At 38.1% G+C, this 57,671-nt stretch carries 55 protein-coding genes, 3 tRNA genes and 1 riboswitch (2 of these 59 cut by a window edge); of the genes, 18 read left to right on the plus strand and 40 right to left on the minus strand.

Annotated features, from left to right (window positions below; genetic code table 11):
* The 10 genes from aspS to O3642_RS05530 form a co-directional block, all read right to left on the minus strand.
* On the minus strand, nt 1-1,222 hold the 5' portion of the coding sequence (gene aspS, locus O3642_RS05485) for an aspartate--tRNA ligase (protein ID WP_049482684.1). The gene continues 533 nt to the left of window position 1, outside the view; only the first 1,222 of its 1,755 coding nucleotides appear in the window; its start codon is at nt 1,220-1,222; the stop codon falls past the left edge of the window.
* A gap of 97 nt (nt 1,223-1,319) precedes the next feature.
* A complete protein-coding gene (locus O3642_RS05490) occupies nt 1,320-1,544 on the minus strand; it encodes a hypothetical protein (RefSeq protein ID WP_021154124.1) in 225 nt (74 codons plus the stop codon).
* Nucleotides 1,545-1,795: 251 nt separating this feature from the next.
* Nucleotides 1,796-3,064: a D-alanyl-lipoteichoic acid biosynthesis protein DltD gene (dltD, locus tag O3642_RS05495; RefSeq protein WP_371605568.1), complete on the minus strand. Its 1,269-nt coding sequence runs from the start codon at nt 3,062-3,064 to the stop codon at nt 1,796-1,798.
* Complete coding sequence (gene dltC / locus O3642_RS05500) at nt 3,057-3,296, minus strand: D-alanine--poly(phosphoribitol) ligase subunit DltC (protein WP_003002265.1); 240 nt, start codon at nt 3,294-3,296, stop codon at nt 3,057-3,059. Before dltC ends, dltD begins: the two co-directional genes overlap by 8 nt.
* Before the next feature lie 15 nt (nt 3,297-3,311).
* Nucleotides 3,312-4,565 carry a D-alanyl-lipoteichoic acid biosynthesis protein DltB gene (dltB, locus tag O3642_RS05505; protein WP_049516100.1) on the minus strand — a complete coding sequence of 418 codons (1,254 nt, stop codon included), beginning with the start codon at nt 4,563-4,565 and terminating at the stop codon, nt 3,312-3,314.
* Nucleotides 4,562-6,112, minus strand: a complete 1,551-nt coding sequence (gene dltA / locus O3642_RS05510) for a D-alanine--poly(phosphoribitol) ligase subunit DltA (RefSeq protein WP_021154127.1) — start codon at nt 6,110-6,112, stop codon at nt 4,562-4,564. The genes dltB and dltA overlap by 4 nt, the downstream gene beginning before the upstream one ends.
* A gap of 18 nt (nt 6,113-6,130) precedes the next feature.
* Nucleotides 6,131-6,259, minus strand: a complete 129-nt coding sequence (locus O3642_RS05515; RefSeq protein ID WP_003002102.1) for a teichoic acid D-Ala incorporation-associated protein DltX — start codon at nt 6,257-6,259, stop codon at nt 6,131-6,133.
* A 169-nt stretch (nt 6,260-6,428) separates the two neighbouring features.
* The gene (locus O3642_RS05520) at nt 6,429-7,688 is read right to left on the minus strand and encodes a S41 family peptidase (RefSeq protein ID WP_371605569.1); all 1,260 of its coding nucleotides are present in this window, start codon (nt 7,686-7,688) and stop codon (nt 6,429-6,431) included.
* Nucleotides 7,689-7,780: 92 nt separating this feature from the next.
* Entirely contained in the window at nt 7,781-8,464 is a 684-nt protein-coding gene (locus O3642_RS05525; protein WP_371605570.1) for a DUF4956 domain-containing protein, read from the minus strand.
* Nucleotides 8,457-9,236, minus strand: a complete 780-nt coding sequence (locus tag O3642_RS05530; protein ID WP_201089515.1) for a polyphosphate polymerase domain-containing protein — start codon at nt 9,234-9,236, stop codon at nt 8,457-8,459. The genes O3642_RS05525 and O3642_RS05530 overlap by 8 nt, the downstream gene beginning before the upstream one ends.
* A gap of 213 nt (nt 9,237-9,449) precedes the next feature.
* Between O3642_RS05530 and O3642_RS05535 the strand changes: the two genes are divergently transcribed.
* Both O3642_RS05535 and O3642_RS05540 read left to right on the plus strand, forming a co-directional pair.
* On the plus strand, nt 9,450-10,697 hold the full coding sequence (locus O3642_RS05535; RefSeq protein ID WP_347113034.1) for a carbohydrate-binding domain-containing protein: 1,248 nt from the start codon (nt 9,450-9,452) through the stop codon (nt 10,695-10,697).
* Between the two features lie 92 nt (nt 10,698-10,789).
* A complete protein-coding gene (locus tag O3642_RS05540) occupies nt 10,790-11,452 on the plus strand; it encodes a DUF4947 domain-containing protein (RefSeq protein WP_272106829.1) in 663 nt (220 codons plus the stop codon).
* 88 nt (nt 11,453-11,540) lie between these two features.
* Here O3642_RS05540 and O3642_RS05545 read toward each other — a convergent pair whose 3' ends face one another.
* The gene (locus tag O3642_RS05545; RefSeq protein WP_347112808.1) at nt 11,541-14,336 is read right to left on the minus strand and encodes a YhgE/Pip domain-containing protein; all 2,796 of its coding nucleotides are present in this window, start codon (nt 14,334-14,336) and stop codon (nt 11,541-11,543) included.
* Nucleotides 14,337-14,470: 134 nt separating this feature from the next.
* Between O3642_RS05545 and O3642_RS05550 the strand changes: the two genes are divergently transcribed.
* A complete protein-coding gene (locus tag O3642_RS05550) occupies nt 14,471-15,004 on the plus strand; it encodes a TetR/AcrR family transcriptional regulator (protein ID WP_003001962.1) in 534 nt (177 codons plus the stop codon).
* Between the two features lie 151 nt (nt 15,005-15,155).
* On the opposite strand, the gene rpsD is transcribed toward O3642_RS05550, so the two are convergent.
* From rpsD to O3642_RS05610, 12 genes are all read right to left on the minus strand, one after another.
* Nucleotides 15,156-15,767 carry a 30S ribosomal protein S4 gene (rpsD, locus tag O3642_RS05555; protein ID WP_003002210.1) on the minus strand — a complete coding sequence of 204 codons (612 nt, stop codon included), beginning with the start codon at nt 15,765-15,767 and terminating at the stop codon, nt 15,156-15,158.
* Nucleotides 15,768-15,972: 205 nt separating this feature from the next.
* Nucleotides 15,973-16,704, minus strand: a complete 732-nt coding sequence (locus O3642_RS05560; RefSeq protein ID WP_024056481.1) for an ABC transporter ATP-binding protein — start codon at nt 16,702-16,704, stop codon at nt 15,973-15,975.
* Nucleotides 16,697-17,692: an ABC transporter substrate-binding protein gene (locus O3642_RS05565; protein ID WP_371605571.1), complete on the minus strand. Its 996-nt coding sequence runs from the start codon at nt 17,690-17,692 to the stop codon at nt 16,697-16,699. The genes O3642_RS05560 and O3642_RS05565 overlap by 8 nt, the downstream gene beginning before the upstream one ends.
* A 57-nt stretch (nt 17,693-17,749) precedes the next feature.
* Complete coding sequence (locus tag O3642_RS05570) at nt 17,750-18,508, minus strand: ABC transporter permease (RefSeq protein ID WP_049516089.1); 759 nt, start codon at nt 18,506-18,508, stop codon at nt 17,750-17,752.
* Between the two features lie 74 nt (nt 18,509-18,582).
* Nucleotides 18,583-18,684: riboswitch (TPP riboswitch) on the minus strand.
* Between the two features lie 34 nt (nt 18,685-18,718).
* Complete coding sequence (locus O3642_RS05575; protein WP_003009183.1) at nt 18,719-18,991, minus strand: Veg family protein; 273 nt, start codon at nt 18,989-18,991, stop codon at nt 18,719-18,721.
* Nucleotide 18,992: 1 nt separating this feature from the next.
* Nucleotides 18,993-20,351, minus strand: coding sequence for a replicative DNA helicase (gene dnaB, locus O3642_RS05580; protein ID WP_014714093.1), 1,359 nt, complete (start codon nt 20,349-20,351; stop codon nt 18,993-18,995).
* Between the two features lie 25 nt (nt 20,352-20,376).
* Nucleotides 20,377-20,829: a 50S ribosomal protein L9 gene (gene rplI / locus O3642_RS05585; RefSeq protein WP_003002156.1), complete on the minus strand. Its 453-nt coding sequence runs from the start codon at nt 20,827-20,829 to the stop codon at nt 20,377-20,379.
* Nucleotides 20,830-20,844: 15 nt separating this feature from the next.
* A complete protein-coding gene (locus tag O3642_RS05590) occupies nt 20,845-22,806 on the minus strand; it encodes a DHH family phosphoesterase (RefSeq protein WP_371605572.1) in 1,962 nt (653 codons plus the stop codon).
* Between the two features lie 195 nt (nt 22,807-23,001).
* A complete protein-coding gene (mnmG, locus tag O3642_RS05595; RefSeq protein ID WP_155127478.1) occupies nt 23,002-24,912 on the minus strand; it encodes a tRNA uridine-5-carboxymethylaminomethyl(34) synthesis enzyme MnmG in 1,911 nt (636 codons plus the stop codon).
* 8 nt (nt 24,913-24,920) lie between these two features.
* A complete protein-coding gene (locus O3642_RS05600; protein WP_003012839.1) occupies nt 24,921-25,376 on the minus strand; it encodes an NUDIX hydrolase in 456 nt (151 codons plus the stop codon).
* A gap of 137 nt (nt 25,377-25,513) precedes the next feature.
* Nucleotides 25,514-26,635: a tRNA 2-thiouridine(34) synthase MnmA gene (gene mnmA, locus O3642_RS05605; protein ID WP_155127481.1), complete on the minus strand. Its 1,122-nt coding sequence runs from the start codon at nt 26,633-26,635 to the stop codon at nt 25,514-25,516.
* A 204-nt stretch (nt 26,636-26,839) separates the two neighbouring features.
* A complete protein-coding gene (locus O3642_RS05610) occupies nt 26,840-27,382 on the minus strand; it encodes a LysM peptidoglycan-binding domain-containing protein (RefSeq protein WP_371605573.1) in 543 nt (180 codons plus the stop codon).
* Between the two features lie 228 nt (nt 27,383-27,610).
* Here O3642_RS05610 and sdaAB point away from each other — a divergent pair, with 228 nt between their 5' ends.
* From sdaAB to O3642_RS05625, 3 genes are read left to right on the plus strand one after another with little or no spacing between them, the layout of a single operon-like run.
* On the plus strand, nt 27,611-28,282 hold the full coding sequence (sdaAB, locus tag O3642_RS05615) for an L-serine ammonia-lyase, iron-sulfur-dependent subunit beta (protein ID WP_003002135.1): 672 nt from the start codon (nt 27,611-27,613) through the stop codon (nt 28,280-28,282).
* A 9-nt stretch (nt 28,283-28,291) separates the two neighbouring features.
* Nucleotides 28,292-29,164 (plus strand): L-serine ammonia-lyase, iron-sulfur-dependent, subunit alpha, encoded by an 873-nt coding sequence (sdaAA, locus tag O3642_RS05620; RefSeq protein WP_003002222.1) that lies wholly within the window; start codon nt 28,292-28,294, stop codon nt 29,162-29,164.
* A 1-nt stretch (nt 29,165) separates the two neighbouring features.
* The gene (locus O3642_RS05625; RefSeq protein ID WP_003002086.1) at nt 29,166-29,795 is read left to right on the plus strand and encodes an HAD hydrolase-like protein; all 630 of its coding nucleotides are present in this window, start codon (nt 29,166-29,168) and stop codon (nt 29,793-29,795) included.
* Between the two features lie 24 nt (nt 29,796-29,819).
* Here O3642_RS05625 and O3642_RS05630 read toward each other — a convergent pair whose 3' ends face one another.
* The 8 genes from O3642_RS05630 to yfmF form a co-directional block, all read right to left on the minus strand.
* Complete coding sequence (locus O3642_RS05630) at nt 29,820-30,470, minus strand: LysM peptidoglycan-binding domain-containing protein (protein WP_371605574.1); 651 nt, start codon at nt 30,468-30,470, stop codon at nt 29,820-29,822.
* Between the two features lie 157 nt (nt 30,471-30,627).
* Nucleotides 30,628-31,425 carry an energy-coupling factor transporter transmembrane protein EcfT gene (locus O3642_RS05635; protein WP_371605575.1) on the minus strand — a complete coding sequence of 266 codons (798 nt, stop codon included), beginning with the start codon at nt 31,423-31,425 and terminating at the stop codon, nt 30,628-30,630.
* The gene (locus O3642_RS05640; protein ID WP_003002145.1) at nt 31,418-32,260 is read right to left on the minus strand and encodes an energy-coupling factor transporter ATPase; all 843 of its coding nucleotides are present in this window, start codon (nt 32,258-32,260) and stop codon (nt 31,418-31,420) included. The genes O3642_RS05635 and O3642_RS05640 overlap by 8 nt, the downstream gene beginning before the upstream one ends.
* Nucleotides 32,245-33,069: an energy-coupling factor ABC transporter ATP-binding protein gene (locus O3642_RS05645; RefSeq protein ID WP_155127496.1), complete on the minus strand. Its 825-nt coding sequence runs from the start codon at nt 33,067-33,069 to the stop codon at nt 32,245-32,247. The genes O3642_RS05640 and O3642_RS05645 overlap by 16 nt, the downstream gene beginning before the upstream one ends.
* Nucleotides 33,070-33,609 carry a CDP-diacylglycerol--glycerol-3-phosphate 3-phosphatidyltransferase gene (pgsA, locus tag O3642_RS05650; protein ID WP_003009208.1) on the minus strand — a complete coding sequence of 180 codons (540 nt, stop codon included), beginning with the start codon at nt 33,607-33,609 and terminating at the stop codon, nt 33,070-33,072.
* Nucleotides 33,610-33,640: 31 nt separating this feature from the next.
* Entirely contained in the window at nt 33,641-34,048 is a 408-nt protein-coding gene (locus tag O3642_RS05655; RefSeq protein ID WP_003009210.1) for a helix-turn-helix domain-containing protein, read from the minus strand.
* A gap of 26 nt (nt 34,049-34,074) precedes the next feature.
* Nucleotides 34,075-35,349, minus strand: coding sequence for an EF-P 5-aminopentanol modification-associated protein YfmH (yfmH, locus tag O3642_RS05660; RefSeq protein WP_342986768.1), 1,275 nt, complete (start codon nt 35,347-35,349; stop codon nt 34,075-34,077).
* 8 nt (nt 35,350-35,357) lie between these two features.
* On the minus strand, nt 35,358-36,605 hold the full coding sequence (gene yfmF, locus O3642_RS05665; RefSeq protein ID WP_342986816.1) for an EF-P 5-aminopentanol modification-associated protein YfmF: 1,248 nt from the start codon (nt 36,603-36,605) through the stop codon (nt 35,358-35,360).
* Between the two features lie 155 nt (nt 36,606-36,760).
* On the opposite strand from yfmF, the gene yaaA reads away from it, so the two are divergent.
* Nucleotides 36,761-37,123 (plus strand): S4 domain-containing protein YaaA, encoded by a 363-nt coding sequence (yaaA, locus tag O3642_RS05670; RefSeq protein WP_003002275.1) that lies wholly within the window; start codon nt 36,761-36,763, stop codon nt 37,121-37,123.
* Nucleotides 37,123-38,217, plus strand: coding sequence for a DNA replication/repair protein RecF (gene recF / locus O3642_RS05675; protein ID WP_003010813.1), 1,095 nt, complete (start codon nt 37,123-37,125; stop codon nt 38,215-38,217). Before yaaA ends, recF begins: the two co-directional genes overlap by 1 nt.
* A gap of 45 nt (nt 38,218-38,262) precedes the next feature.
* Here the strand turns inward: recF and guaB are convergent, their stop codons facing one another.
* Together guaB and trpS are read right to left on the minus strand one after the other, a co-directional pair.
* Nucleotides 38,263-39,744, minus strand: a complete 1,482-nt coding sequence (guaB, locus tag O3642_RS05680; protein ID WP_003009220.1) for an IMP dehydrogenase — start codon at nt 39,742-39,744, stop codon at nt 38,263-38,265.
* Between the two features lie 142 nt (nt 39,745-39,886).
* Nucleotides 39,887-40,915, minus strand: coding sequence for a tryptophan--tRNA ligase (gene trpS / locus O3642_RS05685; RefSeq protein ID WP_371605576.1), 1,029 nt, complete (start codon nt 40,913-40,915; stop codon nt 39,887-39,889).
* A gap of 205 nt (nt 40,916-41,120) precedes the next feature.
* Between trpS and O3642_RS05690 the strand changes: the two genes are divergently transcribed.
* Nucleotides 41,121-42,746 carry an ATP-binding cassette domain-containing protein gene (locus O3642_RS05690; RefSeq protein ID WP_151379381.1) on the plus strand — a complete coding sequence of 542 codons (1,626 nt, stop codon included), beginning with the start codon at nt 41,121-41,123 and terminating at the stop codon, nt 42,744-42,746.
* A gap of 49 nt (nt 42,747-42,795) precedes the next feature.
* Entirely contained in the window at nt 42,796-45,363 is a 2,568-nt protein-coding gene (locus tag O3642_RS05695) for a YfhO family protein (protein WP_371605577.1), read from the plus strand.
* Between the two features lie 97 nt (nt 45,364-45,460).
* Here O3642_RS05695 and O3642_RS05700 read toward each other — a convergent pair.
* The 6 genes from O3642_RS05700 to rlmH all read right to left on the minus strand — a co-directional run bounded on the left by O3642_RS05700 (nt 45,461) and on the right by rlmH (nt 48,702).
* Nucleotides 45,461-45,534: transfer RNA gene (locus O3642_RS05700), tRNA-Asn, on the minus strand.
* An 8-nt stretch (nt 45,535-45,542) separates the two neighbouring features.
* Nucleotides 45,543-45,614 (minus strand) — tRNA-Glu (locus tag O3642_RS05705).
* A gap of 50 nt (nt 45,615-45,664) precedes the next feature.
* On the minus strand, nt 45,665-46,423 hold the full coding sequence (locus O3642_RS05710; protein WP_151379380.1) for a LytTR family DNA-binding domain-containing protein: 759 nt from the start codon (nt 46,421-46,423) through the stop codon (nt 45,665-45,667).
* On the minus strand, nt 46,420-47,760 hold the full coding sequence (locus O3642_RS05715; protein ID WP_270300096.1) for a GHKL domain-containing protein: 1,341 nt from the start codon (nt 47,758-47,760) through the stop codon (nt 46,420-46,422). Before O3642_RS05715 ends, O3642_RS05710 begins: the two co-directional genes overlap by 4 nt.
* 346 nt (nt 47,761-48,106) lie before the next feature.
* A tRNA-Arg gene (locus O3642_RS05720) sits at nt 48,107-48,180 on the minus strand.
* A 42-nt stretch (nt 48,181-48,222) separates the two neighbouring features.
* On the minus strand, nt 48,223-48,702 hold the full coding sequence (gene rlmH / locus O3642_RS05725) for a 23S rRNA (pseudouridine(1915)-N(3))-methyltransferase RlmH (RefSeq protein ID WP_003009233.1): 480 nt from the start codon (nt 48,700-48,702) through the stop codon (nt 48,223-48,225).
* Between the two features lie 204 nt (nt 48,703-48,906).
* On the opposite strand from rlmH, the gene O3642_RS05730 reads away from it, so the two are divergent.
* The 5 genes from O3642_RS05730 (at nt 48,907) to O3642_RS05750 (ending at nt 54,046) form a co-directional block, all read left to right on the plus strand.
* Complete coding sequence (locus O3642_RS05730; RefSeq protein WP_151379379.1) at nt 48,907-50,088, plus strand: S1C family serine protease; 1,182 nt, start codon at nt 48,907-48,909, stop codon at nt 50,086-50,088.
* A gap of 71 nt (nt 50,089-50,159) precedes the next feature.
* Nucleotides 50,160-50,921: a ParB/RepB/Spo0J family partition protein gene (locus O3642_RS05735; RefSeq protein WP_369087942.1), complete on the plus strand. Its 762-nt coding sequence runs from the start codon at nt 50,160-50,162 to the stop codon at nt 50,919-50,921.
* 266 nt (nt 50,922-51,187) lie between these two features.
* Nucleotides 51,188-52,546: a chromosomal replication initiator protein DnaA gene (gene dnaA, locus O3642_RS05740; protein ID WP_003002121.1), complete on the plus strand. Its 1,359-nt coding sequence runs from the start codon at nt 51,188-51,190 to the stop codon at nt 52,544-52,546.
* Nucleotides 52,547-52,705: 159 nt separating this feature from the next.
* The gene (gene dnaN / locus O3642_RS05745) at nt 52,706-53,842 is read left to right on the plus strand and encodes a DNA polymerase III subunit beta (protein ID WP_003010786.1); all 1,137 of its coding nucleotides are present in this window, start codon (nt 52,706-52,708) and stop codon (nt 53,840-53,842) included.
* Nucleotides 53,843-53,854: 12 nt separating this feature from the next.
* Complete coding sequence (locus O3642_RS05750; RefSeq protein WP_003002008.1) at nt 53,855-54,046, plus strand: DUF951 domain-containing protein; 192 nt, start codon at nt 53,855-53,857, stop codon at nt 54,044-54,046.
* 35 nt (nt 54,047-54,081) lie between these two features.
* Here the strand turns inward: O3642_RS05750 and O3642_RS05755 are convergent, their stop codons facing one another.
* On the minus strand, nt 54,082-54,576 hold the full coding sequence (locus O3642_RS05755) for a DUF1307 domain-containing protein (RefSeq protein WP_155127517.1): 495 nt from the start codon (nt 54,574-54,576) through the stop codon (nt 54,082-54,084).
* Between the two features lie 156 nt (nt 54,577-54,732).
* Here O3642_RS05755 and ychF point away from each other — a divergent pair, with 156 nt between their 5' ends.
* The 3 genes from ychF to mfd form a co-directional block, all read left to right on the plus strand.
* On the plus strand, nt 54,733-55,848 hold the full coding sequence (gene ychF, locus O3642_RS05760; protein WP_003010773.1) for a redox-regulated ATPase YchF: 1,116 nt from the start codon (nt 54,733-54,735) through the stop codon (nt 55,846-55,848).
* Nucleotides 55,849-55,916: 68 nt separating this feature from the next.
* The gene (pth, locus tag O3642_RS05765; protein ID WP_003002186.1) at nt 55,917-56,486 is read left to right on the plus strand and encodes an aminoacyl-tRNA hydrolase; all 570 of its coding nucleotides are present in this window, start codon (nt 55,917-55,919) and stop codon (nt 56,484-56,486) included.
* A gap of 4 nt (nt 56,487-56,490) precedes the next feature.
* A protein-coding gene (gene mfd / locus O3642_RS05770; protein ID WP_371605578.1) for a transcription-repair coupling factor crosses the window boundary here: on the plus strand, nt 56,491-57,671 show its start. It continues 2,314 nt past the right edge of the window; 1,181 of the gene's 3,495 nt are visible here — the first part of the coding sequence; it begins with the start codon at nt 56,491-56,493; its stop codon lies beyond the right edge, outside the window.

The raw sequence follows: 57,671 nt of genomic DNA on the forward strand, positions 1-57,671 counted from the left end.
CAAGACGAACACGCAAAGCACCAAGCGTTGCATTGGCTACTTCAAGAGTATCTGCTACAAAGAGAACTAGATCTTTGTCTTCTAACTGTAAAGCAGCTGTCAAGTCACTTGTCAAGTCTGTCAAGAACTTCGCAACAGGACCGTTCAAAGCACCTTCAGCATATTTCACCCAAGCAAGACCTTTTGCACCGTATTGCTTCGCAACTTCCGTCAATTTATCGATATCTTTACGAGAGTAATGATCCGCTGCACCTTTGACAACAATCGCCTTAACTGCTGGAGCTTCTGAGAAGACTTTGAAGTCTACACCCTTGACAAGCTCTGTCAAGTCTTGTAGCAACATTTCAAAACGTGTATCTGGTTTATCTGAACCATACAAGGCCATAGCATCATCATAATTCATCCGTGGGAATGGGAGTGTTACTTCAATTCCCTTGGTTTCTTTCATGACACGTGCAATCAAGCCTTCTGTGATATCCTGGATTTCTTGATCACTCAAGAAAGAGGTTTCCAAGTCGACCTGTGTAAACTCAGGTTGACGGTCTCCCCGTAAATCCTCATCACGGAAACACTTCACGATTTGATAATAGCGATCAAATCCAGCATTCATTAACAATTGTTTTGTAATCTGAGGACTTTGTGGAAGGGCATAGAAATGACCCTTATTGACACGGGAAGGAACCAAGTAGTCACGTGCTCCTTCTGGAGTTGACTTAGAAAGAAACGGTGTTTCCACATCAATAAATTCTAATTCATCTAAGTAATTGCGAATTGAATGGGTTACTTTTGCACGGAGTTTGAGGTTTTCCAACATCTCAGGACGACGAAGGTCTAAGTAACGGTAACGAAGACGGGTATCATCATTGGCTTCAATTCCGTCCTTGATTTCAAATGGTGTTGTTTTGGCAGTATTGAGAACCGTAATAGCTTCTACCTTGAGTTCTACTGCTCCTGTAGGCAAGTTTGGATTGGCTTGTTCACGAGCTTCTACAAGGCCTGTCACTTCTACAACATATTCACTACGGATGCTTTCAGCTGTAGCCATCACTTCTGCACTAACTGTTTCTGGATTGATCACCAATTGCATGATTCCTTCGCGATCGCGTAGATCGATAAAGATCAAACCACCCAAGTCACGACGACGGCTAACCCATCCTTTCAAGGTAATACGAGTTCCAATGTGTTCTTCACGAACACGTCCAGCATACATTGAACGTTTCATTTCTAATTAATCTCCAAACTAATATTCTTCCTTCTATTTTACCATAAAGACCAGCAGAAAGTGGCCTTTAGCTCAACTTTTTCAGTCAGCAACTTCTTTAGTTATCGTGGCTCTCTTCTTTCTTTTTGGGATCATCATAGAGAGTGGGTGCTAGCACCTTCATTAAAGTCGCAGTCCCAAATCGCAAGACAGCTGCTGCTAGTCCAAAAATAGGGGATAGGTAGCGGAAAAAGAAATCTCCCCTAAGCACATAGGTCATGCCACCCACAATAAAAAAGATCACAATTCCCTGAACGATTGCGTAAAACCAAATTTTTTTCACACTATTCTCCTTTTCACAAACCAGCTGACTTATCCACTGTTTTTTATCACTTATCCACAAAAATGTGGATAACTTTCACCTTTTGCCCCCTCAAAAGAGGAAGCGTCGTCAGCATCAGGACTTGCTTTCATCCATTTACAAGCAAGTTTCCCACAGCCTGTGGATAACTCTCTTGCTTATTTGTGACTTTCTCGTCACTTTCCTCACAAATCAAGGAGCCAGGATTTGATCCTGCCCCCTTTGATCAAGCATTATTTAAATTCGTCTGGTGTCCCTTTATATTGGGCCCAGTCTTTGCTGAAGAAGCGGTCATTTAGATGGTAAGTTGGTGCTTTTTCAGCCTTTGTGACAAAGGGATTGACCGCTTTATCAAAGGCTAGCCAACCATTCCATCCCATATGAATCGTATCTTCCATAAAGTAGGGCTGATCACCATCTTTAGAAAAGTCTGCAATATTGGTGAATCCTTGGCTTTCCAATTGGTAACGAATCTTTTGAACAGCCTGTTCATACTTTTCTTGGCTCAAGCCTGTGTATTTCATCCATTTGGCATTAACTGGAGGAATGACAAAGATAACATTGGTCCGAGATTTAGCAAACTGGTCTAGAACCAACTGCAAGTCATTGTACTCAGGAGATTGAACATAGGATTCGTTTTTTTGGAAACCTTTTAGTTTCTTCAACTTCATTTTTAAACGAGTATTGTAAAAATGATTGCTGATTCCAAGGTCGTTGTTATTGGTTTTGACTTTTGCTTCAGCCGTTGCAATTTCTTCCAATTTCTCATATGAGAATTGATCTGGTAAATCTTGTAGACGTTTTTTGACCTTCTTATCGTAATTCCCGTTTGTACGCGTTGCAAGATTACTAAACAAAGCATCTTCGCGTTGGACAAGGTGGGAAACAAACTGGTTCAAAGACTGATCAAATCTGGAAATTTTCTTTCCTTGAGAAATTTTCGTTACAACACTTTGAAAGGCGACATTTGGATACTGTTGTAACAGACGCTTTGCAGCATACTGGGATGCAGCATCCTGTTGGTGATTGGCAATAAAGCTATTCAACTGATCGCTATTAAAGAATTGTTGAAAAGCATAGGAATCGTATCCCTTTTTGGTAAACCATTGCGGAGAAACTACATAAACAGCTGTATTGTCCTTGAGTTCTGGCAAAATCTGTTGCATCCCAAAATACTGGTTCAAAGAAGCCGCACCACGTTCTCCTAAAAAGTAGGGTCTATAATTGCGGTCATATTTCTCAGCCAAAACTGCTGGATGCACCACATCAAAACGCAACCATTCACTGGAGCCGAAATAAGGGACAAAGCGATGCTGTGGATCAGAAAGTGCTTCTTGTTTCTTTGTACGACTCTTGAATCCTTCTGCATTCAGACTAACCGCAGCTTTTTTCTCTTCAGTATAGTTGTGCTTATGATTGATTGGATAAAAGAATAATAAAGCTGTTACCATGAGGAGCGCGCAAAATACGGGCCCTAAAATCAGCCACAAACGCTTAAGCATTCTGAAGCTCCGTTACACCTTCTACGATCTTGTTAGCAGTATTCCAATCATCGCGTCCAAATTCAGATACAGGAACACGGATGCCAAAGCGATTTTCCAGTTCCACAATCAATTCGACTGTCCCCATACTATCAAGGACACCCGCATCAAAGAGATCCTCATCCATCATGTCTGAGACATCTTCCATAAACAATTCGTCAATAATTTCAATTACTTGAGATTTTACATCCATTTTTCTATTCTCCTTTTATTTCAATTTTGGAAACCATTGTTGATCCAAGAATCCTGAGAAAATCAGGAAGGACAACATCACTGTGTTAAAGGTGATAAAGATCCCTAAAGCTTTGGTCCAACGATTGTCCGGTATAGGATCCAATCCTTTTGCTTTTCTTTCTTTATTGATGGTCTTTTTCTTACGAATCCAAGCATCATTGATGACCAGTCCAAGCCCATGGAAGAGCCCATAAGCGATGTAGTACCAAGTCACCCCGTGCCAGAAGCCCATGACCAACATATTGATAATGTAGGCAACATTTGAGGTGGTAATCCGGCTCTTGAATACTTTATTGCGCATCAATACCATCACGAGACGCATAAAGACAAAATCACGGAACCAGAAAGATAAACTCATATGCCAACGATTCCAGAATTCCTTTAAGTCACGTGATTTAAAGGGACGATCAAAGTTGATGGGACTTTTAATTCCCATCAGATTGGAAGCTGCTAAAGCAAACATCGAATAGCCCGCAAAGTCAAAGAAGAGGTCAAAGCCATAAACATACATGACTCCCAGCGTTCCGATATTGAAGAATCCACCTTGAGACAAAGCATAGGTCTGCACATGTCCTAACAATAAGTGGCCAAAAATATGAGCTAGGATAAATTTATAAAGGAAGCCATACATGATATACTTAACAGCTTGCTCCAACATATCCAATAATTCTTCACGCTCAGGAATAGCGTTATAATCCTCATTAAAACGCTTGAAACGATCAATCGGTCCACTTGAGAAGGTCGGCATAAAGAGCATAAAGCGTAAGAATTCCCAGAGTGTGAATTCTTTCAAGACACCATCTCGCATTTCGATGATCATTCCGACAGCTCGGAAGGTTAAATACGAAATCCCTAAAAATCCAAACAAGGATTGGTGCCCATTCTTGATCGCTGGCTCCACCTTAACAAAGATCAGGGGCAAGACAGACAAGAAGGAATGAAGATAGAAAATCCACTTGTTGTCCGCTTTCTGACGATAGATTTTGTAGGAATACACAATCAAGATTTGCCAGACTACGTAAAAGAGCAGGGCATAAATTTGCTTGAGATTCGAACCTGTCAGCATCAAAATGATAAAGATCAGACTCACCAGTCCTTCATAGACCGGAAATCTCTTTTTGAAAAAGAGGCCCACAAAGATCGGCAAAAAAGCTAGAATGAGGTAGACAAAATAGATCGGTGTTCCATAGTGTTCTAAATGAGGGAGCTGTTTCAAAAACTCGATCATCGGTTATTAACCTCGCTAATCAACCCTTTGATGTCGATTTTCCCGTTTGGTGTTAATGGCAGGCTATCACGATAGAGGAATTTTGAAGGCATCATATAAGACATCATGATGTTTTCTAAATCTTCCTTGATGGCTTTTGTGATATCAATTTCGCGCTCAAATTGTTCTTTGACGCCCTCTTTTAAGATGACATAGGCCAAGAGATTTTGGACCTTGTGATCCTTATTATAACGCGGTACTGCGACTGCTGAGTCAATATACTTCGATTTGTTCAAGTTTTGAGAGACATCCTCTAGCTCGATACGATAACCGTTAAACTTGATTTGGAAGTCCATCCGACCACCATAGAGAAGAAGGCCTTCATCCGTCATGGTTCCGACATCTCCCGTATGGTAGGCTGGAAGACCTTCAAATTCGAAGAAGGCTTCTGCTGTTTTCTCTGGATTATTCATATAACCTTTTGAAACAGCTGGGCCTGATACGATGATCTCACCTTGCTCACCATTCGGCAATTTGTTACCTGCCTCATCAATGATGAAGGTTGGAGAATCTTCTTTGGTGTAACCAATTGGCAGACGTTTCAAAGTAGCTAACATCTCATCTGTTACGGCTACAGCCGAAAGAGCTACAGTTGCTTCCGTTGGGCCGTAGGCATTGATGATGCGTGCATTTGGGAAACGCTCGCGCAATTTCTGAGCAGTCTTGACTGTCAACTCTTCCCCATCAAAGTAGAAATGGGTGATCCCTGGCATTTTTTCAGCATTGAAATCCTCAGACAACATGGCCATATCTGCAAAAGATGGTGTTGAAGTCCAGATCGCAATCGGAAGAGAAAAGATCGTCGCAAAGAGTTGTTTGAAGTCTTGAGTGATAGCTGATGGAAGGGCAAAAAGGGTTCCTCCAAGAGCTAAGGTCGGTGCCCAGTACATGACAGACAAGTCAAAAGAATAGGGCGGTTGCGCCAACATTTGCGGACGCTCTGGCGTTGCAAATTCCTTGTCCGTAATCATCCAGTTGGTAAAACTGAGCAAGTTATCGTGCGAAATTTGCACCCCTTTTGGTTTCCCGGTTGTCCCTGAGGTAAAGATGATGTAGTAGTTATCATCCCCTTTGACCGGATGTTTCAAGTCATAGGCATGCTGAGCCGCATAAGCTTCACGCACTTGCTCCAAGGACATGATTGGAGCAGCTGGGTTTTCCAATGGAAATTCATTGATGGCAATAATCAAGCTTGGCTCTGCTACTTCAACAATGGCAGACACGCGCTCCAAGGCAGAGTGGCTATCAATCGGAATGTAGGCATGGCCAGATTTGGTCAAGGCCACAAAGGTTGCTAACATTTCATATTCTTGACCACCAAAGACCACTACAGGTGACTTTTCAGGAAGTCCCATTTGGTCGATGTGGGCAGCCAAGCTATCTGAATCAGCCTTCAATTGGCCATAGGTATGCTCCTCACCAAGGACATTGTAGACAGGATAGTCTGGTTGTAGTTGCGCATAACGTTCAATTGTCTCGATCATATCAGTAATTGGTTGGTTTGACACGGCTAGGAGTCTCCTTTTCTAAAATTCGTTGTAGATAAAGCCACCCTGACCTTGACCAAGGTAACTAAAGAAATAAAGTAGGGCTAGAAAAATGGCGAAATACAAGACCGTCTGCCCGATAAATTTATAAAGTGTTTTATGTTTCATAAGTTTCACTCTTCATTTTGATTGTTATTCACTATTTTACCATTTTTTATACCAAGTAAGCAATTTTAAACATAGTGAGAATGTCGTAGAAAACGTTATCATTTCAGATCATTCAAGTCGTTTAACGAAAGCATTTTTCTTTAATCAGTTTTCTGGTTGAAATCCTATTCTATTTCACAGTCCCCTGACGAATCAACTCCAGACACTTGTCCAGATCCACATCTCTCTCGAAATGGCTAGGTGTCCAAGGAATCTCTATATCGGGTAGAACACCCTGATCCGTCATCCCTTTGCCTTGATCCAGGCTTAGACAGCGAGAAGTAGGAAACATCAATCGATAATCACCATAATCAACGGTACAACAATTGGAATAGTCTAAAATTCCGAGAGTTGGTCTACCTACCACCGTTACCTTCTTAAATTGCTTCATCATCTGGACAAAATTATCTCCAGAAGAAGCGCAGTAGATGTCTGATAAGACAAAGATCCGTTCGGGATAGTGGCCTCCTCTAACCTCTGGGAAGAATTCCTCGCTTTCTTGCTGATACGGTACATAGCCTTTCCCCCGATGGCGGAGCAATTCCTCTTTCATCTCTTCAAGCAGTTTAACCGTTTCAGGACTAATTTCTTCCTGTTGCATCCAGTCCTCAAAGTCTTTCAAGCGCAGGTCAACATTGCGCTCCGTATAGAGAATTTCCATGCCATCATCATCCCAGTCAAGCGAATCATAACCCTGATCCTTCTCTAAACCTAGGTGTAATAGAGGGAAATATAAAGAATCTGTCCCTCCGCCGTTCTGTCGAACATCAACGAGAAGGAACTTGACCTCCGTCATCATCGGTAAGCACTCTTGATATACCCGGCTAATAGCTCCCTCATCCATAAAGTTATCCAGACGAAGGTAAAGGATCTCATCGTCTAATCGTTTCCAAAAAATCTGATCTTGGATCGGCTCTTGACTGGGCACTACTTCAATGGTCTTTTCTACCCCTTTCCGGAGAAGAGTGACCCTTCTTGACTGAGAGACCAAATCTGCCCATTCTCGGTAATGTCTTTCGGGGGTCTTACTGATAAAATAGTCCTTATGAAGAGACGCTACCTGCTCCAAATCACTTCCATCCAGACTTAGGATCTGGTCCCCTGCTTGGAGACCCGTATCTGCATTCGCCTTTTCAACATAAAGTTGATGGCCCGTTACGCGTAAGAGAAAGCCTTTTTGACCAGCTTTTTTATTCTGAAAGGAGATATGGCCAATAATCCCAAAACTGGCTAGGTAGGACCTGACTTGATAAAGAAAGGCATCATCCGACATATCATCTGTCATTTTTTCTCGAAAGCGATCGGGGTCGCATCCTTTTCGATCCTTGATGGTAGATGAATCATGGCTCATAATCGAGATGATATCTTCAAAAATAGCAGTCTTTTTCATAAAGGATTCCTTCAATTTTTTAGAAATAGTATACCACTTTTTCTTAAAAAGTTCTTAAAATCCTAAAAAACTATCCTAAAGTAGGATAGTAGTTATAAATTCTTTCTTTTCTTCGCTTTCTTTGTCAGAGCAACATCACAATTTTCAATCTTGTTAATCAATAGATTAGCAAGGGCAAAATCATCGATGTTCGATTTCATATTCACCTCATAGTTCAAGGTCAGTTGTTCTCCAGCTTGGGCCGTTGTGACAGAAATAAAGTCAACTTCTGAACAACTTTGGTCTAACAACTGACTGATTTGTTCTGCAACAGCATCTTGTTTTAAGACGGTAATAGTCAAATGACGGCGCCGTTGATGATCTGCCTTACTCTGTTTGTTCTCCAATACAAGCCAAACCCCTAGTAAAGAGAGGGTTGATAAAATGGCCAATAAAAGATAGCCCGATCCTGCTGCTAGTCCTATAATCATGGCTAGAAAAATCGCAATCAACTCTCTCGAACCACTCGTAGCTGACCGGAAACGAATCAAACTAAAGGTCCCTGCCACTGCAATCGAGGTTCCCAAACTTCCATTGACCAAAAAGATCACTAAGGTCATCATACAAGGAAGCAAGGTCAAACTAATGACAAACTCTCGAGTGTACAGTGTCCGGTATTTATAGGTCCAAGATAGGGCCATTCCTAGAAAGAGGCTGATCAAAAGGGCCAGCAGTAAGCGCACCGGATCCACCGTTGCTGTGGCATTATTAAAAATAGAATCAAATAGATTAGACATAGGCAGCACCTACCGTTTCTTCCACTGGTCTTGGGGCATAATCCAATCCTTGTGATTTATGATAAGCACAGCTATATTTTGAAAATTTCTGCTTGACCAAACCATACTTCTCTAAAATATCCTTTAACCATTGAGGTTCTTGTCCGGGAGCCTTAATTTCCATGATCACGAAGTCATCCTCTAACAAAGGTTCTCCTTTCTTCCCATGAAAAAGACTAACAGCTTGATCACGAAAGACTAAGTTTTGATCGATTGTCACGCGAATTTTCTGATAAGGATAACCCTGAATGGATTTCTTTTCTTTGAGAGACAAGCGATCATAGTAAATGAACATCCGTGGTTCCAACCGATGACCATAGCGTTTGCGCAATCTCTGAATCTCTTGCACTAAGTCTGGATCTTGTATCTGATGATCTACTGTCCCATCTGTCATCAAGTTGATAATGGCTTGTGAAGTAGCGACTAGACGGAATTTATGGCCAATTCCTTCTTCATCTTTTGACTTCACCTCTAGAAATACCGGACTGTCTGCTTGAGGTGTTTCTATATAAGTCCGCATACGTATTTTTTCACGGCGGTGTTGTTTCGCAAGAGCATCTTGAATAACCTCAAAATTTTCCGTATCAAAATAAATGTTTGAAATAGTTGAAGTTGGATAATCATCTTCTACGACGTATTTTTTTAAGTCTTTGATCAAGTCTTTTACGTCATCTTTTGCGACGATATATTTTGTTTCGATTCGTTTAAAACTTGTCTCAATTGTTTTTTTCATGTTTCTACTCCTTTAAGGGGGGATATTGCTTCTAATCTTCAGTAAGTATGGATACGACTTACGTGTTTTCTAGTTTAATGGGACTTTCTTAACTGGTCATTAAGCCAAACTTAAAGAAAACTAAAGTTAAGATTCCTTTCAGAAAAACTTTAGGAAACTTTCAGCTAGCAACTTTAGACTAGGAGCATATCAATTGAACGAGAGGAAAAGCTCATGAAATCAAACAAATGGAAATTTTTATTAACGGGGGCCGCAACCCTCACCTTACTGACAGCTTGCACCCAGGCATCATCACAATCAGCTACAAAAAGCAATACTGCTCAAACAACCGCTACTTCTACTTCAAAAAATAAAACAAACAATTCCAACTATTTTACAGATAAGGACAAGGACACCTCATATGATGAAAGTACAGCCTCTACTGTTAAACTGTCTGGATCTTCTGCAAGTGTATCAGGTGACGGCGTAGCTGTTTCTGGATCCACCGTGACCATCTCGAAGGCCGGAACTTATGTCATCTCTGGTGAATCTGATGGGGTTCAAATCAAAGTCGAAGCAGGTGACTCAGATGATGTTCATATCGTCTTAAAAGGTGTTACTATGTCCAACACCAACGCACCAATTTCTGCTACGAAAGCGGGGCATGTCTACCTGACTCTAGCAAATGGCACGACCAATACCTTGTCTGATTCAAGTTCAAACAGTGATGAAGATGCCGATGCGGTCATCTTCTCTAAAGGCGACCTCACCATCAATGGTTCGGGTACGCTCAACATCGATGCCAAGAAGAACAACGGGATAAAGGCCAATGACACTCTCCACATCACGGGTGGAACCTATAAAATCACAGCTGTAGGAGATGCCCTCAATGTCAATGACGAACTCAATATCACTGGCACGACCATGACCATTGACGCAGATGAAGATGCGGTCAAGGTGGATAATGATGAAGATACTTCGGTCGGAACCATGTACCTTTCAGATAACAAAATGACCATCACAGCAGGAGACGATGGCATCCATGCTTCTGGTGATCTGATCATCGATAGCGGAACCTATCAGGTAACCGAGTCTGTCGAAGGTCTCGAAGGAAAATCGATCACCATTAACGGTGGAGATATCACCATCTATGCAACCGATGACGGGGTCAATGCGGCTAATGCTAATGCCAACCAAGATGAAATTTTCTTCACCATGAATGGTGGAACTCTCAACGTTGAAGTTGGCCAAGGGGATACCGATCCAATCGACTCAAACGGTAATGTCACTGTGACTGGAGGAACCATCAATTTAACAGGGCAATCCGGCTTTGACTTTGATGGTACTGCTACCTATACCGGTGGAGATATCTATATCAATGGTGAAAAACAAACAGAAATTGTCAATTCCATGCCTGGAGGCGGTGGTGCTCCCGGCGGTGGCGGACCTCAAGGTGGTGGACCTGGAGGCGGACATCCATAACAACAAATAAAGGCAGGATTTCTTCCTGACCTTTTTTTGTTCCTCTTTTTATGATAGAATAGAAAATCAATCAACTTGTTGAAAGGAATATGATGAAAAAACAGACACTACCTCTTTTGTTCACACTCTTGCTGTCTCTTCTTTTTCTATCAGCCTGTGTGCCGGACCTTAAGATCAATTTTAAACAAGTGCCTACTACTACCAGCTCAAAAAAGAAAACCACTAAAAAAAGTAGCTCGAGTCGTTCAACTAGCTCAACTAGCACAGGTAATTCCTCTAGCTCTCCCTCAACTACTACGGAGACCACTTCTGACATCATCACAACCGAAGGGCTCCCTAGAAATGCCCAAGAAGCACCCAAGGATAAAATTTATGCAACAGGGAACTTAAAAGTAGCCTACTCTAGAAATGACGACAATATTTTTGTACAAACGCCGGATTATGAAGGGTATACCACTGCTCTTGTCCAAAAAATCCTTGGAAATCCAGAAAAACAAATAACAGACCCTGCTTATATTAGCGAATCTTTTCAAAATATTGAACTAGAAAATATTAAAAATCTCTACCGTAAGGGGAAAATTACAGAAGAACAAGCTCATGCCTTTTTATTGGGAGCTGTTGATCTGAAACAAGCTTCTAAATTCGGAGTAGATTACACCATTTACACCTATAAAAACAACACCATCCAACTGGTCTTTGAAAACGACCAACTCCTCTATATTACGCCAAATCCTGATGTTGTCTTCTTTAAATAATGAATATTCTCGCTTAAACAAGCGAGAATTTTTGTTTCACATGAAACAAAAAACTCTCAACTCCAAATGAGTTGAGAGTTCTTGACGATTAGTCCTCTTCATATTTTTTTGGATTGTAAAACCACATCCCTAGTCCCGCAAATAGAGCAATGGTCATCAAAAGAAAGACCACTTGATTTCCAATTTCTCCTGTCATCGAAATCGTTTGACGAAGACCAGAGACGGTATAGCTCATTGGCAAGAATGGATGAATGGCTTGGAAAAATCCATTTGTCAAAGCAAGAGGATAAGTTCCTGCACTAGAAGCCAATTGCAAGAGCAAGAGGATCAACGAGAGGAAAGCACCGACCTTTCTTTGCCATGTTGTTAAAGCGGTCACGATAGACATGAAGGCTAGACTACCGATCACACAAAGGAAGAGGGTAGCCATCTCATGATTGGCAGATAAACCAATCAAGTGAACAGCACCATAGACCAAGATTCCTGCAACCACCGCAATGGTTCCATTGACCTCAAAGCGAGATTTAAACCATGCCCAACGACTTTCAGGATGACGACCGGATGGCAATTTTGCAAAGATCATATTGGTTGACAAGGCACAAACAAAGAGTGCTACAGAGATCATATAAGGAGCCATTCCGACCCCATTTACAGGGACATTATCTTGATCTGTTTTAGAAGTCGTAACAGGATTGGCTAAGGTTTTTGCGTTTTCTTTTTCAGTTGTAGCCACATTCAATTGTCCCTTAGCATCGTTTAATCCTTGACTCAAGGTTTGGCTTCCTGTTGCTAATTCACCTAAACCGTTTGTCAATGTTTGGCCACCCGTTGCTAATTTGCTGGATCCTTCTGAGATTTGATTTGCTCCGTCAGCTAGTTTATCAGCCCCATTCACCAATTGACTTGATTTTTCTGTCAACTGATTGACACCAGTGACAAGTTTGTTGACACCACCTGCCAATTCTGGAGTTTTGCTGTTCAATTGTCCTACACCGTCAGCTAATTTTCCAGCACCGGCAACCAATTCACCCGACTTACCTGTTAATTGGGTCGCTCCTGAAGCCAGTTGATTCATACCTGATGTCAAGGCAGGCATCTTCCCATTTAACTCACCTAGACCAGAAGCTAATTGATTGCTTCCTGCAAGTAATTCTGATGATTTACTATCTAGTTGACCAACACCTGCTGCTAACTGACTAGCCCCATTTGTTAAAGTACTGCTATTGGTCTGAAGTTGTGTTGCTCCATTAGCGATTTTATCAACACCAGCTGTATAAGCGCTGATCCCTTGACTGATGGTTTGACTAGCTGGCAACAATTGTCCACTAACTGCGGATTGGATCTTAGACAAGCCACTTGACAAGTCTGTCAAGGTAGAAGAAGCTGTCGGTAAAACTTGATTGGCTGCCGTTTGCAGTTGTGTCAAGCTATTTCCTGTATTCAAACTACCTTGGATCGTTTGAATCGTTGTCAAGATTCCTTGAGCCGCCGTTTCATTCGAGCTTGGGCTCGATGAGATCGCCGCATTGATCTCCGCTTGTTGGTCAGCTGTCATTGCTTGATAGGCTGCTGTCCCTTGCACACTTGCAAGGGCATTTGCACGATCCGTTTGGGCTGAAGCAAGGATTGATTGAGCTGAATTCGCAATACTCGTCAATCCAGACGAAAGTTGACTGGTATCTACTGTAGCATTTTGAATCGCTGCATTTAATTGGTTTAAACCAGCTGCCAATTGATCAATCTGAGCAGATTGACTTGTAGAAGCTTGTAGCTGGCTTGATAATGTTTGAATACCTGATTCTAATTGTGAAACCCCATTTCGAAGGGTAGCAGATTGACTACTTAATTGACCCGCTCCTTCTGATAAAGTAGCGACTCCATTTGTATAGGTTGCTAAACCATTTGAAAAGTTAGATAGGCCTGAATTCAATTGACGCACGCCATTGGTATAATTCCCAAGACCATCATTGAGGGTCCCCATACCACTGGTTAATTGACCAACTCCTGAAGCCAACTGAGGGGTTTGACTCGCCATTTGATTGAGACCATTTCCTAATCGATCTACTCCGGTAGCGTAAGCCATCAAGCCTGTATTAAAAGTACCAAACCCATTATTTAATTGATTGACGCCAGATACCAAGTTTGGAAGTTGACCAGCCATTTGATTGAGACCATTTCCTAATTGACCAACACCATCTGTATAAGCCGCTAGACCTGTACGAAGAGTAGTTGCACCATCTGAAAATGCTAAGCTTGAACGAGCCAATGTATTCAAATTAGTAGATAGTGTTTGACCACCATCTTCCAATTTACTTGCACCATCTGCTAATTTAGCACTTCCATCTGCCGCTGTCCCCATACCAGATTTAAGCGATCCCATTTTGGAAAATAAAGCTGTTGTATACGTATTGGTCACTTTTTCGGCCACTGACTGCTTCATTTTTGTCATCGCAGTGTCACTCATTTTTCCTGCGATAAAACTATGACCACTGGACGTTTGGTAATCAATGGTCATCTGTTCCGGATGATTGGTTAAGATGGAGCTAGCTTTTTTTGAAAGATCCTCAGGCAGGGTTACAATCATATAATAATCGCCATTTTTAAGACCATCTTTCGCAGCTTTCTCATCTACAAAATGAAAATCAAGTGAGTCATTGTCCTTCAAATTGGACACCATGTCTTTTCCGATTTCCATCTTTTGTCCATTATATGTAGCAGATTGATCCTTATTGACAACCGCTACAGGAAGATCCGAAACTTGGCCATATGGATCCCACATGGAAGATAGAAAAATAATATTATAAAGAGCTGGAATCAAAGCAACCCCAATCATGACAATGATAAATGTTGGCTTTTTAAGAATAGCCTTCCATTCTTTCATCATATTTTTTGTCTCCTTTTTATACACATTGTCTAAATTTCTGATATAATAGATTATACAGTTTCTAGAAATTTTCACAAGTAGGAAATCTTTATTTTTAGACACTGTGTATAATTTTGTGCAAAAAGGATGAACAGATGACTGAGAGCAATAAACGATTAAAAACAAAACGAAATATCGAGGAGGCGATGGTTCGACTACTAGAAAAGGAATCATTCGACCAAATCACAACGGTTGAGTTAGCACAAGAATCCGGCATTAGTCGCTCTAGCTTTTATACCCACTATCGAGACAAGTACGATATGATCGAGCGCTACCAACAAGCACTCTTTCACAAGCTTGAATATATCTTTGACAAACACCAAGACGACAAGCGCCAAGCGATTACAGAAGTGTTCGAATTCCTAACCAAGGAGCCACTCTTTGCAGTTCTTCTGACAGAGAATGGAACCAAAGAGATCCAAACCTTCTTACGACATAAATTACAGATTCTTCTGGTTGATAGTTTGCAAGAGCGCTATAGTCATAAATCATTAACAGATATTGAAAGAGTCTACAGTTCTGTCTATCTGACCAATGCCTTCTTCGGAGTCTGTCAGATGTGGGTTTCGCGCGGAAAAAAAGAAAGTCCTCAACAAATGGCTGAATTTTTAATGAAAATGTTACGGTAACAGTCTCTCCTGATCGATCTAGATCAGGAGTTTTTTTATTAGCAGGTTTAGGTTTTAAGAAAACAAAAAGGGGAGCAAAGCCAGAAATCAACCCTTTAAGACAAAACAAAAAGCCCACTGTAGTAGGCTTTCTGCAAAGTATATCTTAAAATTAAAGCATTTTGTTGTAGAATTCAACGACAAGTGCTTCGTTGATTTCTGGGTTGATTTCATCGCGTTCTGGAAGGCGAGTCAATGAACCTTCCAATTTGTCAGCATCGAATGATACGAATGCTGGACGTCCAACTGTAGCTTCAACAGCTTCAAGGATAGCTGGAACCTTAGCTGATTTTTCGCGAACTGAGATCACTTGACCTGGAGTTACGCGGTATGAAGGGATATCAACGCGTTTTCCGTCAACAAGGATGTGACCGTGGTTAACGAATTGACGAGCTTGACGACGAGTAGTCGCAAGTCCAAGACGGTAAACAACGTTATCCAAACGACGTTCCAAAAGAAGCATGAAGTTGAAACCGACAGTTCCTTCTTTAACTTTAGTAGCTTGTACGAACAAGTTACGGAATTGTTTTTCACCAAGTCCGTAAGAGAAACGAAGTTTTTGTTTTTCAGCTAATTGCAAACCGTATTCTGACAATTTTGAACGGTTGTTTGGTCCGTGTTGACCTGGTACGTAGTTACGACGTGCCAATTCTTTACCTGTACCTGTAAGTGACAAGCCAAGACGGCGAGATTGTTTCCAAGATGGTCCTGTATAACGTGACATTTGAAATGTCCTCCTATAAAAATAATTTTTGTAGGAAATAACGTTTTAGACAAACCTGATTCGTTCAGAAAGCCTTCGCCCAAACAGCAAAGGTTACTTTTCTAGCTGACTTCCTGTTGACGAGCTTCATTTTGTCCTGCTGTCATTTCGCACAAACTCTATTCTATCACGGAATAGAAACTTTGTAAAGTCCTTCAAAACAATTTCAATGAAATTCAGACAATAATTCTATGATTCGTTTTTTATATTGCAATTGTTGCCAGTCTCTATCCGTTGCTGGATCCCATTTTAAAGGAAGATCTGCAATAATTTCACCGGGATTATGATTCAAGATATAGATCCGGTCACTCAATGTCAAAGCTTCTTCGATACTATGAGTGATCACTAGAGTGGTGAGACCAAGACGTTCCTTGCTTTCTAGATACCAGTGATAAAGATCCTGCCTTGTCAATTCATCTAAGGCACTAAAAGCTTCATCTAATAGGAAGACAGAATGACCCAATAGATAAGTCCTTAATAGCGCCACCCGTTGCCGCATCCCCCCACTCAGCGCATTAGGATAAAGGTTGGCGATACTTCCCAATTTAAATTCATCTAACAATTTTAGAGCTGTAGATGTTGCCTCTTCCTTAGGAATCTTTTTTAATTGAAGGGGAAGAATAATATTTCCCAATACTGTCTTATGTTCTAACAAAAGATCCTTTTGTAGCATATAGCTGACTTTTCCAAAGGAGATCGGGGCATCATCTACTTCTATAGCGCCCTTTTGTAAGGGAAGGATCCCAGCAATTAAATTAAACAAGGTTGATTTCCCTACCCCACTTGGACCTAGAATAGAGACGATTTCTCCTTTTTGCACTTCTAGTGATACATTGTTTAAAACTGCTTTATCTCCAAAAGAGAAACTTACATCTTTTACGGTTAAAATATCAGTCACCTACCAATTCATTTGTGAAACCTTTGTCTTCTAAGTCATTTGAAACCAATCCTTGCTCTTTTGCCCAAGCATAAAAAGCATTCCAACGTTTGGAGTCAAACTGTCCCCATTTATCCTTGTCTGAAGCATATTGACTGGAAAGATATTTTTGAGAAGCTAGTACAAAATCACGCTGGTTAGCCAAAGCAGGGGCCTGTTTAATCAAGATATCTGCTGCTTCTTCTGGATGCTCTATAGCATATTGGTAGCCTTTTTTCACCGCTTGAATGAATTTTTTTGCTTCCTCTTTATGAGATTTCAAATAGTCATTGTTAGCAATAATAACAGGCGAATAGTAGTCAAATGCAGGAACAAAATCTTTCATATAGAAGAAATTGGTTTTCATTCCCTTTTGCTCAGCCAAAATTCCATCCCAACCGTGATAAATCCAAGCAACATCAAAGACCTTATTTTCAATCGGAGTAATGGAATTTGAATCACTATTTGGAACCAATTTTACTTGATTAAAATCAGCCCCTTCTTTTTTCATCATCGATTTGATCATTTCCAACTCAATCGGATCATTCCAGGTACCATACTTCTTACCAACCAAATCTTTTGGACTTGTGATCGCTGCATCTTTTCTTGAAATAATCCCTGACGTATTGTGTTCGACAATAGCTGCAATAGCGGTAATACCCGCACCTTTATCCAATTTCTTGGCCATAGAATCTTGGAAATAAATACCAAATGGAGCTTTCCCATTGATAATCAAATCAGAACTACTGTCTTCCGGAGGAAGTTTTATATCTACATCCAGTCCTGCATCTTTAAAGTACCCTTTTTCCTTTGCTACATAGAGACCCGTGTGATTGGTATTCGGGGTCCAATCTAGAATAAAATCAATCTTTTTCAAACCACTTGACGATTGCTTGACAGAATTTTGACAAGCACTCAAGAAAACAAATCCCAATATTATTGAGAAAAATAAACCTATTGACTTTTTCATTAGCTATACCTCTTTTACATTTTTGTCAATTTAATTTTTACACCATTTACAAGTTTGTCAATCCTTTTTCCATTTTAGAATGGTTCGTTCTAATTGGTCAACGAGAAACATACCGAGTAAACTAATAGCAGAAATCAATACAATGATCGCAAACATCGTATCATACTGAAATAACTTCTTCGATTGGATCATATAGACCCCCAATCCATCAAAACCTCCTAACCATTCTGAAACTACCGTACTGATAAAAGCATAGGAAACGCTCACACGTAAACCTGCGAAAAAATAAGGAAGCGCTGCAGGAATTTTATAATGGACTAAAGTCTGAAAGCGATTGGCTTGCATAATCTGAAACAATCTCAGAATATCTTGATCGCAATGCCGAAAACCATCTAACAGACTGACTACGATGGGAAATACAACCGTAATAATGATCAAAACCAGTTTTGGAAGCATACCATAACCAAACCAAAGAACCAGGATAGGGGCCAAGGCAATCGTCGGAATGGTTTGAATAACAACCATAAAAGGATAGACCAGATCATTCACCCATTGAAAACTATCCATGAGAATCGCAAAGCCAGCAGCAAGAAGAACCCCTATAACAAGTCCGATCAAGGCCACTTGAAGGGTAGACAAACTGTGATGAATCAGGAGAGCTCGATCTCGTACAAAGGCATTCCCAATTTCAAGTGGCGTTGGTAATACAAATTTGGGGAGGATATTTAACAATCCTGCTAACTGCCATAAGACAAGAAGGCTGCTAAAACCTGCAAATCCTATCAACTGTTTTGAATATCTTTTTACAAGAGACATCGTAACCTCCTTTCTCACAAATAAAAAACGCCTCCAAAATAGGAGACGGATTGCACAAGGTCACTCATAACGAAAAATACATTTCATTTGTTTCCTACGCTGGCATTACCCAGATCAGGTGCGGTCGAAGCTTACACTTCCTCTCAGACTGTACACAGACTCCCATATGTATTTATTATAATAACTGATTTAGACGATAAAAGCAAGAAATTAATCCAAATAACGAATTAAATTTTTCTCTGTTAAAATATCTGAATAGGTGTAAGACTCCACGTATGTATTGGCCGGTTCACCTGGTAAGCTATTGTCGTTCGTATACTCGATAATAAATAAAGAAGGATAGACCTCAATCAAGCGTCCAAATTTATTTTTTTGACGTTTCCGTCCATTTTCAAGCGTCATTTCAACCACTTGTCCTTCATGGGCCTTGATTTCTTCTTTAATTTTTTTCATTTTTGCAACATCTGTAAATGCATCACTCATCTTATTGATCCTCTCTCTTTGAAATGCTTGAGAATTTATTGTATTCCTTTTGGAATATTAATTCGACTGTCCCACGCGCACCTGAACGGTTTTTCTCTATAATCACTTCAACCGTATTATTGGGCATTCCATCTTCTTCCTCTTCACCAGCTCGATCATAATAATCATCACGGTACAAGAAAGCAACAATATCCGCATCCTGCTCAATCGATCCAGATTCACGAATATCAGAAAGAACAGGACGTTTGTCTTGGCGCTGTTCCACACCACGTGATAGCTGACTCAAAGCAATAACGGGAACTTTTAGTTCCTTAGCCAAAATCTTTAACTGACGAGAAATTTCTGAAACTTCCTGTTGACGGTTTTCTCTTCCAGTCCCTGTAATCAGCTGCAGGTAGTCAATCAGAATAAGACCGAGATTCCCTGTTTCCTGCGCTAATTTTCTTGCTCTCGAACGAATCTCAGTGATCCGAATTCCCGGAGTATCATCGATGTAAATACTCGCATTGGCCAAATTTCCTTGAGCAATGGCATATTTCCGCCACTCTTCATCCGTCAATTGACCTGTACGAATCGAATGGGATTCAATCAAACCTTCAGCTGCTAACATCCGGTCAACCAAACTTTCAGCGCCCATTTCTAATGAGAAAATAGCCACTGTCTTATCCAACTTTGTCCCGATATTTTGAGCAATATTTAGAGCAAAGGCTGTTTTCCCTACTGCAGGACGAGCCGCTAAAATAATCAACTCTTCCTCATGTAGCCCTGTCGTCATATGGTCCAAATCGCGATAGCCTGTCGCAATACCCGTAATATCAGAGGTTTGAAGCGAGCGGGCTTCCAAGCTACCAAAATTTATATTCAAGATGTCTCGAATATTTTTAAATCCACTACGATTTGCGTTTTCACTAACATCAATCAGAGCTTTTTCAGCACCCGCAATGATTTCATCTGAAGGACTTGCACCATCATAAGCTTGATTAATACTTTCCGTTAATCGAGAGATCAATCGACGTAAGACAGCTTTTTCGGCAACAATTTTCGCGTAATACTCCGCGTTAGCTGAAGTTGGTACCGAATTAATGACTTCTACCAAATAGGAGAGACCACCAATATTTTGGAGATCCCCCTGACTATCTAAAATATTTCGAACAGTCGTCGCATCAATCGCATCCCCGCGGTCAGCTAGATCGATCATGGCTTTAAAAATCAAACGGTGCGAGTACTTAAAGAAATCGCCAGGCTCGATATATTCACGAACAAAGACCAATTTCCCCTCATCAATAAAGATGGCTCCCAACACTGATTGCTCCGCTTGGATATCCTGAGGTTGTGTTCGTAATTCCTCTATCTCAGCCATAAAAAAACCTTTCTATCGATCGTGTTTACCCTTCGTTTACACGAATATTAATCACACCTGTAACATCTTGATAAATTTTTACAGGGACGTCAATCAAACCTGTTGAACGAATTGGAGAGGAAACTTGGATATGACGTTTATCAATTTTAATGCCAAATTGTTTCTCAAGCTCTTCTGCAATCTTTTTATTGGTAATAGAGCCGAAAGTACGGCCATCTGGCCCAATTTTTTCCGTGAATTGAACAACAGTTGCTTCTTCTTCTAATTTTGCTTTAATCTTTTGCGCTTCTGCTAACAATTCAGCATGCGCTTTTTCTTCTGACTTTTGCTTTCCACGAAGTTCACCGATTGCTTGGGCATTGGCTTCTTTCGCAAGATTTTTCTTGATCAAAAAGTTTTGTGCATAACCAGTAGGCACTTCTTTAATTTCGCCTTTTTTACCTTTACCTTTTACATCCGCTAAGAAAATAACTTTCATTCTACATTCTCCTTTTCATATAGTTACTTCGTTTTCAATCGTCTCAATCAGTTGTTGACGAATACTCATCAAATCTTGACCCTCAATTTGAGAAGCTGCCGAATTGAAATGACCTCCTCCGCCAAGCTGTTCCATGATACGCTGTACATTGACTTTGCTTCGACTTCGTGCAGAAATAGAGACAGTCCCACTTTGATTACAAGCAATGACAAAGGTTGCTTCCACCTCAGACATGGCTAGCATACTATCAGCTGCTTTACTAATAGTTACTGAATCATAGGCTTTAGTCGTATTGGCACAAGCTACGATGATATGTGGCAAAATCTTTTCACCAGTCAAGATCAGTTCGTTCACTTCACGATACTCATCAAACTGAATCGCAGAGATCTCCTGGATGGCTACACTATCACTACCTCTTGAGCGAAGGTAACTCGCCACATCAAAGGTCCGACTTGTAACACGTGCGGAGAAGTTCTTAGTATCCAGCATGATCCCAGCCATCAAGACACTAGCTTGAATCTTCGTCAACCGATTTTTCTTCGACTTCTGGAACTGAATCAGTTCACTAACCAATTCGCTCGCGCTACTTGCTCCACTTTCAATATAGGTGATCAGAACATTTTCAGGGAAATCATCATCCCGACGGTGATGGTCAATGACAATAATCTGTTGAAATTTCTGATAAAATTCTTTAGAAAGGGTCAAAGCTGTCTTAGAATGGTCAACCATAATTAACAAAGAGCGATCCGTCACCATTTGCATGGCTTCCTCTAGGGGAAGGATTTTCGTTACCTGCTCTTCTTCTAGTTTCGCAATTGCTCTTGAAATATCACTAGCCATTGCATGCGGGTCATAGACCACATAAGAGGAAGCCAAAATATTGCTAGAGAAAAACTGCATTCCCACAGACGCTCCTAAAGCGTCCATATCCAAGTTTCTATGCCCAACAATGAAAACTTGATCAACGGATTTAACCTTATCCGAAATAGCTGTCATCATAGCGCGTGTGCGAGTCCGAGTCCGCTTCACAGCCGAAGCTGTTCCCCCACCAAAGAAAATAGGGTTTTTCTGTTCATCATTTTCTTTGACAACCGCTTGATCCCCACCACGAACTTCCGCAAGGTTTAGGTTCAAGAGAGCCACTTTACCAATCTCATCATGCTCCCCGTCACCATACGAGAATCCCATACTTAAGGTAATAGGTAGCTCACGATTTTTAGCTTCCTCACGGAATTGATCGATGACAGAAAATTTTGATTCCATCAACTGTTCTAAGACCGTGTAGTCTGTAAACAAATAGAAACGATCCATCCCCACACGTCTGTAAAACATATGGTAATGAGCTGTAAACTCTTCTACAAAGTTGGCAATAAAACTATTGATATTGCTAATATCAGAGTCTGAAATGACATCTTCTAGATCATCATAGTTATCAACAGAAATAATACCGATAACGGGACGAGTTGTCACCAATCCCACAGTTGCTTCATACTCACTTGAAACATCAAAAAAGTAAACAACACTAGACGTCTGATCAAAGTAAACAGAATATTTCTTATCGGCTACAGTGACATAATGACCTTTATCCTCAAACAGAGTATTGAGTAACTTTTTCAAGGATTCAACATCAAAGTCCCCATCATCTGTTGAAAAAATCAATTCAGCATAAGGGTTGAACCACTCTACTTCATTTGACTCTTCATTAATTTTGATAACTCCAACAGGCATTTTATCAAGGAGGGATGCTAATCCGCTTTCTGCCTGATGGTTCACATATTGTATTTGTTCTAATTCATCTAACTCTGAAATTTGTAACTGGTATTCAAATAAAGCAATCAATCCAGCTAAGACTAAAAAAATTGCAATGAGAGTTACATAGCCTTTGCCAAAGATTCTTAAAAAAATTGCTAAAATTGCAAATGAAATAAAACCAATTAATACATAATGGATGAACGATAAACGAAATTTTTTCATCATAAACCTCTTCTCGGAATTATACCATAAATAGAGGTAAAAAGCGAGGTTTCTCTCTATATTACAGAGAAGATCGACCAGTAAAAAGCTCTTTATCCGCTTCACTACTTTGTAAACATCATTTACAACAGTGTAAATAGCAACAACAGATTTCAATCTATAAAATTGAGGCTGAAACATCATCTCAGCCCCATTTTATTAGTGGTTTGCTCTGTTTTTGGAGATGCTCCGCGATTTACCTTCCAAGTAAACCATTAAAATAGAGATATCCGCTGGATTGACACCTGAGATACGACTTGCTTGACCAATCGTTTCTGGATTAATTAATTTAAATTTTTGACGCGCTTCGGTTGCAATAGAGTCAATATCATCCCAGTCAATATTCGCAGGAATTCGTTTTTCTTCCATACGCTTCATTTTTTCGACTTGGTCCATTGCTTTTGAAATATAGCCTTCATATTTAATTTCAGTTTCAATCAATTCAATGATTTTATCATCCAGTTCTTCAGCTGCAGGACCGATAAATTCTACCACATCTTGGTAAGAGACTTCTGGTCGTCTCAAGAATTCTTTAGCAGTGACAGCATCTGTCAATGGTTTAAAGCCCATTGCAGCAACCTTCTCATTGGTTTCCTTTACAGGCTTTAACTTAATGCTATCCAAACGCTTCATCTCGTTTTCAAACTGATACTTCTTAGTTTCGAAACGTTGCCAACGTTCATCATCTACCAATCCAATTGCTCGTCCCATTTCTGTCAAGCGCATATCGGCATTATCATGACGCAAAATCAAACGGTATTCTGCACGGCTTGTTAACAAACGATACGGTTCGATCGTTCCCTTTGTTACCAAATCATCGATCATGACCCCAATATAACCATCACTGCGTTTCAAAATGAGTTCCGGTTTTCCTTGGATTTTTAGAGCCGCATTGATCCCTGCAATAATTCCTTGACCAGCGGCCTCCTCGTAGCCAGATGTTCCATTGGTTTGACCAGCTGTAAAGAGACCTGAAATTTTCTTGGTTTCCAAAGTTGCGCGCAATTGATGAGGCAAAACCATATCATACTCAATTGCATAACCCGTTCGCATCATTTCTGCCTTCTCAAGACCCTTAATAGAATGGACGAGATCCCGTTGAACATCCTCTGGTAAACTCGTTGATAGCCCTTGAACATAGACTTCTTCTGTATTTCGTCCCTCAGGTTCTAAAAATAGTTGATGGCGCTCTTTGTCAGCAAAACGGACAATTTTATCCTCAATGGACGGACAATAGCGAGGACCTACTCCCTTTACAACCCCTGTAAACATAGGTGCCCGGTGTAAATTATTCTGGATAATTTCATGACTATGCCCATTCGTGTAAGTCAACCAACAAGGAACCTGATCCTTTACATAATCTTCATCACGCGATGTATAAGAAAAATGATTTGGATCTTCATCTCCAGGTTGAATTTCCGTTTCGTCATAGTTAATTGACGATGCCTTTACACGAGGTGGCGTCCCTGTTTTGAAACGTCCAATTTCTAATCCAAGCTGTTTGAGATTGTCGGCCAAATTGATAGAAGCTAGACTATGATTAGGTCCTGATGAATACTTGAGATCTCCAATGATAATTTCTCCGCGTAAAGCTGTCCCAGTAGTGACAATAACAGCCTTCGCCCCATACTCTTGGTGAGTCGCAGTCCTTACACCAACAACCTTACCATTCTCCACCAAAATCTCATCAATCATAGTTTGGCGAAGAGTTAAATTTTCTTGGTTTTCAACTGTTTTCCGCATTTCTTTTGAGTAAAGTTCTTTGTCTGCTTGAGCCCGAAGTGCACGAACCGCAGGACCTTTACCAGTATTGAGCATTTTCATTTGGATGTAGGTCTTGTCGATATTCTTCGCCATTTCTCCACCGAGGGCATCGACTTCACGCACGACAATCCCCTTAGCAGAACCACCAATAGAGGGATTACAAGGCATAAAAGCCAGCATTTCAATGTTAATAGTCGCAAGTAAGACCTTACAACCCATACGGCTAGCAGCTAGGGAGGCTTCTACTCCCGCATGCCCCGCACCGATTACAATGATATCGTATTCTTCAATAAAATTATAAGTCATTTTTTCTCCTATTTCTCAAGATGGATGTGTCGTAATTTTCCATCCCATTCTGGTAAGGCTGATTTTAAAAAGGCTGGTTTCAGGTCAACAGTATGTAAATCATCGAAAGCAATCCAACGGCAAGGTAATTGCTTTGTATCTTCCTGCATGACCAAAGGTGCATCTTCTAGCAAGTCCACCAAATAATGAAATTCAATGTTATGGTAGTGGATTCCAGCTTGTTCAAAGTGATTTTCAACCACGAAAGCTAACGGACCTGCTGTAGATGTGACACCAAGTTCCTCTTTGACTTCCCGAACCACCGCATCTTCTGTAGTTTCATTGACTTGAATAGCACCTCCGATTGTATAACAGCCGTCCTCATCTTCTATGACGAACAAGCGGTTATCTTTTACAATCAAAGCAGTCGCTCTCACACCAAAAACAGTAGAACCTATTTTCGTCCGAAAATCCTGTTGCTTCATTTTACTTCCTTTCGAAATCACACAAAAATAGTCAAAACTCTGAGAAGTGCAGGACAAAAAAGCCTGCAACATCCATGAGCTTTGACCATCATTTCTATTGCTTTTATTATTGTAGCAAATTGAGAAAATTTGTCAATCTAAATGTACTGACAAACTTTTCCATCCCGATAAGCATTGTCAATCAAGCCACCGCCTAGACACTCTTCACCGTCGTAAAAGACAACAGCTTGTCCTGGTGTAATGGCTCGTTGAGGTTCTGCGAAAATCACTTCTGCCTTGTCACCTTTAACGTGTACAGTCACCTTGGAGTCAGGCTGACGATAGCGGAACTTAGCTGTACACTCTAATGTAAACTCTTCTGGCATATCTCGTGTAAAGTGAACTTGACTAGCCTGTAAACTTGTTGACATCAATGCTTCATGATAGAAGCCTTGACCGACATAAAGAATATTTTGACTAAGGTCTTTACCAACTACAAACCATGGAGCATTGTCTCCACCTTGTTGGCCTCCAATTCCAAGCCCACCCCGTTGACCGATTGTGTAATACATCAAACCTGCATGTTCACCCATATCTCGTCCATCAATGGTCATCATTCGACCTGGTTGGGCAGGAAGGTAGTTCCCTAGAAACTCTTTGAAATTCTTTTCTCCGATAAAGCAAATTCCAGTTGAGTCTTTCTTTTTAGCTGTTGCCAATCCAGCTTCTTCAGCTAGACGACGAACCTCTGGCTTTTCCAAATGTCCCAATGGGAACATGGTTTTTTGAAGTTGTTCTTGTGACAGTTGGCTTAAGAAATAAGTTTGATCCTTCCCGTTGTCAACGCCACGTAACATATGGACAATGCCATCCTCATCACGCGACACGCGCGCATAGTGCCCTGTGGCTACATAATCTGCACCGAGTGTCATAGCATAATCTAGAAAGGCCTTAAATTTGATTTCCTTATTACACATGACATCCGGATTTGGTGTTCGACCAGCTCGGTATTCAGCAAGGAAATATTCAAAGACACGATCCCAGTATTCTTTCTCAAAGTTGACAGAATAGTAAGGAATGCCAATTTGGTCTGCAACCGCTGCTACATCTTTATAATCTTCTGTAGCTGTACAGACGCCATTTTCGTCTGTGTCGTCCCAGTTTTTCATGAAGATGCCGATGACATCGTAACCCTGTTGCTTTAATAATAAAGCTGTTACAGATGAATCCACACCACCACTCATACCAACGACAACACGTGTTTTCGAGTTATCACTCATAGGTTTCTCCCATCTTTTCGTTTCTCACGATTGAAGGTCGTGGTTTGCTTCAACGATTGAAGGTCGTTTTGAGCAGTTACCATTTTAACACGCTTTATATTAGAAAACAAGCATCTTACTATTCTTTTTGTTGATCAGGATTGATGGGTTTACAGGCCTGTCAATATAAAAAGAGTCCTATTCAAGAACTCTTTTCATACGAATTTAATACCAGCCATTTGCCAACCAGAAATTTTTAGCTGCTGACCATGATCCATAACGGTTGACAACATATTGATTAGCCACTTTTTCTTGGTTTGCAGTTGATAAATCACCATTCAAATAAGTGATAGTTAATTGGTAACGGCCATAATATTGGCCATTTTGTGCTGTATAGCTACCACTTGACTCTTTTTGGGCAATCCATTCCTTAGCAGCCGCATCTTCCGCACTCAAGCCATCTGAAGCAGAGACAGTAGTTGTTGCTTGTGTAGTATCAGTTTTACTAGCAGGAGCTTGCTCCGTAGTTTTCTGCGTTGTATTTGCATCTTCAATCTCAAGAACTTGACCAACTGAGATGAGATTTACGTTACTAATCTTATTTTTCTTAGCAATTGCATCAACCGTTGTGTTCTTCTCTTTAGCAATAGCTGATAAAGTATCACCTGATTTTACAGTATAAGAATCTGCATTCGCTACAATTGGAAGGAAAAGTCCTGCAAGTAAACTAAGTCCAATAATTCGTTTCATCATTTGTTTTTTATTCATTATTATGTACTCCTTTATTGGTATACCTCTATACTACACAAGAAATATTTCATATTTATTGAAATAATGTGTCAAATATTTCAGTCAGATGTTAGAAATACTAAAAATCCAGGATAATATAAATGCTTTAAGCCCCCTTTAAGATTTCTCAGATATTTCGGGAAAAATAGAAGAAATCGTCAGCCATATCTGATATAATGAAGTAAAGTGATCACAAAGGAGCAGAGCATGAACTCTTTAAAATTCCAATCAGTTTTTGATATTATTGGACCTGTGATGATCGGCCCATCCAGTAGTCACACTGCAGGTGCTGTTCGAATTGGTAAAATTGTTTCTTCTATCTTTGGAGAGGAGCCAAAAGAAGTTGAGTTCCAATTATTTAATTCCTTCGCCAAAACCTATCGTGGTCATGGGACAGATTTAGCCTTAGTAGCGGGCATCTTAGGCATGGACACAGATGATCCTAGAATCCCAGATAGTCTAAAAATTGCACATGAACGAGGCATTCGGATTGTTTGGTCTATTCAAAAAGAGAGCAATGCTCCTCACCCAAACACAACGACTATTACTGTTAAAAATGATCATAAAACGATTTCTGTCACTGGAATCTCAATTGGTGGTGGGAACATACAGGTTACTGAATTAAATGGCTTTGCCATCTCGCTAAATATGAATACTCCAACCATTATCATTGTTCACCAAGACGTCCCTGGAATGATCGCTCATGTGACAGAAGCTCTTTCTCGCTATGATATTAATATTGCACAAATGAATGTAACACGGGAAAAAGCTGGAGAAAAAGCGATTATGATTATAGAAGTTGACTCCAGGAGTTGTGAAGCAGCGATCGAAGATATCCGTAAAATTCCTCATCTTCATAATGTCAACTTTTTCAAATAAGGAGTTCATATGTTTTATTCAATTGTAGACCTCGTAGAACAAGCAAGCACGCAATACGAAGGAAACGTCGCAGAGTTAATGATTGCAACTGAATTTGAACTAACTGGTCGTGAACGAGAAGAAGTCCTACGATTAATGACCCGTAATTTAGAAGTGATGATTGATTCTGTAAAGTTAGGATTAAATGAAAACCACTCTCGTAGTGGGTTAACCGGTGGGGATGCCGCAAAATTAGATCGCTATATCAAATCAGGAAAAACGTTATCTGACTTGACCGTCCTAACCGCAGCGAAGAATGCTATTGCTGTCAACGAACACAATGCTAAAATGGGATTGGTCTGTGCAACACCCACTGCAGGATCTGCTGGTTGCCTTCCCGCAGTTCTCACTGCAGCAACCCAAAAATTAGGGTTAAACCGTCAGCAACAATTAGATTTTCTACTGACAGCTGGAGCTTTTGGTTTAGTGATCGCAAATAATGCTTCTATTTCAGGTGCAGAAGGTGGTTGTCAAGCAGAAGTCGGTTCTGCTTCAGCTATGAGTGCGGCTGCATTGACACTAGCTGCCGGGGGAACTCCTTATCAAGCGAGTCAGGCAGTCTGTTTTGTCATCAAAAACATGCTTGGCCTCATTTGTGATCCAGTAGCAGGACTCGTGGAAGTTCCATGTGTCAAACGAAACGCAATGGGAGCCAGCTATGCCTTCATTGCTGCTGATATGGCCTTAGCAGGCATTGAATCAAAAATACCTGTTGATGAAGTGATTGACGCCATGTACCAAGTTGGTTCTAGTCTTCCGACTGCCTTTAGAGAAACAGCTGAAGGAGGATTGGCAGCAACACCAACCGGACGTAGATTACAAAAAGAGATATTTGGAGAATAACATGCAAGCCTTGTTTTTTGATTTAGATGGAACATTAGTTGACAGTTCCAAGGGAATTACAGAGAGCTTTCAACATACATTCGATACTTTGAAGGTTCCTCAACCAGATCTCAAAACCATCCGTAGTTTTATGGGACCACCTTTGATTTCTAGTTTTGAAGCTACCCTTCCTGAAACTTTGGTAGATCAAGCAGTAACTATCTATCGCCAGTATTATCATGAAAAAGGTCAATACAAATCAACTCTGTTTCCTCAGATAGTAGAAGCTTTGAAAGCATTACAAGACGAAAACATTCCTCTTTATGTAACCACTTCAAAACATGAACCAGTTGCTTTACAGATGTGTCAAGATTTAGGTATCGCTAAATACTTTAAAGGAATTTATGGATCAAATTCAGATCGTATCCACAAAGCCGATGTCATTCGATACGCCTTGTCAATCAATGACCTTCCAAAAGAAGAGACAGTGATTATTGGAGACACAAAATTTGACCTCATTGGAGGTCAAACAGTGGGCATAAAAACCATGGCAGTCACTTGGGGATTTGGAGATCTTGAAGAGCTACTTCTTTACTCACCAGATTTTATTTGTCACTCTCCACTTGATATTCTTGAGACATTAAAAAAATAGGTTTACAAATTGTAAACCTATTTTTTAATAACCCCAAGCTGATAAACCTTGTGAGCTATATGCATTGTATGCAGCCTGGATTTGATCATCAACTGTCGCAGTTGAACCCCAACCTGGCATTGTTTGGAACAAACCACTAGCACCAGAAGCATTTGTTGCATTTACTTGACCATTTGATTCACGGGCAATGATTGCTTCCCAAGTAGAAGCAGGTACGCCAGTCATTTCAGCCATACGAGCAGCTGCATAAGATCCTTGTTCTCCAGCAGTATTCCCATTTGATAGAACAATTCCACCATTTGTTGATTGTGCAGAAGTCACTGCAGCATTTGCTGCATAAGTTGTTTGTTTTTGAGCAGTTTGTGCTGTTGCAGTTGCTGTAGGTGCACTTTCAGCAGGTTTTGCTTGCTCTTGTGGAGTAACTTTATCAATCATAGATTTTGAACGCTCACCTAACTCAATAATTTGTCCTGCATAGATCAAATCTTCATTGGTCAGATTGTTAGATGCAATAATATTTTCTACTGAAGTGTTATTTTCTAGTGCAACTTTTGATAGAGTATCTCCAGACTTCACTTCGTAAGTTTCAGCATTCACTATAGCAATACCAGAAATGAAAAGTGATGCTGCTGAAAGTAGGGAAGTGACTGTCCATTGGAACTTTTTACTGTTCATGAATTCTATTCTCCTTTCGAACATAATTCTATCATACACACAAAATGTTACAGTTTATTGTAGAATATATTACAAATGTTACAAGAATATGTGAATTTAATGTAAAAAGCGCTTTGTATAGCGCTTTTTCCTTATTTTTGAACCAATACAACTAGCTCTATCCATTTTTTAGATAAAAAACTATCAACATGAGACACAGAATAACGAGCAATGCCAGGCTATCTTTTACTCCCCACTGCAGAGTCCGATAGCGTGTTCGTCCCTCACCACCTTTGTACCCTCTCGCTTCCATCGCAATTGCTAATGCATCTGCGCGTTTAAAACTTGAGGCAAACAAAGGAATGAGAATCGGAATGAAGGAACGAATTCTTTTTAATAGATTTCCTTCACCAAAATCAACACCACGCGCCCTTTGCGCATTCATGATTCGATTCGTATCATCTACTAAGGTTGGAATAAAGCGCAAACTCATAGATAGCATTAAGCCAATCTCATGAGCCGGAACCTTAATAATTTTTAGTGGGGTAAGGATCTTTTCAACAGCATCTGCTAAACTCAATGGTGTCGTCGTCACGGTTAAAATCGTCGAATAAAAAATGATTAAAATAAATCTACAAAATATGATGGCGGCTTGCATCAATCCTTGGTCGGTTAATTTAAAAAACCACCATTGATACAAAATAGTTCCTTGAGAGGTCGCAAATAATTGAAAAATGGTTGTAAAAGCAATGATAAAAATCATTGATTTTAAACCTTTAATATAAAAACTAACCGAAATCCTCGTTAGATACATTAAAACAAAAATAAAAGCAAAGAGAAGAACATTTGTCTGGATATTATTTGCCCAAAACAGAAGAAATATGAATAAAAACATTGAGAGCAACTTCCCACGAGGATCTAGTTGGTGGATAATGGAGTTTCCAGGAATATACCTTCCTAAAATCATATTATTCATGAAGTAACAGCTCCTTTAGTTCCTCAATTTTGATTGGTAGTCTGTCCAGAGGAAGTCCTCTTCGTTTCAATTGAAGAGCAAAATTCGTAATTTGTGGGACTCCTAATTGAAGTTTTTGTAAATACTCAACCTGTTGAAACACTTCCCTTGGGGATCCGTTCAGGACAAGTTTTCCCGCTTCTAAAGCAAATACGGTATCAGCAAAATTTGCTACATCATCCATCGTATGAGTTACCAGAACTAGAGTCATCCCATTTTTATGTAATGTCTCAAACAGCGCCATCAATTCCTTTCTTCCAGCAGGATCTAGCCCTGCTGTTGGCTCGTCCAATACTAAAATCTCTGGTTCGATAGCTAAAATACCCGCGATCGCAACCCGTCTCATCTGTCCACCAGATAATTCAAATGGACTTTTATCATAGATAGACTCATCTAAACCAACGATCGCTAATTTTTCTTTGGCTATTTCCTCCGCTTTGTCCTTAGGTACCCCAAAATTTTGTGGTCCAAAGGCTACATCAGCTAGAACGGTTTCTGCAAACAGCTGACTTTCTGGAAATTGAAAAACCAAACCAACCTTTTTTCTCAGGTACTTCATTTCTTTTGGCTCAGAATGATTATCTAAAACAAAATCTTCAAATTGAATCGTTCCTTTAGTCGGACGCAGTAAACCATTTAGTAATTGCAACAAAGTAGACTTGCCACTACCAGTATGCCCGATAATGGCTGTATAAGATCCATCTTTTATTTCCAAACTAATATCAGAAAGCGCCTGCCCTTCAAAAGGACTTCCCTCTTGATAAGTATAATAGACATTCTTTAAAGAGATTCCCATAGTTGGTCTAATAACTCACTTTCTGTTAGATAGTCCTGCTTTAGCGGAAAATGCGAGCTGAGAGATTCTTGGACCTGCTTACTAAAAGGCTTATCTAATCCAATATCATTCAGATCATTTCTTGAAAACAATTCCCGCGGCGTCATAGAAGACTCTAGTTTTCCCTTTTGAAACACGAGTGTTCGATCACTTAAGGCAATTTCGGTTAAATCATGAGTAATGGAGATAATTGTTAATTGAAATTTTTTTTGAAGTTCTTTCATTACCGCCATTAGATCCTCTCTACCTTCTGGATCTAACATACTAGTTGCTTCATCAAGGATAATAATAGTTGGTCTCAAGGCGATAATACCTGCTATGGCCACCCGTTGCTTTTGACCACCTGACAAACGAGATGGTTCGCGATCTTTAAACTCCAGCATACCAACTTGCTCAATAGCCTTCTCCACACGTTGAAGCATTTCTTCCCGTGGAATTCCTTGATTTTCTAAACCAAAGGCAACATCATCTTCTACTGTCGCACCAACAAATTGGTTGTCAGGGTTCTGAAATACAATCCCAATTTTACTACGGATTTCCCATATGGTTTCACGAGTCAGTTGTTTTCCATCAACGTAAATCTCACCAGACTCAGCTTCCAAAAGGCCATCAATCAGGCGTACAACTGTAGATTTCCCACTACCATTGTGTCCAACAATCGAAAGCCACTCTCCTTGTTTCACGTGAAACGAAACCGTGTCAATTTGATACTCTTCTACTGTTTTATCGTATCGAAAGGATACATTTTTTAGCTCAATCATCTGTTTCATTTATTTAAATGTGTCTTTAAAGAGATAGCTACTTCCCTTAAAGTAGTCGTAACCAGAATAAATTGTGAAAATCAATGCAATATAAAGCAACACTTGCCCTGGAAGTGTCCAATGGCAAAGCAAAAAGATAATGGCAAACATTTGGCTAAAGGTTTTAATTTTTCCAGGCATGGCTGCAGCAAGAACTGTACCACCTGTCTCAACAAGTAGAAGACGCAAACCAGTGACAGCTAACTCACGACAAATGATAACGGCTGCAATCCAAGCAGGAACCATTTTTAATTCAATCATCATGATAAAAGCTGACATGACCAATAATTTATCTGCCATTGGATCGGCAAATTTACCAAAATTACTAACTACATTCCATTTTCGTGCAAGAAAGCCATCTAAATAATCTGTAATACTAGCAATTGCAAAAATAACTGCCGCTACAATATGTCCTAAGTAAGAATGACTTAAACTTAAAATAGCAATAAAAATAGGAATCATCACAACCCGAATTAATGTCAATGCATTAGGAATATTTTCTTTTTTCATACTTCCTCCAAAAAATAAACTATCTTTACATCTATTTTACAGATGCTGTAAATTCATAAAAATATACGATATAAATCACAAAGCCAAGGATGGCAAAACTAACTAGTAAATAATACAGGATTGGTAACCAGCTCGCTTTCTGTCTTAATTTTCTTGAATGAAGCTCCTCGTCATCTACAAGTATTTCTTCATCAAATAACAATTCTTTTCCTTCACGAAAAGCTGTCAATAGGATGGACTCATCTAAACCCAAAGCCCATGCTAACTTTTTAAGATAGATCTGAGCGTAAAAGGGACTCGGTAATAGATCAAACTCATCGTTTTCCAACGCTTCTATATAAGGAATTTCAATGGCTGTCTTATTTGACACATCCTGTAAACTTAAGTGTAAATTTACTCTTGACAGTCTTAACACTTGACCAATCGTTCTCTTCTTCATGTTTTCCCTTCTTGATACATTGTTTACTACTTTTGAAAAATCATATAGTCAACCATCTCAGCCTGGTCGATGAACTGATGCCCTAATTTGATGATATCCTGTAAACTAATACCTTGTAAAATCTTTGGAAGATCATAAGAAGTGCTACCGTCTGAAAAATATTCAAACTGAGTGGCACTATACTCAAGCGAATTTAAACCTTGTAAGAAATCACCAAACATTTCGCTTTTAATCGTATCCAAATGTTCCTGATTCACATCTGGATCCTTCTCGAATTGTTTGATCGCGGACCTAAATTGATGAGATAAGGACACCGGTTCTTGAGTATCCATTGTCAAAATAACGAAATGAAATAATTCTTCAACCTCGACTTCAAGTGTCAATGAGTTGTCAATTTTCCCAGCTTCGTATAAACTTTGAAACCGTTGCGAAGTCCAACCAAACATCATCGAAAATAGTAATTTCAACATCAATTTATAACGAAATATTTCCTCTTCCTTAATGATATCATTTCCTCGAATTCCAATTGCCAACTTAGGAGTAGCAACTTCCATTCTACAAGATTGATTCAATCTTACTTCATTTTTTTCTACAGGAAAACGTTCTAACTCCACAGATGGATGAGGAGGAACTAGATCATGTTTTTTTACTACTTGCAATAATTCATCAACATCAAAGTTTCCAATCACTAATAAGTGCATTTGAGAGGGATGATAGAATAGATCAAAGTTTTCACGGAGATTATCTATTGTAATGTAAGAAATAGACTCCCTAGTCCCAGCAATATCATCTGCTAACGGCGTTCCCGGATATAAATTTTCTAACGCACCAAAAAATAATCGATAGTCTGGACTATCTTGGTACATTCCAATTTCTTGTTGAATGATTTCTCTTTCCTTAGATACAGATTTTTCTGTAAAGGAAACCTTTGAAACCATCTCCAATAGCAATTGAATATTTTCAGGGACTTTTGAAGTTGTTGAAAAAAGATAACTTGTCTTTGCAAAGCTTGTAAAGGCATTACTTTCCGATCCTAAATGAACGAATTTTTTTAAATAATCTTGACCATTTTCATCTTCAAATACTTTGTGTTCTAGGAAATGAGCAATTCCTGCAGGATATTGCCTTTCATCACCATTCACTAGAATTCGTGTATCCACTGAGCCAAACTTAGTTGTGATTATTCCATATGTTTCATAATAATCTTCTTTGGGAATTAAATGAATAGTCAACCCATTTGACAAGCGTGTAAAGTAAACTTGCTCACCAACTGATTCATAATATTTTTCTTTAATTTTCAATCTTTACACTACTTTCCTTCCATAAAATAAACAGACTGTAAATTAATTGTTTTTGCTACTTCAATAATTTCTTCTCTACTAACCTTATCGATGGACTCTAACCACTCTTCTAAAGAAAGGACTTTCTTTCCTAGGATCGTTTTCAGATATTTCCTTTCAATCAAGGTATTTTGCCGATCCTGTGCTAATAAGGTCGTATTCACCAACATTTCTTTTGTCAATTGAAGCTCTGACTCTGTAAACTTGCCTCGTTTTAAATCATTCAACTGTCGCATAATCAAGGTCATTACTTTCGTACGAGATTCCTTATCAATACCTGCAAAAACTCTCATGAAGCCTGTAAAAATATCAAAATGGCTTGAGATAGTATAAGCAAGGCCTTCTTTCTCACGTATTATTTGAAAAAGTCTCGAATGCGAGAAAGCTCCCAGCATCCCATTTAATACTACTAGAGGGATATGGAGAGATTCTCCATACTGGATAGAAAAATGATAACCTAATTCTAAAATAGATTGTTGGTTTTGTTTTTGCTCTAACTTTTCTCTTACAACATTTGTAAAAGGTTGTCGATAGGTGACAGACAAATTGTTATCACGTGGCTTGAATTCAAACTGGTTCACTCGATCCACAATAGCGACCTCATTAAAGTCACCTATGAAAAAGAAGTCAATATTATCTAATTGGAGCATCTGATGAAACTGTTCAAGAGAATTTTGAGCTGTTTCTTGTCTCACTAAATCAACTTTCCCCAATCTTGACATCCCGATTGTTTCGTCTTCAAAAAATAGTTGATTCAATTGCCCATGTGCATAATAATAAGGCTCTTCAATTTCTGACTCCAAATCGGAAATCGTATTTTTCTTTTCAACGTCAAATGTATCACTGTCAAAGTGATCTTCTACTACCAAAGGTGAAAAGAAGATAGTTTCTATAATGTCCAAAACCTCATCAGTAAGAACATTTTTCTTGCTCAAAAAGTCATCGCGCACAAAGGAAATATTCAAATCAACATAATGAACACGACCCCTCTTAGAGACTGAGGTTGACAATTCTACCCCGTATAGACTCGCTAATTTTTCACGGAATAATTGTGAAGTTGGATATTTTTGATTTGCAGTTTCCATCATACAGGCTACTAAAACACGCGCAGCCACGGTATTTTCATCTAATGGCGATGAAAAACGGACCTTAATTTTATTGGTTTTAAATTTTTTTGATTGAAGAAAGTGAAGATTCACGCCCTTTACTAATTCCATTTTCATCCTCGTTCTACTCAATAGTAACTTTCATTATAACACGAAATCACACTAAAATCCTAATTCAAACTGTGAAAAAGCTCCTCAAATCACTCAACATTCTCTACCCTAGAAAAACTAAAAATATGGTATAATAACACGCAAAGAGGTGAACTATGAATTACAAATTATTTGATGACTTTATTACATTACAAGCAATCTTAAAAGAACTCGGTATTATACAGAGTGGTGGTGCAATCAAAGCCTTTCTTCAAGAAAAAGAAGTCTTTGTTAATGGTGAATTAGAACAACGGAGAGGCCGTAAACTTCGTGTCAATGATCAAATTGACATTCCTGAACTGAACATGACTATCACCATTCTTGAACCTTCTCAAGAAGAAATAGAAGAGCATCTTAAAGAAAAGGAAGAAAAGGAACGTGTTGCTAAACTTGTCAAGCAACTCAATCAACAACAAAATAAACTACCGACAAAGACTAACAAAAAAGAAAAAGCAATTCGCTTTCCTGGTATCTCGTAATGTGGTTAAAACAGTTATCCATTCAACATTTTCGTAATTATCAAGAACTTGAAGTCGAGTTTCATCCTGGATTAAATATTTTCCTAGGTCAAAATGCTCAAGGAAAGACCAATATTCTCGAATCAATTTATTTTCTAGCTTTAACCAGAAGTCATCGAACACGAAATGATAGAGATCTCATCTATTTTGAATCCACCGATTTTAAAGTTTCTGGTCAATTACAAAGAGAAACTGGTCCCCTTCCATTAGAAATTTCCTTGACACCAAAAGGTCGGATAACTAAGGTAAATCATTTGAAACAAGCCAAATTATCGAACTATATTGGCCATATGAATGTTGTCCTTTTTGCACCCGAAGATTTGCAACTGATCAAAGGATCACCTGCAGGCCGTCGAAAGTTTATTGACATTGAATTAGGTCAGATGAAACCTCTCTATTTATCCGACTTATCTCAATACAACCATGTACTGAAACAAAGAAATAGTTATCTAAAAAATTCGGAAAAAATTGATGCTACATTTTTGGAGGTCTTAGATTCACAACTAGCTAGTTTTGGAAGTCGCGTCATCCATCATCGGCTTGAGTTTATTAAAAAATTAGAAGCTAAAGCAAAAGAAAAACACACTGGACTTTCTGACAACAAAGAAGACCTATCAATTCAATATCAGTCAACTGTTTTTTCTGAAGAAGGAAATGATATAGAAGAGCAGTTTCTCTCTATGTTGGGAAAAAACCGTCAGAAGGATATTTTTAGGAAAACAACAAGCATTGGACCACACAGGGATGATTTAGCATTTTTTATCAATAATATGAATGCTACCTTTGGTAGTCAAGGCCAGCATCGAAGTGTTGTTCTCTCTCTAAAATTAGCAGAAATTGAATTGATGGAAGAAATCACAAGAGAAAAGCCTATTTTATTACTTGACGATGTCATGAGCGAACTTGACAATTATCGTCAACTTCAACTACTTGAAACCATCTCTAATAATATTCAAACATTTATTACAACGACCACTCTCGATCATTTAAAAGAACTGCCTGAAGAGTTGAAAATTTTCACTGTTCAAGCCGGTCATATCAAAACAGCATCTTGACAGTATTGTCAAGATGCTGTTGTTTTTATTTACAAATGTGTAAATTTATTGTGCCGAGTAGTTAGGAGCCTCGTTTGTAATTTGCACATCATGAGGATGGCTTTCTTTCAATCCGGCACCACTCATTTCGACAAATTGTGCATGATCATGTAAATCTTGAATAGTTGCTGCACCGACATAACCCATACCTGAACGAATACCACCGATCATTTGGAAGACCATATCTGCTACAGAACCTTTATAAGCAACGCGTCCTTCAATTCCTTCAGGGACCAATTTATTGGCTTCATTGACAGATCCTTGGAAGTAACGGTCGCTAGAACCTTTCTTCATTGCTGCAATAGATCCCATACCACGGTATGTTTTAAATTTACGACCTTGGAAGATTTCTGTTTCACCTGGTGCTTCATCTGTACCTGCAAGCATTGAGCCAAGCATAACCGCATTTCCACCAGCTGCAAGTGCTTTGACAATATCTCCTGAATACTTGATACCACCATCAGCAATGATCGTTTTTCCATATTCACGAGCTACAGCGGCTGCATCATAAATAGCAGTCACTTGAGGAACACCAACCCCTGCAACAACACGAGTTGTACAGATTGATCCAGGACCAATTCCAACCTTAACTACATCTACCCCTGCATCAAATAATGCACGAGCACCTTCAGCGGTTGCAATATTTCCTGCAATCAAGGTACGATCTGGGAAGTGAGCACGAATTTCTGCGATCTTACGAAGAACACCCGCAGAATGTCCATGAGCAGTATCGATGACAATTGCGTCTGCACCAGCTTCAAAAAGAGCTTCTGCACGTTCAAAAGTATCTGAAGTAACCCCTACGGCACCAGCTACAAGCAAACGACCAAATTCATCCTTAGCCGCATTTGGGAACTCAATAACTTTTTCAATATCTTTGATTGTAATCAAGCCAGAAAGACGACCATTTTCATCTACCAATGGTAATTTTTCAATACGGTGCTCTTGTAGAATGCGTTCAGCTGTTTCCAAATCAGTTCCAACCGGTGCAGTCACCAAATTTTCACTTGTCATATGATTTGAAATGGGTTGATTGTAATCAGAAATAAAACGCAAATCCCGGTTTGTAAGGATACCAACTAATTTACGATTTTCAAGTGTTTCAACAACAGGAACACCACTGATTCGGTATCGTCCCATCAACTCATCTGCTTCTGCAATTGTATGAGACGGAGTCAAATAGAACGGATCAATGATAACCCCATTTTCAGAGCGTTTTACTTTGCGTACTTCATCTGCCTGTTGCTCAATTGACATGTTTTTATGGATCACACCAAGTCCACCAGCACGTGCCATAGCAATTGCCATTTGACTTTCAGTCACTGTATCCATAGCAGCAGTAATGATTGGGATGTTCAAGCGTAAATTACTTGCTAATTGTGTACTTAAATCTGCATCATTAGGCAATACGTGACTTTCTGCTGGAATCAAAAGCACGTCATCGAATGTAAACCCTTTTTTTAAAAACTTTGTGTCCCAATTAGACATTAGCTGGATCCTCTTTTCTTTTTATTTGAGCAAGGCTCGAATTTTTATTGTTAATATCATACCATTCTATGGCAATTTGTCAATCATTTATTGGTAAATTATCAATGAACAGTAAGAAATGTTCGCTTTTAATGAAGTCGTTTTATTTTTTAAAATAGGTAATTCCCATCGCAGATTTTACTTCATCCAGTGTTTGAGCTGCTACATTTCGAGCGCGCTCACTTCCTTTTTCAAGAATAGAGTAGACCTCACCCATATCCTTTGCAAACTCAAGTCGTCTTTCACGAATTGGTCTTAATTCACGATCTAAAATTTCTAAAAGATATCGTTTGGTCTTTACATCACCAAGTCCACCACGTTGATAATGTTCTTTCATTTCTGCAATTTCAGCTACATCTTCTGGACGGCCAAATACATCCAGGTAATGAAATACCATATTGCCTTCGATTTTTCCTGGATCCTCTACTTTAATATGATCAGGATCAGTATACATACTCATCACTTTTTTCTTTAAAGTATCTGCATCATCAGCTAGGTAAATGCCATTATTCAACGATTTAGACATTTTAGCATTTCCGTCTAAACCAGGTAAGCGCCCTGCTGCTTCGTTTTCAGGATAAATCCCTTCCGGTTCCACCAAAGTATCTGTGTTGTAAGCATGATTAAAGGAACGAACAATCTCACGAGTTTGCTCAATCATTGGCTTTTGATCATTTCCTACTGGAACAAAATTTGCTTTAAAAGCTGTGATATCGGCTGCTTGTGAAATAGGGTATACCAAAAATCCTGTTGGAATACTCTCACCAAAACCTTTTTGAGAAATCTCAGTTTTTACAGTTGGGTTTCTTTCAAGTCGCGCCAAAGATACTAGATTCATGTAATACATGGTCAATTCCGCTAATTCAGGAATCTGACTTTGAATGAAAATCGTAACTCTTTCAGGATCTAGTCCAGCTGCCAGATAATCCAAAGCAACATTACCAATAGATTCTACAATCGTTTTTGGATCTTTTGCATGGTCTGTCAAAGCTTGCTGGTCTGCTAGGAAAACAAACATATTATACTCGTCTTTATTTTGCAACAAGACGCGATTTTTTAAAGAACCAACATAGTGGCCGATATGGAGTTTTCCTGTCGGTCTATCTCCTGTCAGAATGATGGGTTTTGTCATACTCTTCTCCTTAATCGTTATCCCTATCATTATAGCACTTTCTAGTTGAAAATGTTAGTCTATCCTCTATGTTTGTAAGGAATTAACACTTTACTAAACTGTCAATTTCGTTTACATCATTGTAAAAACAAATTGACAGTAAAAAAGTTGAATTTTCCCCTATTTTCTAGTAAAATGAAGACATTATAGAAAGAGGAGAAAATCATTGCTTACAGTATCAGACGTCTCACTACGTTTTAGTGATCGAAAATTGTTTGACGATGTCAATATCAACTTTACAGAAGGAAATACATACGGTCTCATCGGTGCCAACGGTGCTGGAAAGTCAACCTTTTTAAAAATTTTAGCTGGAGATATTGAACCAACAACTGGTCATATTTCTCTTGGTCCTGATGAACGTTTGTCTGTTTTGCGTCAAAATCACTTTGACTACGAAGACGAGCGGGTCATCGATGTTGTCATTATGGGAAATGAAAAACTCTACAACATTATGAAAGAGAAAGATGCTATCTACATGAAAGAAGATTTCTCTGATGAAGATGGTGTCCGTGCAGCTGAACTTGAAGGTGAATTTGCCGAACTTGGTGGATGGGAAGCAGAAAGTGAAGCATCTCAATTGCTTCAAAATCTAAATATTTCAGAAGACCTTCATTACCAAACTATGAGCGAGTTAGCCAACGGAGATAAAGTAAAAGTTCTCCTAGCTAAAGCCCTTTTTGGTAAACCAGATGTCCTTCTTTTGGACGAGCCGACCAATGGATTGGATATCCAATCTATTACCTGGTTAGAAGATTTTCTGATTGATTTTGAAAATACAGTTATCGTTGTATCCCATGACCGCCACTTTTTGAATAAAGTCTGCACTCATATGGCGGATCTCGACTTTGGAAAAATCAAACTTTACGTCGGAAACTATGATTTCTGGAAAGAATCTTCTGAACTTGCAGCAAAATTACAAGCAGATAGAAATGCAAAAGCTGAAGAAAAAATTAAACAATTACAAGAGTTTGTCGCACGTTTCTCAGCCAACGCTTCAAAATCAAAACAAGCAACTTCGCGTAAAAAAATGCTTGACAAGATTGAACTTGAAGAAATTGTTCCATCTAGTCGGAAGTACCCATTTATCAACTTTAAGGCAGAACGAGAAATTGGTAACGATCTCTTAACAGTTGAAAATCTTTCTGTCAAGATTGATGGAGAAACCATCCTTGACAATATCAGCTTTATCTTACGTCCTGGTGACAAAACCGCCCTTATCGGACAGAACGATATTCAAACGACCGCTTTGATCCGTGCATTGATGGATGATATTGAATATGAAGGAACCGTCAAGTGGGGAGTTACAACTAGTCGATCTTATCTACCAAAAGACAACAGCAGAGATTTTGCAGGTGGTGAAAGTATTCTTGATTGGCTTCGTCAATTTGCAAATAAAGAAGAAGATGACAATACTTTCCTTCGTGGTTTCTTAGGACGTATGCTCTTTTCGGGTGACGAAGTTAACAAGTCTGTCAATGTCTTGTCAGGGGGAGAAAAAGTTCGTGTCATGTTGTCTAAATTGATGCTCCTCAAGTCAAACGTTCTTGTACTGGATGATCCAACCAATCACTTGGATTTGGAGTCTATTTCAAGTTTGAATGATGGATTGAAGAATTTTAAAGAATCGATTATCTTTGCCAGCCATGACCACGAATTCATTCAAACACTCGCCAACCATATTATCGTTCTTTCAAAAAACGGCGTAATCGATCGTATTGATGAAACCTATGATGAGTTTCTTGAAAATGAAGAAGTTCAAGCAAAAGTGAAAGAACTTTGGAGTCAATCATAAAAATAAAGAGCCCTGAAATAATGATTTCAGGCTCTTTCAGTAGAAATATATGAATAAAACAAAGATAAAAACATCCCTTTTTATAGTATCTTCTTTCCTGATTCCAGCTATCATGATGTTCTTTATTTACCTCTCACAAGGAATCTACTGGAACAGTGATACATCCCCCTTATTAGGAGATGGTTATCATCAGTATGTCATTTTTGATACCACACTTCGAAATATTTTACACGGGACAGATAGCCTATTTTACAGTTTTCAAAGTGGATTAGGCATTAATTTCTATGCACTCAGTAGCTATTATTTAGGAAGTTTCTTTTCTCCTCTTGTCTACTTCTTTAATGCACAATCTATGCCAGATGCTGTTTACCTCATCACTCTTCTTAAATTTGGAGCTATTGGGTTAAGCACTTATATTAGTTTACATGGAATGTTTTCTAAAATTCCTAGATCCCTGGTTCTTACCCTTTCAACCTCATTTGCTCTTATGAGCTTTGCTATTAGCCAAATTGAAATCAAAACTTGGCTAGATGTTTTTATCCTAGCACCATTAATTCTTTATGGATTCAAAAAACTAATTTACAATGAGGGAGAGATTCTCTACTTTATCAGCTTAACCAGCTTGTTTATCCAAAATTATTATTTTGGGTTTATGATGTCTATTTTTCTCATTTTATGGTACTTGACACAACTGTCATGGGACATCAAAGGAATTGGAAAACGCTTCTTTCATTTTGTGATTGTATCTCTTTTATCAGTTATAACAAGCCTTGTGATGTTATATCCAACCTTCTTAGATTTACGCACTCATGGAGAAAGTTTTTCAAAGGTTGACAGTATCTTTACAGAAAAAAGTTGGTATCTTGACGTATTTGCAAAAAATTTCATTGGAAGTTTTGACACTACTAAATATGGATCAATTCCAATGATCTACGTGGGATTATTTCCACTGCTACTAGCAATCACCTTCTTCTTTGTAAAGTCGATCAAGTTTTACGTGAAACTTTCTTATTTTATACTCTTGGCCATTCTTATTTTGAGTTTTCGTTTTCAATTATTAGATCTCCTTTGGCAAGGTATGCACGCGCCAAATATGTTTCTTCATCGATACTCTTGGATCTTTTCTTTGACGATTATTCTGATGGCAGGAGAAGTACTAAATCGAATAGAGGAGATCACTTGGATTCGTTTTAGTCTTGCTAATTTCCTCCTTATTCTAGGATTTGGAGCAACTGTCCTTTACAGCAGTCACTATAAATTTTTAGATGCTGTCAATTTCATTGTTACTTTTGAATTTTTAATCGCCTTCTATTTAGTCTGTTTAGGATTTATCTTAAAAAAAATACCGCCTAGACTTTTCTATCTTTCGATCCTGTTTTTCTCCATCTTTGAATTATCGGTGAATAGTTATTATCAAATGGAAGGAATTGCGAATGAATGGGTCTTTGCTTCTCGGTCGTCCTACGAACGCGACTTAAAAGCCATCCAATCCTTAGTAAGAGGGAAGACAGACTCTAATTATCGGACTGAGATTCTACAGCCACAAACGGGCAATGATAGCATGAAGTATGGTTATAATGGAATTTCTCAATTTTCATCCGTACGAAATACGGATGCTAGCTCGACATTGGACAAACTAGGATTTAAATCTGAAGGAACTAACCTCAATCTTCGATACCAAAACAATTCTATTTTAATGGATAGTCTATTTGGTGTTCGCTATAATTTAAGCCAACAACCTGTTCAAAAATTTGGATTTAAAGAGATTGCAACCAAAAATGGAGTCTCACTTTCAGAAAACGAATATGCCTTACCTATCGCCTTTCTGTCAGCAAAACTTTATAAAAATATTTCCTTTACGAATTTGACACTGGATAATCAAACACGATTCATCCATCAAATCACGGATGAAAAATATAAATTTTATAAGAAATTAAATATTCTTTCGCCCACTTCACAAAACACTACATCTTCGTTGCAAACTGCAAAAATTGAAGAAGATAGTCATCTATCCTACGCAAGTATTCAATATAAAGTAACAGTTCCTGACCATAGCCAATTATATGTTAATGTTCCAAATTTACAATTTTCAAATGATGATCGGAAAGATATTGAAATCAGCTACAATGGACAAACCCAACGCTATACTATCGATAACGCCTTTCCATTCTTTTCGATTGGTCATTTTGACACAGAGGAAACGATTACTATTCGTATGAGTTTTCCAGAAAATTCGACGGTCTCCTTTGATACACCAGAATTTTTTGCTCTGGATCTTGACCAATACACACAAGCTATCGCTAGTATTCGTCAGCAAGAAGTTGCTATTCACAAAAAGAAAAACAAATTGGTGGCAGCCTATAACGCAACTAGAGACACTACCCTTATTTTTACACTCCCTTATGATAAAGGCTGGTCAGCTAAACAAAATGGAAAGCCTATCCAAATTCACCGCATCCAGAAAGGATTAATGGGAGTTCGTGTTTCAAAAGGATCTGGAACAGTCACTTTAACATTTGTTCCTCAAGGCTTCGTTGAAGGACTTATTGCCTTTTTCGTTGGGATCATTCTCTTTTTCCTCTACGAATGGAGACAAATAAAAAGACGAAGAAGCTAAGGAATCTAACCATCGTTCACTTATAAATAAAAGGCTAGGATAGTAATTATCCTAGCTTTTTCAAAACAAAAAAACACCCAAATGGGTGCTATACTAGCTCCGCCAGTAGGACTCGAACCTACGACATCATGATTAACAGTCATGCGCTACTACCAACTGAGCTATGGCGGAATGAGATATAGTCCGTACGGGATTCGAACCCGTGTTACCGCCGTGAAAAGGCGGTGTCTTAACCCCTTGACCAACGGACCATATATTCATTAACAGAACATATTTCATTATATCAAAATTTAACTAATTGTCAAGCACTAAATTCTAAATTTTGCTCTTCAATTAATTTTTTGACACGTTTGATATTGCTTCTTGAGATTGGACAAGAATACCCTTCTTTCAACAACAACTGTTTTCTTTTCTTATCCATCCCAACGATCATACTTCTATTTACGATATAAGATTGATGGGGACTGAAATATCTCTCCTCCACATCTTTCTCCAAGACATCTGATAAACTTCCCGCAATTTCTTTTTGAAAATTTTTCCCAACTAAGTTTAATTTATAAGCCGAACCAACAGTCTCAATATAAAGAATATCCTTAAATGGAATTTTTATCTTTTTATCTTTAAAGTCATACTCAAAATAATCTGTCAAATCATCATTTCCAATTTGAATAGTTGTTAGATACTCAATACACTCCTTTATTTTTAATCTAAATAAATCTTCATTCAAATTTTTATCAATAAAATCCAAGGCAGATACTTTATAACGATAGGTAATAGAAGCGAATTCTGATTTTGTAGTAATAAAAACAATAATGGCATAAGGATTTGTTTCTCGTATTTTTTTAGCAATTTCTAGCCCACAATATTCATTGTCTTGGATATGAATATCTAGAAAATATAATTGGTGGATATCCGAATGTTGGATATAATTTTCAAATTCCGTAAGTTTACCGGTAGAAATCACTTCAAGTTTAATTTCTAATTCTTTAGCAATTTCTACAATATGTTTTTCTACCCGTATCTGTTGAGAGAGCTCATCTTCTAATAAAAATATCTTCATTCTTGTTCATATCCTCCAATCTTCAAAACTTGTAAAAAACGATTTCCTTGCAATTCTGTTTCTAAAAACATCGTTCCATAATTTGCTAAGATTTTTCTCACATTATTTAATCCTAGTCCTCTATTTTCTCCTTTTGTCGAATAGCCTTCCTCATATATTTTTCTGATATCAAAAGTGATTTCATTTGTTGTATTATGAATCACTAAGTAAACAATTTTTGAAATAGAGAAAATAGCAACATGAACTTTCTTTTCTTCCGCTTCTTTTGAAGCTTCTAAAGCGTTTGTCACTAGAATCCCAACAATCCTCACGATATCTAATAAATCAACTGGTAGTTGCTCGATTGGTTCACTCGTTTCAAAGGTCATTTCTACCCCAGCATCTCTAGCATCCAACCAGCCACGAATCAAAATACTTCGTAATGCAGAATCTCTGATATTGACCAAGTTAAATCCTGATAATTCTTCTGTATTTATCTTTTTATAACCTTCTTCTAATACTTCTCTATGGATTCTCTGTATTTCTGAAATATTTTTTTCCTCAATAGCTAATGACATAGAAATAACTAAATTTCCCAAATCATGACGAAATCCCCTAACAATAGAATAGAGACTTTGAATTTCAGCCATATAGCGACTCATTTGTTGCTCAGAAAATTCTTTATACTCCAGTGCTAAATTTTTACGATACTGATCTCGTTCGATTTTCATATGGAATAAGCTGACTACAAAAAAGAAAAAACAAATCGTTGCCAACATACTCCCAAAATTTTTAAATTGCGCTTGTTCACTAATCCATAAAGCAAAATTAATCACTACAAAGATGGTGAAATAGACGCAGATGACTCTCTTTAAATATTTTTCAAATTCTTTCTCATAAAAAGGAGTGAAATCAAATTCAAATAAGTCAATTAACTTCAAAATGATTCCTAAAGAAACCAAACGAATACATATATTATAAACAATCGAGTGAGCTGCTACAAAAGCATCCCCTAACACTGAAGAGACAATTATCGTCAGAAAAGTTGCTGTTCCTTCAACCGCTAAATAAGTAAAAAAAGAATAAAAAATGGTGCACAAGTAATTCATCCGATTAGCATAATGATAATAAGGATATAAATAAACCGGCCATAAGAGCATATTTAAATCAGAGAGTCGAATATTTGAAACTAGAGTCACATCTAAAAATACTAAGAGACTTTCAAAAAGAAGAACAAAGGTGCTCAGCAGAAAGATAAATGAAAATTGATGTTCCTGATAGATTTTTTCGTCCACTAATGCAAACGTCAGAACAATGATCCCTCCTAAGAGAAAAGACAATACTAATGACTGAATCACACAAACTCTCCTACTTTTTTTCTATTTTATTATATTCTAGTATTATTAGAAAAAATAAAATTTTTATATACAAAAAATTATAATATAAAATAGACTAAAATTAAAGGGGATGGGTGAAATTGTAATGTTTTTAACGATTTTGTTACATGATTGAAAACTATTTTACATAATTCCCACAATCTGCACTTTGCACTATATAGGGATTATTAGATCTTTTTTAAAATATTTCTAATAAATGATTTCATTTTTATTAATCAATAGTAATATATAGAAAAATTAATAGATGATGAAAATTTATACATTTTTTATAAAAAGAAAAGACACAGCAAAAACTGCATCTTTCATTTGATCCCAGCAGGATTCGAACCTGCGACCGTTCGCTTAGAAGGCGAATGCTCTATCCAGCTGAGCTATGAGACCGAACTTACTTCATTTTAGCAGAAAAAGGAAGGAGCGTCAAGGTTATTTATGGTAGGGACTCCCCTGTTGAATCATGAAAGCACGATAGATTTGTTCCACCAACACTAATTTCATCAACTGATGAGGAAGCGTTAATTGACCAAAGCTCATCAATAGATTTCCTCTTTTTTTCACTTCAGGAGACAGACCAAGACTGCCTCCAATAACAAAAGTAAGGTTTGAATAACCAGATGTCATAATCTGATCAATCGTTTGACTAAATTTCTCTGAAGGAAATTGTTTGCCTTCAATAGCCAATACAATCACATATTCCTTATCTGAAATTTTAGAGAGAATTCGTTCCCCCTCTTTTTCAAGGATTTGTTGATTTTCGAGTTGACTGGCACGATCTGGAGTTTTTTCATCAACTAACTCAACCTGTTCTACTTTTGCAAATCGACCAAGCCTTTTAATATACTCCGCGATCCCATCTTTTAAGTATTTTTCTTTTAATTTTCCAACGGTTATCAATTTAATTTTCATTCCCCTATTGTAGCATAATTCTTCAATTCCACAAATAATCCACAGCTATAGAAAGAAAAGCTATTCTATAAAGTTCTTTTTAAAGCCATTTCTCAACTAAACTCTACAGGTTATCCACAATTTGTGGATAACTTTAGTTATTTAAGATATAATTAAGAAAGTTTTTCTATACTCTAGATAATTTGATACCCTTAGGAGGAAAATATGAAATCTTCATCTAATTTACTGAAAAAAGTTGGAAGTATAGCCCTCATTTTTGTTGTGGGTTTTCTAGGTGGGATTCTTGGAACCTTTTTAACCTTACAAACATCTCATTCTTCTACTTCAAATACTGAAAGTAAGCAAGTCCACTCAACCACTGTTAAAACAGCTTATAAAAATACGACCTCAACTAGTGAAGCCGTCGATAAAGTGAAAAATGCTGTTGTTTCTGTAATTACTTATTCTGATTCTTCGAATCAAGGATTGTTTGAAAAAGAAGAAAACTCTGACTCACAAATTTCTAGTGAAGGTTCTGGAGTCATTTATAAAAAAGAAGGAAAATATGCCTACCTTGTTACCAATACCCATGTCATTAATGGTGCTAAAAAAGTAGATATTCTTTTAGCAGATGGTAATAAAGTCCCTGGAGAAGTAGTTGGATCAGATATCTATTCTGATATTGCAGTAGTTCGCATTAGTGCGGATAAAGCAAAGGCAGTAGCTGAATTCGGAGATTCAAACCAATTAACGGTTGGTGAGACTGCGATTGCGATCGGTAGCCCTCTTGGAACAGATTATGCTAATTCTGTTACCCAAGGGATTATTTCCAGCCAAGGCCGCAATGTGAAATTGAAAGCCGATAATGGACAAAATATCTCTACACGTGCCTTACAAACAGATGCAGCCATCAACCCAGGGAATTCTGGAGGTCCATTAATCAATATTCAAGGACAAGTCATTGGAATTACCTCAAGTAAAATTTCAAATAACGGACAAACTTCAGTAGAAGGAATGGGATTTGCAATTCCTGCAAATGATGTTGTCAATATTATCAAGCAACTAGAAGAAAAAGGAAAAGTGGTTCGACCAGCTCTTGGAATCCAAATGATGGATTTATCCAATCTTTCAACTTCTGATTTAAGCCAATTAAAACTTCCTGAAAAAATCTCTGGAGGGGTACTGGTTCGTTCAACACTTGAAAATATGCCTGCTTCAGATAAATTGCAACGCTACGATGTCATCACAAAGATTGATGATACAGATATCGAGTCAACTGCAGATTTACAATCTGCCCTTTATTCTCACCAAATCAATGATACGATCAAGGTCACATTCTATCGTGATGGAAAACAACAAACAACTTCTATCAAGTTGACAAAATCAACTGAGGATCTAAGCGATTAACTTTCACTTTCTTGACATACTTGTAAACACACCTTTACTAATTTGTAAAGGTGTGTTATTCTATTCATAAGATGGAAAAATTAGAAAAGATAGCAGTAAAGGACATTCGAACCAATCCTTTCCAACCAAGAAAAGTATTTGATCAAGAAAAATTAGAAGAACTGGCTCAGTCAATCAAAGAAAATGGCTTAATTCAACCCATTATTGTCAGAAAATCTCCAATAATTGGTTTTGAATTGCTTGCAGGTGAAAGACGGTTTAGAGCTTCAAAAATTGCTGGATTAGAGCTTGTTCCTGCGATTATTAAAGAGTTAACGGATCAAGAAATGATGCGACAAGCCATTATTGAAAATCTTCAACGAGAAGATCTAAATCCAATTGAAGAAGCTATCTCCTACCAGAAGCTAGTTGATCATGGATATAAGCACGACCAAATCGCTCAATTTATGGGGAAATCTAGACCCTATATTAGCAATATGCTTCGCTTGTTACATCTAGCTCCCTCTGTTCAAGAAGCGGTCATTCAAAATGACATTTCTTCGGCTCACGCGCGTGTTCTCATTCCTCTTGATGAAGAAGAGCAGCGCTTTTGGTTGGAGCGAATCAAACAGGATCATTTAAATGTTCGAACATTAGAAAACAAGATCAGTTCAAAAAGAAAACAGAAAAATAAAAAAATAAAAGAAAGTTTCCTACTAGAAGAGGAACAACGATTGAAAAAAATATTGGGAACAGAAGTGACGATACACTCCTCTTCGCAAAATAAAGGAACTATCCAAATTTCTTTTTCAAGTCTCGATGAATACCAACGAATTATCAACAGCCTAAAATAAGGCTGTTATTTTTATTTTTGTATTGACAAGTTTTTCCACCATAAAAATCTTTTGAAAATAGCAGAATAATAAGCATATTCTCTAGTTATCCCCACTTTGTGGATAACTTTTAAAAACAATGTGGATTTAAATCCACAACTTGTGGAAAAGTTTAAAAATATATTTTTATTCCTTGAAATTTAGCCTGTGGAAAACTATTGTCATTTGTGGTAGAATAGGAGTAAGTATGATTTGATACAATTCAAGAAAAGGAGGGAAGTCTGATAGTGTCACAAGAAGAGCAATTTTGGTCTCGTTTTTTAGAATTAGCTCAATTACAACTAAAAGATAGTGCCTATGATTTTTTTGTCGCTGATTCAAAATTAGTCAAAATCGATGGAGAGACTGCTACCATTTATCTTGATGGAAATTATAAAGAATTATTTTGGGAAACAAATCTAAAAAATGCTTTGATCACAGCCAGCTTTGAAGTCTACAATACAGATTTGAAGTTCCATTTCGTTTTTGAAGATACCGAAGAAATTCCTAGCAATCATAGCAGTGAGAATAGGAGATTATCTTCAGGTAGCTTAACAACCGAACCGTTGCCTAAAATTGATACAGGTCTGAAATCAAAGTACACCTTTGATAATTTTGTGCAAGGGGATGGAAATATTTGGGCGAAAGCAGCAGCGCTTGCAGTTTCTGAAAATCTTGCAACAACTTACAACCCTCTCTTTATCTATGGTGGACCAGGGCTTGGAAAGACTCACCTATTGAACGCAATTGGAAATCAAATCCTAGAAAATATTCCAAATGCACGGGTTAAGTATGTTCCAGCAGAAACCTTTATTAATGAATTTTTAGAACACCTTCGATTAGGAGAAATGAAGACTTTCAAGAATACCTATCGAAGTTTAGATCTTTTATTGATTGATGATATCCAGTCACTTGGTGGTAAAAAAGTCACGACTCAAGAGGAATTTTTTAATACATTTAATGCCCTTCATAGCGACAACAAACAGATTGTTCTAACAAGCGATCGAAGTCCGGATCATTTAGATAGTCTTGAAGAGCGGTTGGTTACTCGTTTCAAATGGGGACTAACTCAAAATATAACACCGCCTGATTTTGAAACTCGGATTGCCATCTTACGAAATAAAATTGAAGATCTAGACTATATTTTTCCTAATGACACATTAGAATATCTAGCTGGTCAGTTTGATTCAAATGTCCGAGACTTAGAAGGTGCCTTAAATGATATTTCTTTAATGGCGAAGGTTAAGAAACTAAAAGAAATTACGATCGATGTTGCAGCTGAAGCTATTCGAGCTCGTAAAAACGATAATAGCAAGACGCTTGTTATTCCCATTGAAAAAATTCAGGAAGCAGTTGGAGCCTTCTATGGAGTCAGTGTAAAAGAGATCAAAGGTTCTCGAAGAGTTCAGAATATTGTCCTAGCACGACAAGTGGCTATGTATCTTTCAAGAGAGATGACGGACAACTCACTGCCTCGAATCGGAAAAGAATTCGGTGGGAAAGACCACACGACTGTCATTCATGCCTATGAAAAAATCAAAAGTATGGTCGATACAGATGATAATCTTCGACTCGAAATTCAAAGTATCAAGAAAAAATTAAATTAATCTGTGGATAACTTTCTCTAAACTTCTAGGGATTATGCACAATTTTTAAACAAGTAACTTTTCAAGTCATAGACAGGATTCTGAGAGTTTTCCACAACTTCCACACAACCTACTATTACTATTAACTTACTAATCATAAAATAAATAAAAGGAATGACCATGATAAATTTTTCTATTAACAAAACTTTATTTTTACAAGCACTAAATACTACAAAAAGAGCGATCAGTTCAAAAAATGCTATCCCAATCCTTTCCACGATTAAAATTGATGTAACTCCAGAAGGAGTTGCCTTATCTGGATCGAATGGCCAAATTTCGATTGAAAACTTTATTTCTATCAAAGATGAAAATGCTGGTTTATTAGTGACCTCTCCAGGTTCTATTTTATTGGAAGCAACTTTCTTTATTAATGTGGTTTCAAGTTTACCAGATGTTACTTTAGATTTTAAAGAGATTGAACAAAAACAGGTTCTTTTAACAAGTGGAAAATCAGAAATTACACTTAAAGGAAAAGATGCAGATCAATATCCACGTATTCAAGAAATTGCTGCAAGTAATCCATTAGTTTTGGAAACAAAATTATTAAAACAATTAATTAATGAAACGGCATTTGCAGCAAGTGTACAAGAAAGTCGGCCAATTTTGACAGGTGTTCACTTTGTTCTATCGGATAATAAAGAGCTAAAAACAGTAGCAACAGACTCTCACCGTATGAGTCAAAAAGTGATTACACTGGATAAAAATGGAGACAACTTTGATGTTGTCATCCCAAGTCGCTCTCTTCGTGAATTCACCTCTGTTTTTTCTGATGATATTGAAACAGTTGAAGTTTTCTTTGCTAACAATCAAATTCTATTTAGAAGTGAACACATTAGTTTCTATACCCGTTTGCTAGAAGGAAATTATCCTGATACAGACCGTCTCATTCCAACAGAATTCAATACAGAGGCAACCTTCAATGTAGCCAACCTTCGATTTGCAATGGAGCGTGCTCGTCTTCTTTCAAATGCGACTCAAAACGGAACGGTTAAATTAGAGTTCAAAAATGGAGTGGTTTCTTCCCACGTTCATTCACCAGAAGTTGGGCGAGTAAATGAAGAGATCGATACGAGCGCCGTTTCAGGAGAGGATCTGTCCATTAGCTTTAATCCAACTTATTTGATTGAGGCGCTCAAAGCTATTGACAGTGAACAAGTTGTTATTCGTTTTATTTCTTCTGTTAGACCGTTTACATTGGTTCCAGAAGGAAATGAACAAGGGTTCATTCAATTGATTACGCCAGTTCGCACAAATTAACAAAGGTGAATCATGTATACGTTAGGTGATTTTGTAGAAATGAAAAAGCCTCACGCTTGTGTGATTAAAGAAACAGGCAAGAAGGCAAATCGTTGGGAAATTACGCGACTTGGTGCAGACATAAAAATCAAATGTAGCAATTGTGATCATGTGGTCATGATGAGTCGCCATGATTTTGAACAAAAAATGAAGAAAGTACTATAAAAGGTTCAGTCACATATGTGACTGAACCTTTTCGATTATTTTAATTCTTCAAATTTTCCATTTTTAACTTCTTTGAAACCAATAGATTTAAAAGATTTTAAGATACTTTCATAGCTAATATAGTCAATTTTGCTACTTTTTTGTTCAGTGATTAATTTTTTTTCTTGCAATACTTTTAAATCTGCTTTTGTATAATCAATAGTCGTTTTTTCTACAAAATATTCATCTTTATATTCTGCGGAATGAGAGTACCCTTTTACATCTTTGAATTCTTCATCGTAACTAGCAATGAGATTTTTTATTTCATCCTTTGACACACCAGCTCCTTTGTAATAAACTGTACTTACAGAATCAGTACTGATTAGTTTATCTCCCTGATGTTTTATGGTAATACGAACGTCTGATTTTCTATCTTGATTAATACTTTGAATATAAGTTTTTTCTACTGATTTTCCACAAGCACCCAATAGCAAGAGAGAAAAAATCGCAACAAAAGAAAGAAGAATAGATTTCCAATTTAGTTTTTTCATAATAAAACTCCTTTATCATTAATAGTTTGATTATAACATATTTTTTTATTTAGTAAAGGTTACACTTTAGTAATAATTCAGAATTTCTTTTCATCACTTGTCTTTTGAATTATGTTATAATGAAAAAGATTGAAATTTGAACGGAGAAAAAGAAAAATGGCATTAACAGCAGGTATCGTTGGCTTACCAAATGTTGGTAAATCAACCCTTTTTAACGCAATTACAAAGGCCGGAGCAGAGGCCGCAAACTATCCCTTTGCAACTATTGATCCTAATGTCGGAATGGTAGAAGTTCCAGATGAACGACTTCAAAAATTAACTGAAATGATTACTCCTAAGAAGACAGTTCCTACAACGTTTGAATTTACAGATATTGCTGGGATTGTGAAAGGGGCTTCTAAAGGAGAAGGACTTGGGAATAAATTCTTGGCTAACATCCGTGAAGTAGATGCCATTGTCCATGTGGTACGTGCTTTTGATGATGAAAATGTCATGCGGGAGCAAGGTCGTGAAGATGCCTTTGTCGATCCACTGGCAGATATTGATACCATCAATTTAGAATTAATTTTAGCCGACTTAGAGTCTGTTAATAAACGTTATGCGCGTGTAGAAAAAATTGCTCGCACACAAAAAGATAAAGATTCTGTTGCTGAATTTAATGTTCTACAAAAAATCAAACCAGTTCTTGAAGATGGTAAATCAGCTCGTACCATTGAATTCACAGAGGAAGAACAAAAAGTGGTGAAGGGACTTTTCCTTTTGACTACCAAACCAGTTCTTTATGTAGCAAATGTGGATGAAGATGTTGTTGCAGATCCAGATTCTATCGAGTATGTGAAGCAAATTCGTGACTTTGCGGCAACAGAAAATGCGGAAGTAGTTGTGATTTCTGCGCGTGCTGAGGAAGAAATTTCTGAACTAGATGATGCAGATAAACAAGAATTTTTAGAGGCGATTGGCCTAACAGAGTCTGGAGTTGATAAACTTACGCGTGCAGCTTACCATTTATTGGGACTTGGTACTTATTTCACAGCTGGTGAAAAAGAAGTGCGTGCTTGGACTTTCAAACGTGGCATGAAAGCTCCTCAAGCAGCTGGAATCATTCACTCTGATTTTGAAAAAGGATTTATTCGTGCTGTGACCATGTCCTATGATGATTTGGTTAAATACGGTTCTGAAAAGGCTGTAAAAGAAGCAGGACGTTTGCGCGAAGAAGGAAAAGAATATGTTGTCCAAGATGGGGACATCATGGAATTCCGTTTTAATGTATAAGAGAGTTAAAAAGATGTAAAGGTTGGAAAAAATATTTCCAACCCTTTTAGTGTTTTGAAAGGAAAGAGATGACGAAATTAATTGTTGGATTGGGAAATCCAGGTGATAAGTATGTTGAAACCAAACACAATGTAGGCTTTATGTTAGTTGATCAAATGGCAAAGTCTTTAAATCTTACTTTCTCCCATGATAAGATTTTTCAAGCTGATATCGCCTCAACATTTTTGAATGGCGAAAAGGTCTATTTTGTAAAGCCAACCACTTTCATGAATGAAAGTGGAAAAGCAGTCCATGCCCTTCTGACTTATTATGGTCTGGATATTGAAGATCTTTTGGTTATTTACGATGATTTAGATATGGAAGTTGGCAAGATTCGTCTTCGAGCTAAAGGATCAGCTGGAGGTCATAACGGAATCAAATCGATTATCAATCATATTGGAACTCAGACTTTTTATCGAATTAAGATTGGAATTGGAAGACCTAAGCAGGGCATGTCAGTTGTTCATCATGTCTTAGGAAAATTTGATAAAGACGATTACATCACTATTCTACAAACAATCGATCGAGTAGAAGAAGCGGTTAACGATTACTTGGTAGAAGAAAATTTTGAAAGAAGCATGCAGAAATACAACGGGTAAGTAGATGAATGTAATTGATTTAGTGAGTCAAAACTCCAACCTTCTATCCTGGCAACAAGGTTTGCAGAAAACTAATAGGGAATTGATCTTAGGATTGTCTGCGACTACAAAGGCTATTGTAATGGCTTCAGCCTTTGATTCTATTGAAAAAGCAGTCCTCATCACTTCCAGTTATAACGAAGCGGAACGATTGGCCAGTGATTTTATTGCTTTACTTGGAGAGGAAAAAGTCCATACATTTTTGGGAGATGATAACCCTTTAGCAGAATTTGTTTTTGCTTCACAAGAAAGGCAATTTGCACGATTAGAGGCTTTGAACTTTTTATGTCAAAAGGATCGTCAAGGTATCCTTGTGACCAATGTGAGTGGTATAAAACTACTATTACCTTCTCCTAAAGTTTTTGCATCTAGCATTTTTCAATTGAAGGTTGGTCAAGAAATAGACTTAACTACTCTGAGTGAAACATTACAGAAGATTGGCTATCAAAAGGTAAGCCAAGTTTTGCAACAGGGAGAGTTTAGTCTACGAGGAGATATTTTAGATATCTTTGAGATCGACCAACTCCAACCTTATCGGATTGAATTTTTCGGAGATGAGATTGATGAAATCCGAATCTTTGACCCAGAAAGTCAGCGTTCTGTTGAAAATGTTGAAGAAGTTCAACTGAAGGCAGTGAGTGATCTATTATTGCAAGAGGAAGATTTTATCCGTGGTCAGCAGCAAATAGAACAATTGCAAGAACAGAGCGCGAATGAAGAATTTAAATCTTATCTAGCAGAAATTCTGGGAGATATTTCTCAAAGGGAACTCCATCCGGATCTTAGAAAATTTATTAGTTTCTTTTATGAGAGACAATATACCCTATTCGATTATCTCCCTAAACACACTCCTGTCTTTCTGGATGATTATCAAAAAATAGCAGATCAAATAGCGAGATTTGAACTAGATACAGCTAATCTCTTGACGGAAGATTTACATAAAAATAGAGCTTCTTCTCGCCAAGTGTATTTTGCAGACACCAGTACAACATTACGAAAATATACGCCTGCAACTTATTTTTCAAACTTTCAAAAAGGATTGGGAAATCTGAAGTTTGATCATTTATATCAATTCAATCAATATCCCATGCAGGAGTTTTTTGGACAATTTGATTTACTAAAAGAGGAAATTGAACGGTATCGAAA

This window comes from Streptococcus sp. 27098_8_66 (assembly GCF_041431945.1).
Classification (GTDB): Bacteria; Bacillota; Bacilli; order Lactobacillales; family Streptococcaceae; genus Streptococcus; species Streptococcus dentalis.

What these genes read in the sequence shown, in the direction of transcription:
- O3642_RS05535 (WP_347113034.1), top strand. Translation starts at nt 9,450, where the DNA reads ATGAAATCAAACAAATGGAAATTTTTATTAACGGGGGCCGCAACCCTC.
- rlmH (WP_003009233.1), bottom strand. Translation starts at nt 48,702, where the DNA reads ATGAAAATTAAATTGATAACCGTTGGAAAATTAAAAGAAAAATACTTA.
- rpsD (WP_003002210.1), bottom strand. Translation starts at nt 15,767, where the DNA reads ATGTCACGTTATACAGGACCATCTTGGAAACAATCTCGCCGTCTTGGC.
- O3642_RS05570 (WP_049516089.1), bottom strand. Translation starts at nt 18,508, where the DNA reads ATGTCTCTTGTAAAAAGATATTCAAAACAGTTGATAGGATTTGCAGGT.
- O3642_RS05530 (WP_201089515.1), bottom strand. Translation starts at nt 9,236, where the DNA reads ATGAAAAAAACAATTGAGACAAGTTTTAAACGAATCGAAACAAAATAT.
- O3642_RS05550 (WP_003001962.1), top strand. Translation starts at nt 14,471, where the DNA reads ATGACTGAGAGCAATAAACGATTAAAAACAAAACGAAATATCGAGGAG.
- pgsA (WP_003009208.1), bottom strand. Translation starts at nt 33,609, where the DNA reads ATGAAAAAAGAAAATATTCCTAATGCATTGACATTAATTCGGGTTGTG.
- recF (WP_003010813.1), top strand. Translation starts at nt 37,123, where the DNA reads ATGTGGTTAAAACAGTTATCCATTCAACATTTTCGTAATTATCAAGAA.
- pth (WP_003002186.1), top strand. Translation starts at nt 55,917, where the DNA reads ATGACGAAATTAATTGTTGGATTGGGAAATCCAGGTGATAAGTATGTT.
- dltB (WP_049516100.1), bottom strand. Translation starts at nt 4,565, where the DNA reads ATGATCGAGTTTTTGAAACAGCTCCCTCATTTAGAACACTATGGAACA.
- dnaB (WP_014714093.1), bottom strand. Translation starts at nt 20,351, where the DNA reads ATGGCTGAGATAGAGGAATTACGAACACAACCTCAGGATATCCAAGCG.
- trpS (WP_371605576.1), bottom strand. Translation starts at nt 40,915, where the DNA reads ATGACAAAACCCATCATTCTGACAGGAGATAGACCGACAGGAAAACTC.
- O3642_RS05655 (WP_003009210.1), bottom strand. Translation starts at nt 34,048, where the DNA reads ATGAAGAAGAGAACGATTGGTCAAGTGTTAAGACTGTCAAGAGTAAAT.
- O3642_RS05640 (WP_003002145.1), bottom strand. Translation starts at nt 32,260, where the DNA reads ATGGGAATCTCTTTAAAGAATGTCTATTATACTTATCAAGAGGGAAGT.
- O3642_RS05565 (WP_371605571.1), bottom strand. Translation starts at nt 17,692, where the DNA reads ATGAAAAAGTCAATAGGTTTATTTTTCTCAATAATATTGGGATTTGTT.
- O3642_RS05635 (WP_371605575.1), bottom strand. Translation starts at nt 31,425, where the DNA reads ATGAATAATATGATTTTAGGAAGGTATATTCCTGGAAACTCCATTATC.
- O3642_RS05645 (WP_155127496.1), bottom strand. Translation starts at nt 33,069, where the DNA reads ATGAAACAGATGATTGAGCTAAAAAATGTATCCTTTCGATACGATAAA.
- dltC (WP_003002265.1), bottom strand. Translation starts at nt 3,296, where the DNA reads ATGGATGTAAAATCTCAAGTAATTGAAATTATTGACGAATTGTTTATG.
- mnmA (WP_155127481.1), bottom strand. Translation starts at nt 26,635, where the DNA reads ATGAGTGATAACTCGAAAACACGTGTTGTCGTTGGTATGAGTGGTGGT.
- O3642_RS05520 (WP_371605569.1), bottom strand. Translation starts at nt 7,688, where the DNA reads ATGAAAAAGACTGCTATTTTTGAAGATATCATCTCGATTATGAGCCAT.
- O3642_RS05730 (WP_151379379.1), top strand. Translation starts at nt 48,907, where the DNA reads ATGAAATCTTCATCTAATTTACTGAAAAAAGTTGGAAGTATAGCCCTC.
- O3642_RS05755 (WP_155127517.1), bottom strand. Translation starts at nt 54,576, where the DNA reads ATGAAAAAACTAAATTGGAAATCTATTCTTCTTTCTTTTGTTGCGATT.
- O3642_RS05695 (WP_371605577.1), top strand. Translation starts at nt 42,796, where the DNA reads ATGAATAAAACAAAGATAAAAACATCCCTTTTTATAGTATCTTCTTTC.
- rplI (WP_003002156.1), bottom strand. Translation starts at nt 20,829, where the DNA reads ATGAAAGTTATTTTCTTAGCGGATGTAAAAGGTAAAGGTAAAAAAGGC.
- O3642_RS05710 (WP_151379380.1), bottom strand. Translation starts at nt 46,423, where the DNA reads ATGAAGATATTTTTATTAGAAGATGAGCTCTCTCAACAGATACGGGTA.
- O3642_RS05610 (WP_371605573.1), bottom strand. Translation starts at nt 27,382, where the DNA reads ATGAATAAAAAACAAATGATGAAACGAATTATTGGACTTAGTTTACTT.
- O3642_RS05625 (WP_003002086.1), top strand. Translation starts at nt 29,166, where the DNA reads ATGCAAGCCTTGTTTTTTGATTTAGATGGAACATTAGTTGACAGTTCC.
- mnmG (WP_155127478.1), bottom strand. Translation starts at nt 24,912, where the DNA reads ATGACTTATAATTTTATTGAAGAATACGATATCATTGTAATCGGTGCG.
- guaB (WP_003009220.1), bottom strand. Translation starts at nt 39,744, where the DNA reads ATGTCTAATTGGGACACAAAGTTTTTAAAAAAAGGGTTTACATTCGAT.
- sdaAA (WP_003002222.1), top strand. Translation starts at nt 28,292, where the DNA reads ATGTTTTATTCAATTGTAGACCTCGTAGAACAAGCAAGCACGCAATAC.
- yfmF (WP_342986816.1), bottom strand. Translation starts at nt 36,605, where the DNA reads ATGGAATTAGTAAAGGGCGTGAATCTTCACTTTCTTCAATCAAAAAAA.
- ychF (WP_003010773.1), top strand. Translation starts at nt 54,733, where the DNA reads ATGGCATTAACAGCAGGTATCGTTGGCTTACCAAATGTTGGTAAATCA.
- O3642_RS05515 (WP_003002102.1), bottom strand. Translation starts at nt 6,259, where the DNA reads ATGAAACATAAAACACTTTATAAATTTATCGGGCAGACGGTCTTGTAT.
- O3642_RS05590 (WP_371605572.1), bottom strand. Translation starts at nt 22,806, where the DNA reads ATGATGAAAAAATTTCGTTTATCGTTCATCCATTATGTATTAATTGGT.
- sdaAB (WP_003002135.1), top strand. Translation starts at nt 27,611, where the DNA reads ATGAACTCTTTAAAATTCCAATCAGTTTTTGATATTATTGGACCTGTG.
- O3642_RS05735 (WP_369087942.1), top strand. Translation starts at nt 50,160, where the DNA reads ATGGAAAAATTAGAAAAGATAGCAGTAAAGGACATTCGAACCAATCCT.
- dnaN (WP_003010786.1), top strand. Translation starts at nt 52,706, where the DNA reads ATGATAAATTTTTCTATTAACAAAACTTTATTTTTACAAGCACTAAAT.
- O3642_RS05750 (WP_003002008.1), top strand. Translation starts at nt 53,855, where the DNA reads ATGTATACGTTAGGTGATTTTGTAGAAATGAAAAAGCCTCACGCTTGT.
- yaaA (WP_003002275.1), top strand. Translation starts at nt 36,761, where the DNA reads ATGAATTACAAATTATTTGATGACTTTATTACATTACAAGCAATCTTA.
- O3642_RS05600 (WP_003012839.1), bottom strand. Translation starts at nt 25,376, where the DNA reads ATGAAGCAACAGGATTTTCGGACGAAAATAGGTTCTACTGTTTTTGGT.
- O3642_RS05575 (WP_003009183.1), bottom strand. Translation starts at nt 18,991, where the DNA reads ATGAGTGATGCATTTACAGATGTTGCAAAAATGAAAAAAATTAAAGAA.
- dltD (WP_371605568.1), bottom strand. Translation starts at nt 3,064, where the DNA reads ATGCTTAAGCGTTTGTGGCTGATTTTAGGGCCCGTATTTTGCGCGCTC.
- O3642_RS05540 (WP_272106829.1), top strand. Translation starts at nt 10,790, where the DNA reads ATGAAAAAACAGACACTACCTCTTTTGTTCACACTCTTGCTGTCTCTT.
- O3642_RS05630 (WP_371605574.1), bottom strand. Translation starts at nt 30,470, where the DNA reads ATGAACAGTAAAAAGTTCCAATGGACAGTCACTTCCCTACTTTCAGCA.
- O3642_RS05525 (WP_371605570.1), bottom strand. Translation starts at nt 8,464, where the DNA reads ATGTCTAATCTATTTGATTCTATTTTTAATAATGCCACAGCAACGGTG.
- O3642_RS05545 (WP_347112808.1), bottom strand. Translation starts at nt 14,336, where the DNA reads ATGATGAAAGAATGGAAGGCTATTCTTAAAAAGCCAACATTTATCATT.